This window comes from Novosphingobium sp. MD-1 (genome assembly GCF_001014975.1).
Taxonomy (GTDB): Bacteria; Pseudomonadota; Alphaproteobacteria; order Sphingomonadales; family Sphingomonadaceae; genus Novosphingobium.
Window position 1 is genome coordinate 1 of sequence record NZ_BBXA01000026.1, and the last position, 55099, is coordinate 55099.

General features: G+C 68.0%; 55 protein-coding genes, 2 tRNA genes and 2 pseudogenes (1 of these 59 cut by a window edge). 26 read left to right on the top strand and 33 right to left on the bottom strand.

The annotated features are described in order from the left end of the window. Nucleotides 1–961 (bottom strand): annotated as a pseudogene (locus tag NMD1_RS08495) (DNA mismatch repair protein MutS); the annotation flags it as partial. A 91-nt stretch (nt 962–1052) separates the two neighbouring features. On the opposite strand from NMD1_RS08495, the gene NMD1_RS08500 reads away from it, so the two are divergent. Together NMD1_RS08500 and NMD1_RS08505 are read left to right on the top strand one after the other, a co-directional pair. Continuing rightward, nucleotides 1053–2687, top strand: a complete 1635-nt coding sequence (locus NMD1_RS08500) for a hypothetical protein (RefSeq protein WP_124810464.1) — start codon at nt 1053–1055, stop codon at nt 2685–2687. Between the two features lie 48 nt (nt 2688–2735). After that, nucleotides 2736–5003 carry an NADP-dependent malic enzyme gene (locus NMD1_RS08505; RefSeq protein ID WP_124810463.1) on the top strand — a complete coding sequence of 756 codons (2268 nt, stop codon included), beginning with the start codon at nt 2736–2738 and terminating at the stop codon, nt 5001–5003. A 13-nt stretch (nt 5004–5016) separates the two neighbouring features. On the opposite strand, the gene NMD1_RS08510 is transcribed toward NMD1_RS08505, so the two are convergent. Continuing rightward, nucleotides 5017–5592 carry a TetR family transcriptional regulator gene (locus tag NMD1_RS08510; RefSeq protein ID WP_158453929.1) on the bottom strand — a complete coding sequence of 192 codons (576 nt, stop codon included), beginning with the start codon at nt 5590–5592 and terminating at the stop codon, nt 5017–5019. Nucleotides 5593–5659: 67 nt separating this feature from the next. On the opposite strand from NMD1_RS08510, the gene NMD1_RS08515 reads away from it, so the two are divergent. Beyond that, complete coding sequence (locus NMD1_RS08515) at nt 5660–6709, top strand: aromatic ring-hydroxylating dioxygenase subunit alpha (RefSeq protein ID WP_125954412.1); 1050 nt, start codon at nt 5660–5662, stop codon at nt 6707–6709. A 34-nt stretch (nt 6710–6743) separates the two neighbouring features. On the opposite strand, the gene thiS is transcribed toward NMD1_RS08515, so the two are convergent. After that, nucleotides 6744–7763 carry a sulfur carrier protein ThiS gene (thiS, locus tag NMD1_RS08520; protein ID WP_124810460.1) on the bottom strand — a complete coding sequence of 340 codons (1020 nt, stop codon included), beginning with the start codon at nt 7761–7763 and terminating at the stop codon, nt 6744–6746. 69 nt (nt 7764–7832) lie between these two features. Next, a complete protein-coding gene (locus tag NMD1_RS08525; RefSeq protein WP_125954413.1) occupies nt 7833–8204 on the bottom strand; it encodes a MerC domain-containing protein in 372 nt (123 codons plus the stop codon). Nucleotides 8205–8311: 107 nt separating this feature from the next. On the opposite strand from NMD1_RS08525, the gene NMD1_RS08530 reads away from it, so the two are divergent. The 5 genes from NMD1_RS08530 to NMD1_RS08550 all read left to right on the top strand — a co-directional run bounded on the left by NMD1_RS08530 (nt 8312) and on the right by NMD1_RS08550 (nt 11725). Then, nucleotides 8312–9385, top strand: coding sequence for a COX15/CtaA family protein (locus NMD1_RS08530; protein WP_125954414.1), 1074 nt, complete (start codon nt 8312–8314; stop codon nt 9383–9385). Between the two features lie 6 nt (nt 9386–9391). Next, nucleotides 9392–9745, top strand: coding sequence for a divalent cation tolerance protein CutA (gene cutA / locus NMD1_RS08535; RefSeq protein WP_125954415.1), 354 nt, complete (start codon nt 9392–9394; stop codon nt 9743–9745). Nucleotides 9746–9888: 143 nt separating this feature from the next. Continuing rightward, entirely contained in the window at nt 9889–10368 is a 480-nt protein-coding gene (gene rplM / locus NMD1_RS08540) for a 50S ribosomal protein L13 (protein WP_124810456.1), read from the top strand. Continuing rightward, nucleotides 10368–10919, top strand: a complete 552-nt coding sequence (gene rpsI, locus NMD1_RS08545; protein ID WP_125954416.1) for a 30S ribosomal protein S9 — start codon at nt 10368–10370, stop codon at nt 10917–10919. The genes rplM and rpsI overlap by 1 nt, the downstream gene beginning before the upstream one ends. 86 nt (nt 10920–11005) lie before the next feature. After that, nucleotides 11006–11725: an HPP family protein gene (locus NMD1_RS08550; protein WP_125954417.1), complete on the top strand. Its 720-nt coding sequence runs from the start codon at nt 11006–11008 to the stop codon at nt 11723–11725. Here NMD1_RS08550 and NMD1_RS08555 read toward each other — a convergent pair. Together NMD1_RS08555 and NMD1_RS08560 are read right to left on the bottom strand one after the other, a co-directional pair. Further along, complete coding sequence (locus NMD1_RS08555) at nt 11722–12192, bottom strand: hypothetical protein (RefSeq protein ID WP_125954418.1); 471 nt, start codon at nt 12190–12192, stop codon at nt 11722–11724. The genes NMD1_RS08550 and NMD1_RS08555 overlap by 4 nt on opposite strands. A gap of 85 nt (nt 12193–12277) precedes the next feature. Then, the gene (locus NMD1_RS08560; RefSeq protein WP_124810452.1) at nt 12278–13960 is read right to left on the bottom strand and encodes an NAD+ synthase; all 1683 of its coding nucleotides are present in this window, start codon (nt 13958–13960) and stop codon (nt 12278–12280) included. Between the two features lie 239 nt (nt 13961–14199). On the opposite strand from NMD1_RS08560, the gene NMD1_RS08565 reads away from it, so the two are divergent. Beyond that, on the top strand, nt 14200–15135 hold the full coding sequence (locus NMD1_RS08565) for a ribose-phosphate pyrophosphokinase (RefSeq protein ID WP_124810451.1): 936 nt from the start codon (nt 14200–14202) through the stop codon (nt 15133–15135). A gap of 39 nt (nt 15136–15174) precedes the next feature. On the opposite strand, the gene NMD1_RS08570 is transcribed toward NMD1_RS08565, so the two are convergent. Continuing rightward, nucleotides 15175–16119, bottom strand: a complete 945-nt coding sequence (locus tag NMD1_RS08570) for a helix-turn-helix domain-containing protein (protein ID WP_125954419.1) — start codon at nt 16117–16119, stop codon at nt 15175–15177. A gap of 242 nt (nt 16120–16361) precedes the next feature. Between NMD1_RS08570 and NMD1_RS08575 the strand changes: the two genes are divergently transcribed. From NMD1_RS08575 to NMD1_RS08585, 3 genes are all read left to right on the top strand, one after another. After that, nucleotides 16362–17141 (top strand): inositol monophosphatase family protein, encoded by a 780-nt coding sequence (locus tag NMD1_RS08575; protein WP_124810449.1) that lies wholly within the window; start codon nt 16362–16364, stop codon nt 17139–17141. 56 nt (nt 17142–17197) lie between these two features. Next, nucleotides 17198–17677 (top strand): gamma-glutamylcyclotransferase, encoded by a 480-nt coding sequence (locus NMD1_RS08580; RefSeq protein WP_158453930.1) that lies wholly within the window; start codon nt 17198–17200, stop codon nt 17675–17677. Nucleotides 17678–17762: 85 nt separating this feature from the next. Next, nucleotides 17763–18479: an MgtC/SapB family protein gene (locus NMD1_RS08585; RefSeq protein ID WP_124810447.1), complete on the top strand. Its 717-nt coding sequence runs from the start codon at nt 17763–17765 to the stop codon at nt 18477–18479. Between the two features lie 15 nt (nt 18480–18494). Here NMD1_RS08585 and der read toward each other — a convergent pair whose 3' ends face one another. After that, entirely contained in the window at nt 18495–19874 is a 1380-nt protein-coding gene (gene der / locus NMD1_RS08590) for a ribosome biogenesis GTPase Der (protein WP_125954421.1), read from the bottom strand. Nucleotides 19875–20038: 164 nt separating this feature from the next. Here der and NMD1_RS08595 point away from each other — a divergent pair, with 164 nt between their 5' ends. Next, a complete protein-coding gene (locus NMD1_RS08595) occupies nt 20039–20884 on the top strand; it encodes a CHAP domain-containing protein (protein WP_371432176.1) in 846 nt (281 codons plus the stop codon). A 33-nt stretch (nt 20885–20917) separates the two neighbouring features. Here NMD1_RS08595 and mmsB read toward each other — a convergent pair whose 3' ends face one another. The 5 genes from mmsB to NMD1_RS08620 all read right to left on the bottom strand — a co-directional run bounded on the left by mmsB (nt 20918) and on the right by NMD1_RS08620 (nt 26383). Continuing rightward, entirely contained in the window at nt 20918–21787 is an 870-nt protein-coding gene (mmsB, locus tag NMD1_RS08600; RefSeq protein ID WP_125954422.1) for a 3-hydroxyisobutyrate dehydrogenase, read from the bottom strand. Between the two features lie 30 nt (nt 21788–21817). After that, entirely contained in the window at nt 21818–22603 is a 786-nt protein-coding gene (locus NMD1_RS08605) for an enoyl-CoA hydratase-related protein (RefSeq protein WP_125954423.1), read from the bottom strand. Between the two features lie 62 nt (nt 22604–22665). Continuing rightward, the gene (locus NMD1_RS08610) at nt 22666–23739 is read right to left on the bottom strand and encodes an enoyl-CoA hydratase/isomerase family protein (protein WP_125954424.1); all 1074 of its coding nucleotides are present in this window, start codon (nt 23737–23739) and stop codon (nt 22666–22668) included. Next, nucleotides 23736–24878, bottom strand: coding sequence for an acyl-CoA dehydrogenase family protein (locus NMD1_RS08615; RefSeq protein WP_125954425.1), 1143 nt, complete (start codon nt 24876–24878; stop codon nt 23736–23738). Before NMD1_RS08615 ends, NMD1_RS08610 begins: the two co-directional genes overlap by 4 nt. Before the next feature lie 8 nt (nt 24879–24886). Further along, entirely contained in the window at nt 24887–26383 is a 1497-nt protein-coding gene (locus NMD1_RS08620; RefSeq protein WP_124810441.1) for a CoA-acylating methylmalonate-semialdehyde dehydrogenase, read from the bottom strand. A 103-nt stretch (nt 26384–26486) separates the two neighbouring features. On the opposite strand from NMD1_RS08620, the gene NMD1_RS08625 reads away from it, so the two are divergent. Next, complete coding sequence (locus NMD1_RS08625; RefSeq protein ID WP_125954426.1) at nt 26487–27383, top strand: LysR family transcriptional regulator; 897 nt, start codon at nt 26487–26489, stop codon at nt 27381–27383. A 35-nt stretch (nt 27384–27418) separates the two neighbouring features. On the opposite strand, the gene NMD1_RS08630 is transcribed toward NMD1_RS08625, so the two are convergent. Further along, complete coding sequence (locus NMD1_RS08630) at nt 27419–27742, bottom strand: DUF3297 family protein (RefSeq protein ID WP_190287317.1); 324 nt, start codon at nt 27740–27742, stop codon at nt 27419–27421. A gap of 79 nt (nt 27743–27821) precedes the next feature. Here NMD1_RS08630 and NMD1_RS08635 point away from each other — a divergent pair. The 5 genes from NMD1_RS08635 (at nt 27822) to NMD1_RS08655 (ending at nt 31408) form a co-directional block, all read left to right on the top strand. After that, nucleotides 27822–27896 (top strand) — tRNA-Val (locus NMD1_RS08635). Nucleotides 27897–27991: 95 nt separating this feature from the next. Further along, complete coding sequence (locus NMD1_RS08640; protein WP_190287316.1) at nt 27992–28183, top strand: DUF2892 domain-containing protein; 192 nt, start codon at nt 27992–27994, stop codon at nt 28181–28183. Nucleotides 28184–28275: 92 nt separating this feature from the next. After that, the gene (gene serS / locus NMD1_RS08645; protein WP_125954427.1) at nt 28276–29556 is read left to right on the top strand and encodes a serine--tRNA ligase; all 1281 of its coding nucleotides are present in this window, start codon (nt 28276–28278) and stop codon (nt 29554–29556) included. Then, on the top strand, nt 29556–30365 hold the full coding sequence (locus NMD1_RS21705; RefSeq protein ID WP_125954428.1) for a M23 family metallopeptidase: 810 nt from the start codon (nt 29556–29558) through the stop codon (nt 30363–30365). Before serS ends, NMD1_RS21705 begins: the two co-directional genes overlap by 1 nt. Beyond that, nucleotides 30362–31408 carry a TrkA family potassium uptake protein gene (locus NMD1_RS08655; RefSeq protein ID WP_125954429.1) on the top strand — a complete coding sequence of 349 codons (1047 nt, stop codon included), beginning with the start codon at nt 30362–30364 and terminating at the stop codon, nt 31406–31408. Before NMD1_RS21705 ends, NMD1_RS08655 begins: the two co-directional genes overlap by 4 nt. Before the next feature lie 13 nt (nt 31409–31421). Here the strand turns inward: NMD1_RS08655 and NMD1_RS08660 are convergent, their stop codons facing one another. Further along, nucleotides 31422–31832, bottom strand: a complete 411-nt coding sequence (locus NMD1_RS08660; protein WP_199558094.1) for a DUF1761 domain-containing protein — start codon at nt 31830–31832, stop codon at nt 31422–31424. Between the two features lie 149 nt (nt 31833–31981). Between NMD1_RS08660 and rimO the strand changes: the two genes are divergently transcribed. Then, nucleotides 31982–33376, top strand: coding sequence for a 30S ribosomal protein S12 methylthiotransferase RimO (gene rimO / locus NMD1_RS08665; RefSeq protein ID WP_125954430.1), 1395 nt, complete (start codon nt 31982–31984; stop codon nt 33374–33376). Nucleotides 33377–33391: 15 nt separating this feature from the next. On the opposite strand, the gene NMD1_RS08670 is transcribed toward rimO, so the two are convergent. From NMD1_RS08670 to NMD1_RS08685, 4 genes are all read right to left on the bottom strand, one after another. Continuing rightward, complete coding sequence (locus tag NMD1_RS08670) at nt 33392–35029, bottom strand: M20/M25/M40 family metallo-hydrolase (RefSeq protein WP_125954431.1); 1638 nt, start codon at nt 35027–35029, stop codon at nt 33392–33394. Nucleotides 35030–35165: 136 nt separating this feature from the next. Next, nucleotides 35166–36719: a hypothetical protein gene (locus NMD1_RS08675; RefSeq protein ID WP_125954432.1), complete on the bottom strand. Its 1554-nt coding sequence runs from the start codon at nt 36717–36719 to the stop codon at nt 35166–35168. A 109-nt stretch (nt 36720–36828) separates the two neighbouring features. Continuing rightward, nucleotides 36829–37827, bottom strand: coding sequence for an inorganic phosphate transporter (locus NMD1_RS08680; RefSeq protein ID WP_124809658.1), 999 nt, complete (start codon nt 37825–37827; stop codon nt 36829–36831). Between the two features lie 23 nt (nt 37828–37850). Then, nucleotides 37851–38498 (bottom strand): DUF47 domain-containing protein, encoded by a 648-nt coding sequence (locus tag NMD1_RS08685; RefSeq protein WP_124809659.1) that lies wholly within the window; start codon nt 38496–38498, stop codon nt 37851–37853. Between the two features lie 292 nt (nt 38499–38790). Between NMD1_RS08685 and NMD1_RS08690 the strand changes: the two genes are divergently transcribed. Then, nucleotides 38791–39621 carry a TorF family putative porin gene (locus tag NMD1_RS08690; protein WP_125954433.1) on the top strand — a complete coding sequence of 277 codons (831 nt, stop codon included), beginning with the start codon at nt 38791–38793 and terminating at the stop codon, nt 39619–39621. A gap of 296 nt (nt 39622–39917) precedes the next feature. Here NMD1_RS08690 and NMD1_RS08695 read toward each other — a convergent pair whose 3' ends face one another. Then, nucleotides 39918–40892, bottom strand: a complete 975-nt coding sequence (locus NMD1_RS08695; RefSeq protein ID WP_124809661.1) for a magnesium and cobalt transport protein CorA — start codon at nt 40890–40892, stop codon at nt 39918–39920. A 161-nt stretch (nt 40893–41053) separates the two neighbouring features. Here NMD1_RS08695 and NMD1_RS08700 point away from each other — a divergent pair, with 161 nt between their 5' ends. The 3 genes from NMD1_RS08700 to NMD1_RS08710 all read left to right on the top strand — a co-directional run bounded on the left by NMD1_RS08700 (nt 41054) and on the right by NMD1_RS08710 (nt 44017). Further along, the gene (locus NMD1_RS08700; protein ID WP_125954434.1) at nt 41054–42601 is read left to right on the top strand and encodes an NAD(P)/FAD-dependent oxidoreductase; all 1548 of its coding nucleotides are present in this window, start codon (nt 41054–41056) and stop codon (nt 42599–42601) included. A 91-nt stretch (nt 42602–42692) separates the two neighbouring features. Beyond that, complete coding sequence (locus tag NMD1_RS08705) at nt 42693–43454, top strand: molybdopterin-binding protein (protein ID WP_124809663.1); 762 nt, start codon at nt 42693–42695, stop codon at nt 43452–43454. Further along, nucleotides 43451–44017 (top strand): hypothetical protein, encoded by a 567-nt coding sequence (locus tag NMD1_RS08710; RefSeq protein WP_125954435.1) that lies wholly within the window; start codon nt 43451–43453, stop codon nt 44015–44017. The genes NMD1_RS08705 and NMD1_RS08710 overlap by 4 nt, the downstream gene beginning before the upstream one ends. Here NMD1_RS08710 and NMD1_RS08715 read toward each other — a convergent pair. From NMD1_RS08715 to NMD1_RS08750, 8 genes are all read right to left on the bottom strand, one after another. Continuing rightward, a complete protein-coding gene (locus NMD1_RS08715; protein ID WP_233497449.1) occupies nt 44001–45314 on the bottom strand; it encodes an alginate export family protein in 1314 nt (437 codons plus the stop codon). The genes NMD1_RS08710 and NMD1_RS08715 overlap by 17 nt on opposite strands. A 165-nt stretch (nt 45315–45479) precedes the next feature. After that, complete coding sequence (locus tag NMD1_RS21765; protein WP_233497451.1) at nt 45480–45920, bottom strand: hypothetical protein; 441 nt, start codon at nt 45918–45920, stop codon at nt 45480–45482. A gap of 42 nt (nt 45921–45962) precedes the next feature. After that, on the bottom strand, nt 45963–46664 hold the full coding sequence (rplA, locus tag NMD1_RS08725) for a 50S ribosomal protein L1 (protein ID WP_124809666.1): 702 nt from the start codon (nt 46662–46664) through the stop codon (nt 45963–45965). Nucleotides 46665–46668: 4 nt separating this feature from the next. Beyond that, nucleotides 46669–47100 (bottom strand): 50S ribosomal protein L11, encoded by a 432-nt coding sequence (gene rplK, locus NMD1_RS08730; protein WP_124809667.1) that lies wholly within the window; start codon nt 47098–47100, stop codon nt 46669–46671. A 175-nt stretch (nt 47101–47275) separates the two neighbouring features. Continuing rightward, complete coding sequence (locus NMD1_RS08735) at nt 47276–48601, bottom strand: M20/M25/M40 family metallo-hydrolase (protein ID WP_233497453.1); 1326 nt, start codon at nt 48599–48601, stop codon at nt 47276–47278. 70 nt (nt 48602–48671) lie between these two features. Continuing rightward, entirely contained in the window at nt 48672–49208 is a 537-nt protein-coding gene (nusG, locus tag NMD1_RS08740) for a transcription termination/antitermination protein NusG (RefSeq protein WP_124809668.1), read from the bottom strand. Nucleotides 49209–49255: 47 nt separating this feature from the next. Next, entirely contained in the window at nt 49256–49450 is a 195-nt protein-coding gene (gene secE / locus NMD1_RS08745; protein WP_124809669.1) for a preprotein translocase subunit SecE, read from the bottom strand. A gap of 339 nt (nt 49451–49789) precedes the next feature. Then, nucleotides 49790–49865 (bottom strand) — tRNA-Trp (locus NMD1_RS08750). 69 nt (nt 49866–49934) lie between these two features. Between NMD1_RS08750 and aat the strand changes: the two genes are divergently transcribed. Next, the gene (aat, locus tag NMD1_RS08755) at nt 49935–50738 is read left to right on the top strand and encodes a leucyl/phenylalanyl-tRNA--protein transferase (RefSeq protein WP_199558095.1); all 804 of its coding nucleotides are present in this window, start codon (nt 49935–49937) and stop codon (nt 50736–50738) included. Nucleotides 50739–50773: 35 nt separating this feature from the next. On the opposite strand, the pseudogene NMD1_RS21735 reads toward aat, so the two are convergent. The 4 genes and pseudogenes from NMD1_RS21735 to NMD1_RS08775 all read right to left on the bottom strand — a co-directional run. Beyond that, nucleotides 50774–51193: pseudogene (locus tag NMD1_RS21735) on the bottom strand (DUF2155 domain-containing protein); the annotation flags it as partial. Between the two features lie 16 nt (nt 51194–51209). Continuing rightward, complete coding sequence (locus NMD1_RS08765; RefSeq protein WP_124809670.1) at nt 51210–51620, bottom strand: NADH:ubiquinone oxidoreductase subunit NDUFA12; 411 nt, start codon at nt 51618–51620, stop codon at nt 51210–51212. A gap of 144 nt (nt 51621–51764) precedes the next feature. Then, complete coding sequence (locus NMD1_RS08770; RefSeq protein WP_125954437.1) at nt 51765–52268, bottom strand: DUF192 domain-containing protein; 504 nt, start codon at nt 52266–52268, stop codon at nt 51765–51767. Next, the gene (locus NMD1_RS08775; protein ID WP_125954438.1) at nt 52252–52827 is read right to left on the bottom strand and encodes a regulatory protein RecX; all 576 of its coding nucleotides are present in this window, start codon (nt 52825–52827) and stop codon (nt 52252–52254) included. Before NMD1_RS08775 ends, NMD1_RS08770 begins: the two co-directional genes overlap by 17 nt. A gap of 147 nt (nt 52828–52974) precedes the next feature. Between NMD1_RS08775 and NMD1_RS08780 the strand changes: the two genes are divergently transcribed. Beyond that, complete coding sequence (locus NMD1_RS08780) at nt 52975–54732, top strand: fatty acyl-AMP ligase (RefSeq protein ID WP_125954439.1); 1758 nt, start codon at nt 52975–52977, stop codon at nt 54730–54732. A gap of 133 nt (nt 54733–54865) precedes the next feature. Here the strand turns inward: NMD1_RS08780 and NMD1_RS08785 are convergent, their stop codons facing one another. Next, on the bottom strand, nt 54866–55099 hold the 3' portion of the coding sequence (locus NMD1_RS08785) for a ParB-like protein (protein ID WP_199558096.1). Its footprint extends 390 nt past the window's final position; only the last 234 of its 624 coding nucleotides appear in the window; its start codon lies off the right edge, out of view — the gene reads right to left on this strand; its stop codon occupies nt 54866–54868.

Here is a 55099-nt window from a genome sequence, read left to right on the forward strand (position 1 = left end):
CATCGTGCAGCCAGCTGACCAGTTCCAGCCGCGCGCGGATTGCCGGCGCATCGGTCAGCGGCGCGGACAGGTCTTCGGCCAGCAGGCGCGCGCCCGCGCCGGTCACGCAGCGGTCGATCGCCTCGAACAGGCTGCCCTTGCGCGTGCCGCCGGTGGACACGAGGATTTCCAGGCTGGCGCGCGTCGCCTCGTCCATCGCCATGTGCCCGCCCGCCGTGCGCGCCACGGGGGGCAGCAGCAGCGGCAGGCGGCCGCGCCCGACGTGGTCGAGGTAATCGACCAGCCCGTTCGCCGCCGCCAGCATCGGCCGGGTGAACGCGCCGAAGCCATCGAGCGTGGACACGCCGTGCAGCTCCTTGAGCCGCGCTTCGCCCGCGTTGCTGTCGAACCCGCGCCCCGGCCGCCGCACCGCGTCGAACGGGGCATCGGCCCAGTCCTCGCTGGCGACGATCTCGCTCGCGCCCAGCCGGGCCAGCGCCGCGCCCATCGCCGCCGGTTCGCATTCCTCCAGCTCCATGCGGCCGGTGGAAATGTCGCAGGCGGCAATGCCGATCAGCCCGCGCACCTCGCACACCGCGGCCAGCACGTTGGCGCGGCGCGGTTCCAGCAGCGCTTCCTCGGTCAGGGTGCCGGCGGTGACGAAGCGGACGATATCGCGCGCGACCAGCGCCTTCGATCCGCCGCGCTTCTTCGCTTCCTCGGGCGTTTCCACCTGCTCGGCGATGGCGACACGGCAGCCGGCCTTTATCAGCCGGGCGAGGTACGATTCGGCCGAGTGCACGGGCACCCCGCACATCGGGATCGGCGCGCCGCCGTGTTCGCCCCGGCTGGTCAGCGCGATGTCCAGCACCTGCGCGGCGATTTTCGCGTCGTCGAAAAAAAGCTCGAAGAAATCGCCCATCCGGTAGAACAGCAGGCAGTCTCCCGCCTGCTGTCTGAGCGCTAGATATTGCGCCATCATCGGAGTTGGGGCATTTGGCGTCACGGCGCGAGTGGCTAGACGAAGCGCGGGGTTTTCACAAACCATCGAAGCCGGATATCGACAGGGGCTCATGCAAAGCCAGCAAAGAGGCCGTCCCAAGGCCTGGTCGTTCGATTGGCATGCCGCGGCGCTCCCGTGGCTCTCCGCGCCGGGCATCGTGCTCACGGTCCTGTTGGTGTGCCTGCCGTTCGCGCTGGTGGAAGTGCCGCCGCTGATCGACGTGCCGGGCCACATGGGCGCAGCCGCGATCGAGGCCGCCGGCCCCGGCAATCCGCTGGAACGCTACTTCACCTGGAAATGGGTGTTCACGCTGAACATCGGCGGCGGTGTGCTGATGAAGCTGCTGGGCGCGCAGTTCGGCATTCTGGCCGCCGGGTGGTGGAGCACGGTGCTGGCGACCGGCCTGTTCGCCGGCGGCGGCCTTGCCACGGCGCGTGTGCTCAATCCGCGCGGTGGCCATGCCACCGCCTGGGCGCTGATGTTCGTGTTCAGCTTTCCGCTGCTGACAGGTTTCCTCAACTACATCCTTGCCACCGGTCTTTCGCTGTCGGCTTTCGCCGCCTCGGTCTGGCTCGAAAACCAGCCGAAGAAGCGCGCCGCGATGCTGATCGTGGCGCAGCCGGTCGCCATGCTGTGCCATGCCATCGGCGGCGTGCTGCTGGCGCTGCTGGTCGGCGGCGCGGCGCTGGGGCGCGAGATCGACCGGCTCCCCGCCGGAAGCTGGCGGCCTTCGCGCTGGCGCCCGCTGGCGCGCGAGCTGGACTGGAAGGCGATCGCCAAGCGCCTGTTCGTCACCTGCTGGCCGCTGCTGACCACGGTGCTGGTGGTGGTACTGTGGAAGACGTTCTCGCCCGAACCGGTCGCCAGCATGAACCGCTGGCGCTGGGACCAGAAGGCGTGGTCGTTCGTGCTGACGCTGCGCGACCAGTCGCTGGTGCTCGACGCGGCGACGACGATCGCCTGCTTCGGGCTGATCCTGTGCGGCTGGCTGGCCGGCGCGCGGTGGAGCTGGCGGCAGGGCTTGCCCGGCCTCCTGGTGCTGCTGCTGTTCGTGGCCATTCCCAGCGATATCAACGGCAGCGCCTTCGTGGATATCCGCCTGCTGCCGGTGGCGGCGATGCTGCTGCTGGCGTTGCAGGACTGGAGCCGGGCGAAGCCTTCCTATGCCCGCGCCGTGGCCTATATCGGCATGGCGCTGCTGGGCGTGCGCCTGGTGGTCACCGGGGCCAGCTTCGCGGACTACGCGCAGGACTACAAGCGCCAGCTTGCCGCGCTGCATCACGTGCAGCCCGGCAGCCGCGTGCTGGCTTTCGTCGAACATACCTGCATCGAGGAAAGCTGGCGCAGCACGCGGCGCGATCACCTGGCCAGTCTTGCCAGCCTCTACCGGCAGGCGTGGGTCAACGACAACTGGGCGGTGCCGGGGCTGCACATGGTGGTGCCCCGCTTCCGCCCCGGCCGCAACTTCACCGCCGATCCATCCGAATTCGTGTGGTCGCCCAATTGCCAGAGCGGCCGTCTGCGCAGCGTGGATTCCGCGCTCAAGTACGCGCCGATCGAGCGGGTGGACTATGTCTGGCTGATCGATACCGGCCTGCCGCGCCGCCCCGATCCGCGCCTCCAGCTGGTATGGCAGGATGGGCGCAGTCTGCTTTTTGCCGTCAGACCCTTGGGTTTTCCGAACTGGAAGCCTAGGGACTTCTGACACCGCCCGGCCGGCCCTGTCCGGTCCACCCAGCGTGGGAGCATTTGCATGTCAGAGGAAAGCAACGTCCGTTTCACCGAACGCGAGGCGTTGTTCTACCACAACACGATCAGGCCCGGCAAAATCGAGATCATCGCCAGCAAGCCCATGGCGACGCAGCGCGATCTGAGCCTTGCCTATTCGCCTGGCGTGGCCGTTCCCGTGCGCGCCATCGCGGACGATCCCGCGACGGCCTATGACTATACCGCCAAGGGCAATCTCGTCGCGGTGATCTCCAACGGCACCGCCATCCTGGGCCTCGGCAATCTGGGCGCGCTCGCCTCGAAGCCGGTGATGGAAGGCAAGGCGGTGCTGTTCAAGCGCTTCGCCGACGTCGATTCGATCGACATCGAAGTCGCCACCGAAGACCCGGAAGCCTTCATCAACGCGGTGGCGCTGCTCGAACCCAGCTTCGGCGGCATCAACCTCGAAGACATCAAGGCGCCCGAATGCTTCATCATCGAACAGGCGCTGCGCGAACGCCTGAAGATTCCGGTGATGCACGATGACCAGCACGGCACCGCGATCATCACCGCCGCCGGCCTCGTCAATGCCTGCCACCTGACCGGGCGCGATCTCAAGGACGTGAAAGTCGTGGTCAACGGCGCGGGCGCGGCGGCGATCGCCTGCACCGCGCTGATCAAGGCGATGGGCGTGCGCCACGACAACGTCATCATGTGCGACCGTTCGGGCACGATCTGGCGCGGCCGGTCCGATGGCATGGACCAGTGGAAAAGCGCGCACGCCGTCGATACCCCGGCGCGCACGCTGGAAGAGGCGCTGGTGGGCGCGGACATCTTCCTGGGCCTGTCGGCCGCCGGCGCGCTGAAGCCGGAATACGTCAAGGCCATGGCCCCGCAGCCGATCATTTTCGCGATGGCCAACCCCGATCCGGAAATCACTCCGCCCGAAGCCAAGGCGGCCCGGCCGGACTGCATCATCGCCACGGGCCGTTCGGACTATCCGAACCAGGTCAACAACGTGCTGGGCTTCCCCTTCATCTTCCGCGGCGCGCTGGACGTTCGGGCGACCGCGATCAACGAGGAGATGAAGATCGCTGCCGCGGAAGCGATCGCGGAGCTGGCCCGCCGGCCGGTGCCGGAGGAAGTCGCCGCCGCCTATGGCGGGCAGTCGATGCAGTTCGGGCATGACTACATCATCCCCGCGCCGTTCGATCCGCGCCTGATGGAAGTGGTCTCCTCCGCCGTGGCGAAGGCGGCGATGGATTCGGGCGTGGCGATGAAGCCGATCGAGGACTTCGATGTCTATCGCCACGATCTGAAGGCCCGGCTCAACCCGACGACCTCGGTACTGACCAACGTTTACGCGCAGGTGAAGCGCAACCCCAAGCGGGTGGTCTTCGCCGAGGCGGAGAACGAGGTGGTGCTGCGCGCCGCCGTGCAGTTCCGCGATTTCGGGTATGGCGAACCGGTGCTGGTGGGCCGCGACCAGGTGGTGCGCGAAAAGCTCGTCGAACTCGGCATCGGCAATCCGGACAGCTACGAGATCCACAATTCGGCGATCAGCCCGCACGTGCCGGCGATGGTGGAGATGCTCTACGAACGGCTGCAGCGGCGGGGCTTCCTGGAGCGCGACGTGCGCCGCATGGTCAACCAGGACCGCAACGTCTTCGCCTCGGCGCTGGTCAAGCTTGGCCATGCTGATGCGCTGATCACCGGCATGACGCGCACCTTCTCGCAGACCCTGAAGGAAGTGCGGCAGGTGCTCGATCCCGCGCCGGGCAAGGTGCCCTTCGGCATCCACCTGATGGTGGCCAAGAACTACACCGTGTTCCTGGCCGATACGACTGTCAACGAGCGGCCGAGCGCCGAAGACCTGGCCCATATCGCCGTCGAAACGGCGGACGTCGCCCGCCGCATGGGCCACGAACCGCGCGTGGCGTTCCTGTCGTTCTCCACGTTCGGCAACCCGATGGGGCGCTGGGTGGAGCCGATCCGTGGCGCGGTTTCGATCCTGGACGAGGCGAACCCCGGCTTCGAATACGAAGGCGAAGTGGCGCCCGACGCCGCGCTCAACCCCAAGGTCATGGCGAACTACCCGTTCAGCCGCCTGTCGGGGCCGGCCAACGTGCTCATCATGCCGGGGCTGCAATCGGCCAACATCTCGGCCAAGCTGCTGCGCGAACTGGCGGGTAACGCGGTGATCGGGCCTATGCTGCTCGGCATGGAAAAGCCCGTGCAGATCGCGCCGATGACCGCGATCGCGCCGGACATCCTCACGCTGGCCGTGCTCGCGGCGGCGGGCGTGGCGCAATAGCGCCGGGGCGGGATCAGGACGAAGCGGGGACGGCCTCGGCAACGAGGCCGTCCACCAGCACCCGCAGGCCGTGCTCGAAACTTTCCTCCAGATCGAACATTCCGGTCAGGAACGCGTGCATCGCGGCGTTTTCGCGATAGATCGACCAGCCCAGCGACAGCGACAGGACGGCGGCTTGCGCTTCCAGCGCCTGTTCGCGGCTGAACCCGCGCTGCACCAGCGGCGCGGCCATGCCCGCGGCCGTTTCGTCGCTGGCCTGCGCGAGCGGTCGCGCCGAAGCCAGCAACCGGGCGGCATCGCGATGGCGCGCCAGGCTGCGGCATAGCCCCCGGCCCAACGCCAGCAGCCATGCGCGCGCGTCGAGGCCGTCGTGCAGGCCGGCGCGCGCTTCGGCGTAGAGCGCTTCGGCCATCAGCCCGCCCAGCGCGGCCTTGTCGCGCACGTGCCAGTACAGCGCCGGCGCCTGCACCGACAGCCGCGCCGCCAGCGCCCGCATCGTCACGCCATCCAGCCCCGCTTCGTCGAGCAGGGCAAAGGCGGCGGCAACGATGCCGGAGCGATCGAGCGCAATGTCGCGGTGACGGGCCATCGTTCCCGTTTGACAATTTAACGACGTTAAGTAAACTCGCGCCATCGGTTTTTGGGAGAGAAGCCCGATGATTCATGTGCGCAACACCTGGCACGTGGCCTGCTGGTCGATGGACCTGGAAGCGGGCAGGCCCTTCGCGATCACCATGGCCAACGATCCCGTGGTGATCTTCCGCGCCGAGAGCGGGCGCATCGTGGCGCTGGAGGACCGCTGCGTTCACCGGCTGGCGCCGCTGTCGCTGGGCCGGTGCGAGGGCGAGGCGCTGCGCTGCCTGTACCACGGCCTGAAGTTCGAGGCGGACGGCCGGTGCAGCGAGATCCCCGGGCAGGATACGATCCCCGCCACGGCGCGCGTGCGCAGCTATCCCGTGGTCGACCGGCACAGCTGGATCTGGGTCTGGCTCGGCGATCCGAAGCGGGCCGATCCGGGGCTGATCCCGCCGGCCGTCGGGTTCGACGATCCGGACTACATTCTCGGCCGGGGCCAGCTCGACTATGATGCGCAGGCCCGGCTGATCCACGACAACCTGTGCGATTTCACGCATCTGGCCTTCGTTCACGCCAACAGCTTCGGCGCGGACGAGGAATGGGCGCGCACCCGGCCCAAGGTCACCCAGCTTCCGCGCGGGGTGCGGTTCGAACGCTGGGTGCGCGGGCAGAACCGCAGCACGATCAACGGTGGCCTGGAGCCGGTCGATCTGTGGAGTTGCTACGAATACCACGTGCCGGGCATCCTGCTGATGCCCAGCGCCAGCTATCCCGCCGGAACCGCCGACCGGCTGCGCGATGCACCGCCGCCGCCCGATGTGCCCAGGACCGGGGTCACCTTCACCAGCCAGGCCGTGACCGCGCTGACCGACAGCACCAGCCGCTATTTCTTCAGCTGGGGGCCGCACCGCGACCATGGCGATGAAGCGCTACGCGACCGGCTGATGGGGGTGGCGGCCATGGCTTTCGCCGAGGACAAGACCATGATCGAGGCGCAGCAGAAGGTGATCGACCGCGATCCCGCCCGCCCGATCCTTCCGGTGACGTTCGACAAGGGCGTGGTGCTGTACAACCGCCTGGTCGAACGGCTGGCGCGCGACGAACGCGAGGCCGTTTCCGCCGCCGCCTAGGCTCCGGACCCAGGGTCGTTAAAGGCTCCTGGCCCTAGATCAGGCCGGCGAGCGGGCTGGAGGGATCGGCGTACTTCCTCGTGCCCATCCGCCCGGCGCGATAGGCTTCGCGGCCGGCCTCGGTGGCCAGCTTCATCGCCCGCGCCATGCGCACCGGGTCCTTCGCTTCGGCGATCGCGGTGTTCATCAGCACGCCGTCGCAGCCCAGTTCCATCGCCACCGCCGCGTCCGAAGCGGTGCCCACGCCGGCATCGACCAGCACCGGCACGCTGGCGCCTTCCACGATCAGGCGGATCATCACCCGGTTCTGGATGCCAAGGCCCGAACCGATCGGCGCGCCCAGCGGCATCACCGCCACCGCGCCGGCGCTTTCCAGCTGCTTCGCCGCGATTGGATCGTCCGAACAGTAGACCATCGGCAGGAAGCCTTCGTTGGCCAGGATTTCCGTGGCGCGCAGTGTTTCGCGCATGTCGGGATAGAGCGTCTTCGCTTCGCCCAGCACTTCCAGCTTCACCAGATCCCAGCCGCCCGCCTCGCGCGCCAGGCGCAGCGTGCGGATCGCGTCCTCGGCGGTGAAGCAGCCGGCGGTATTGGGCAGGTAGGTGATTTTCTTCGGATCGATGAAGTCCGTCAGCATCGGCGCCTTGGGATCGGAAATGTTCACGCGGCGGACGGCGACGGTGACGATCTCCGCGCCCGAGGCGGCGACCGCGGCGGCGTTCTGCGCGAAGTCCTTGTACTTGCCGGTGCCCACGATCAGGCGCGAGCGGAAGGTGCGGCCTGCCACGGTCCAGCTGTCGTCGTCGTTCACGGCCTGTGTTCCTTCCTCTTGCCCGCCGCCCACGAAGTGGACGATTTCCAGCACGTCGCCATCCGCCAGCGCGACGTCGGCCAGCGTCGAACGCGGCGCGATCTCGCCGTTGCGCTCGACCGCGACCTTGGCCGGATCGAGCCCGATTGCGCGCACCAGATCGGCGATCGAACCCGGCGCGGCGCGGCGCGGTTCGCCATTGACGGTGATAGAAAGCGAAGCGGGGGAAGGGCTGGCATCCATGCCCGCCGCTTTAGCGTGCGGGGCGCGGCGCGCAAGCGTGCGCTCAGGGGCAGGAACGGCAGTAGCCGCTCAGCAGCCGCGCCGCATGTTGATGAGGTGCGCCGTCGCCACAAGCACCACGCCGCCGATGGTGAGCACCGCTTCCTGCGTGCCGTGCCCGGTCACGACCGCCGCCGCCATCAGCGCCAGGCCGGTTCCGCCCACGGCCAGCGGCAGGACATGGCCGTGCCGCAGCGCGCCAAGGCCGATCGTGGTGGCGCCGACCGTCAGCGCCAGCACCAGCCCGATGCGGTGGATCGCCGGGTCGAGCAGCACGCCGCCGCCCACGCCCAGCAGGCCAACCAGGAACACGCCCGCCAGGCAATGCAGCAGGCACAGCCCCGAAAGGAGCACGCCGAACCGGTCGAGCCGGGAACGCAGGGCCTGCAGCGAGTGATTCATGACAGCGCATATATGTTACACTGTATCATTGCACAAGAGGGCATCACGTTTCCGGTGCGGGATTCCCGCTTGCGCTGGAGCGATGTCGGTGGGACAGGCTGAGGCCCATGGAATCCGCGATCCCCTCTCCGTTCGCTGCCCCGCGCGAAGTACGCGCCGCGCCGCTGGCCATTGCCCGCTGGCTGTTGATCGTGGCGGCGATGGTGGCGATGATCGTCGTGGTCGGCGGGATCACCCGGCTGACCGAATCGGGGGTCTCGATCACCGAATGGAAGCCGGTAACTGGCGCCCTGCCGCCGTTGACCGATGCGCAGTGGCAGGCCGAGTTCGACGCCTATCGCCAGACGCCGCAATATCTGCTGGTCAACGGCCCGGCGGGCATGACGCTGGCGGACTACAAGTTCATCTTCTTCTGGGAATGGGTCCACCGTCTGCTGGCGCGCACGATCGGCATGGTCTTCGCGCTGCCGCTGGCGTGGTTCTGGGTGAAGGGGCGCATTCCGGCGGGCTACAAGCCGCGCCTGCTGGCGCTACTGGCGCTGGGCGGGCTGCAGGGCGCGGTGGGCTGGTGGATGGTGAAGTCCGGCATCGTCCACGACGTCAAGGTCAGCCACTTTCGCCTGGCCGCGCACCTGCTGGTCGCGCTGGTCACGCTGGCCGGCCTCGTATGGACCGCGCTGGACCTGCGCGCTCTGGCGCGGGGCCGGGCGCGCTCGCGGCTGACCGGCTTTTCAGGGCTGGCGCTGGCGATGCTGGTGCTGCAACTGTTCTACGGCGCGCTGCTCGCGGGCCTGCGCGCGGGCACGGCCGCAGGCGGCGGCTGGTTCAACTGGGACGCCTGGCCGCTGATGCAGGGCAGTTTCTTTCCCGCCGGCATCGACTGGTCGCAGGGCGGGGCCCATGCTTTCCTGTCCGATCCGTTCCTCGTCCATTTCGTCCACCGCTGGTGGGCCTGGGCGGTGGTGGCGGTGCTGGTGGTGATGGGGCGCAAGCTGCGCAAGGCACAGGCGCGGCCCGCCGCGATCGCCATCCACAGTGCTTTCGGCACGCAGATCCTGCTCGGCATCGCCACGGTGATGAGCGGTGTGGCGATCTGGATCGCGGTGGCGCACCAGCTGGTTGGCGCACTGCTGGTAGCCGCGACGACGTGGGGCGCGCACGCGCTCGGCCAGAAGCGCTGATCCGCGATGGCGGACGGCGCGGCGCTGATCTGGTGCCCGTTCGCCAGCCGCGCCGACGCGGAAGCGGCCGCCGGTGCGCTGCTCGATGCCGGGCTGATCGCCTGCGCCAACATTCTGCCGGGCATGATCTCGCTTTATACCTGGCAGGGCGAGCGCGGCGCTGGCGAGGAAGTGGCGATGCTGGGCAAGACGACCGCTGCCGCGCTTGAAGCTGCCGTGGCGAAACTGGCGGAAATCCATCCTTACGATTGCCCCGCGATCGTCGGTTGGCGCGCCGATGGGGCGGCACCGGCCACGCTCGCCTGGCTGGTCGCGGAGACCGGTAAAAACGCTCAAAACACCGCGCAAGAGCAGGGTTGAAGCGGGAAGGTATTATTTTACCTCCTCGAAAACCCGCACGAATGCTTGACTCGGCAGGGCTCTTGCAACAAAGGCGCGCTTCCTCACTGCGATGCGGGCCTTTTGTCTGCGTGCGGTGCACAGATTAGGGAACCGTTCCAGCCATGAAGGCTCTCAGCAAGGTCACCCGGTCGATTAAGCCGGCCGAGGTTGAAAAGAAGTGGCATCTGATCGATGCCGATGGGTTGGTGCTTGGCCGTCTCGCCGTCATCATCGCCAACATCCTGCGCGGCAAGCACAAGCCGAGCTTCACCCCGCACGTCGATTGCGGCGATCACGTCGTCGTCATCAACGCGGACAAGGTGCGCCTCACGGGCAACAAGCTCAAGGCGAAGACCTATTACAAGCACACCGGCTATGCCGGCGGCATCAAGGCGGTCACCGCCGACAAGGTGCTGGGCGGCCGCTTCCCCGAGCGCGTGCTCGAAAAGGCGGTTGAACGCATGATCCCGCGCGGCCCGCTCGGCCGTGACCAGATGCGCGCGCTCCACCTCTATGCCGGTACCGAGCATCCGCACGGCGGCAACCAGCCCGAAGCGTTCGATGTCGCTTCGCTCAACCGCAAGAACAAGGTGGGCGCATAATGTCGGATACCCCCAACTCCACCGATTCCGTTTCGAGCCTGGCGGATCTCAAGAACCTGACCGCTGCCGCTCCGGCCGCAGAGGCTCCGGCCGCTTCGGATGATGCCGCTCCGGTCGTTCCCTCCGCTCCGCCCGCGCCGCTGCGCGATCGCGAAGTGGACGCCTATGGCCGTTCCTACGCCACCGGCCGCCGCAAGGACGCCGTGGCCCGCGTGTGGCTGAAGCCCGGTTCGGGCAAGATCGTGGTCAACGGCCGCGATCAGGAAGTCTACTTCGCCCGCCCGACGCTGCGCCTCGTCATCAACCAGCCCTTCCAGGTCGCTGGTCGCGAAGGCCAGTACGATATCATCGCCACGGTCAAGGGCGGCGGTCTCTCGGGTCAGGCCGGTGCAGTGAAGCACGGCATCGCCCAGGCGCTGTCGAAGTTCGAGCCGGCGCTGCGTGGCGCCGTCAAGGCCGCCGGCTTCCTCACCCGCGACAGCCGCGTGGTCGAGCGCAAGAAGTACGGCCGGGCCAAGGCTCGCCGCAGCTTCCAGTTCTCGAAGCGCTAAGTCTTTCGGCCTTACGGTCGATTTCGAAAAAGGGGCTGGCGCTTGCCGGCCCCTTTTTTGTTGTCCTGTCTCAAGCGGAGTAACCCATGGCCTTCCTTCCCGCCGCCGGCGGCAGACTGGGCTGGGCGCGTGGCGCCATCGGTGCGCTGATCGGGATCGCCGTGGCGGGTGTGCTGACGCGCCTTATCGAACAGTCCATCGCGCAGGCGGGCGTGTTCGGGCCAAGCCTGTTCGGGACGGGGGTGGCCGGTCTGCCCTGGCTGGTCGCGCCGCTGGGGGCGGCCGCCGTGCTGGTCTTCGCGGTGCCGGCCAGCCCGCTGGCGCAGCCGTGGCCGGTAATCGGAGGCAACATGATCTCCGCCGCCGTGGGTCTCGCGGCCGGCCACTGGATCGCCGAGCCATGGCTCGCCGCAAGCCTTGGCGTGGGCTGCGCGATCGCGCTGATGGCGCTGGCGCGCTGCCTGCACCCGCCGGGCGGGGCCTGCGCGCTGCTCTGCGCGCTGGGCGCGGGCGCGAACGGCTGGGGCTGGTCGTTCCTGCTGATGCCCCTGGCCCCGAACGTGCTGGCGCTGGCGGCTTCCGGGTGGCTCTACAACAAGCTGACCGGCCACCCCTGGCCGCATCATTCCGCGCCCGCGCGCGCCCTGCCACGGGATACCTGGGCCGGCACGTACGACATCGCCGATCTCGATGCGGTGCTCGCGGAGTGGGACGAAGTGCTCGACATCGACCGCGAGGACCTCGATGCCCTGTTCCGCGCGCTGGAGCGGCGCGTACAGGCGCGCTGGGAAAGCGCGCGCCGCTAGGCGGGGCAGGCCTGCAACAGCGCGACGGCGCGCACGGTGGCGTCGAACAGGCGTTCGTGCCGGTCGCTTCGCACGAAGCCGGCGATCGTCGCGTCGAAACGCGCGCGGTCACCGAGGCCGGTGGAGCGCACCAATTCGGCCAGCGTCGCCTCGTCGGGCGACATGGCAAGGCAGCACGGCCGGTTGACCAGGAAGGCCTCCGGCCAGGTCGCCACGATCGCGCGAACCAGATCGTGCACGCCCACGGCGGCCTCGACGCTGCGGTAGCGCTGGGCAAGGTCCGGCACCGGATCGCGCGCGGCCCGTTCGAACAGGGCGCAAAGCCGCATCGCCATCACCACGTGCAGGCCGATCAGCGACAGGGCGCGGATGTCCTGCGGGCGGGCCAGCGCGCGTACCGTTTCAGCGAAGCGTTGGGGCAACGCGCCCGGCGCTCCGGCGCCGGTACCGTGGGTCTGGGCAGGCATCGAGATTCCCCTTCTTGCGATCAATTCGCAACAAAGGGTATGCGCACTCATCGCATCAGTCAATGCGAATCATTCGCAATAAACATCAGGCCGTGCGAAAGCCGTGCGAGATCGGGTAGCGCCGGTCGCGTCCGAAGTTGCGCATTCCCAGCTTCACGCCGGGGGGCGCCTGCCGCCGCTTGTATTCGGCCACGTGCAGCAGCCGCTCGATCCGCACCACCACATCGCGGTCGAACCCTTCGGCAACCAGCTGCTCCACGCTTTGTTCGTGCTCCACCAGCCCGAACAGGATCGCGTCCAGCACGTCGTAGGGCGGCAGCGAATCCGAATCCTTCTGGTCGGGCCGCAGTTCGGCGCTGGGCGGCTTGATGATCACCCGATCGGGCATGACCGCGCCCTCCGGCCCCAGCCCGATCTTGGGCTTGCGCGTGTTGCGCCAGCGCGAAACCGCGAAGACCGTGGTCTTGTAGGCATCCTTGAGCGGATTGTAGCCGCCGTTCATGTCGCCGTAGATCGTGGCGTAGCCCACGCTCATTTCGCTCTTGTTGCCAGTCGTCACCAGCATCGGTCCGAACTTGTTCGACAGCGCCATCAGCGTGACGCCGCGAATGCGCGACTGGATGTTTTCCTCGGTCAGATCGGGCTGGCGGCCGGCGAAAGCGGGGGCCAGCATCTCGGCAAAGCCCGCCACCGCCGGTTCGATCGGGATCGTGTCGATCCGGCATCCCAGCAACCGCGCGCATTCGGCCGCGTCCTCAAGGCTTTCGGCGCTGGTGTAGCGGCTGGGCAGCATCACGCACCACACCCGGTCCGCGCCCAGCGCGTCGACCGCGATCGCCGCGCACAACGCCGAATCGATCCCGCCGGACAGCCCCAGCACCACACCGGGGAAGCGGTTCTTCTCCACGTAGTCGCGCAGCGCCATCACCATCGCGCAATAGATGTCCTCGGGATGTTCGGTCGGTTCGTTGACCTCGGCCGGCTCGCACCGCCAGCGATAGCCGGCGCCCACCGGCACGCGGTTCCAACGGGTATGGACAATCGCCTCTTCCCAGTCGGGCAGCTGCGCCCACAGCGCGCCTTCGGGGCCGACCACGAAGCTCGCCCCGTCGAACACGATCTCGTCCTGCCCGCCCACGCGGTTCAGGTAGGCCAGCGGAATGCCGGTATCGATCGCGCGGCGCTTGGCCACGCCATCGATCCGCAACACATCCTTGTCGATCTCGTAGGGGCTGCCGTTGACGCAGATGAAGATGTCCGCGCCCAGTTCGGCCAGATGGCGGCAGACGTCGGGGTGCCAGATGTCTTCGCAGATCGGCAGGCCCAGCATCGCGCCCTTGAACAGCACCGGCTCGGGCAACGGGCCCGGCAGGAAATAGCGCTTCTCGTCAAATGTGCCGTAGTTCGGCAGTTCGTACTTGAAGCGCGTGGCGACGACCTTGCCTCCATCCAGCAGCGCCACCCCGTTGTGCAGCGCACCGTCGCGCACGAAGACAGAGCCGACCAGCATGGCGGGGCCGCTGTCCGCCGTGGCTTCGGCCAGCCGGGTGAGCTCGAGCGCGGCGCGCTCGATCAGCGCCGGCTTCTGGATCAGATCCTCGGGCGGATAGCCGACAAGCTGCATTTCCGGGAACACGATCAGATCGCAGGCGCCGTCCGTCTCCGCGATGGCGCGGCGGCGCGCGGCCAGCATCGTGTCGGCATTGCCGGCAAGATCGCCAACGGTCTGGTTCAACTGGGCAAGGGTGATCGTGAGAGTATCGGCCATGCCCCGTTCCTAGGCGGCAACGCCCTGCGCGGGCAAGTCACCATGCGTCCGTATGCGTTCGTTCGAGGGCAAAGCCCGGAATGACGTGCGGGTGGCGGCCCGACAGGGGCCGAGGGTGGGGACGAATGTGTCTCTGCCGTTGCAAAGCTGTCATCTTGGGCTAAGGGCGCGGGAAAGACCATCAGTCCGTCTGGTTCATTCTGTCAGTCCACGCTTTCTGGCTCATTGGGGAACGACGCATGAAGATCATGTCCGGCAACGGCAACCTGCCTTTGGCGCGCGCCATCGCGGCTTATCTCGAACTGCCGTTGACCGACGCCTCGGTGCGCCGTTTCGCCGACGAGGAAGTCTTCGTCGAAATCCACGAGAATGTGCGGGGCGAGGACGTGTTCATCGTCCAGTCGACCAGCTACCCCGCCAACGACAACCTGATGGAACTGCTGATCTGCATCGACGCGCTGCGCCGCGCCTCGGCCCGCCGGATCACCGCTGTTGTCCCCTATTTCGGCTATGCCCGCCAGGACCGCAAGCCGGGGCCGCGCACGCCGATCTCGGCCAAGCTCGTCGCCAACCTGATTACCGAGGCGGGCGCGGACCGCGTGCTGTCGGTCGATCTCCACGCCGGTCAGATCCAGGGTTTCTTCGATATCCCGACCGACAACCTCTATGCGGCCCCCGTCATGGCGGCGGACATTCAGACGCGCTACGGCGGGCAGCCGCTGATGGTCGTTTCGCCCGACGTGGGCGGCGTGGTGCGCGCCCGCGCGCTGGCCAAGCGGCTGGACAACGCACCGCTGGCCATCGTCGACAAGCGGCGCGACCGCCCCGGCCAGTCCGAGGTGATGAACATCATCGGCGACGTGAAGGGGCGGATGTGCATCCTGATCGACGACATCATCGATTCGGGCGGCACGCTGTGCAACGCCGCGCAGGCGTTGATGGACGCGGGCGCCGTCGGCGTTTCGGCCTACATCACCCACGGCGTGCTGTCGGGTGGCGCGGTCGCGCGCGTGGCGGGGTCCGCGCTCAAGGAACTGGTCATCACCGACACCATCCTGCCGACCGATGCGACGAAGGAATGCAACCGCATCCGCGTGCTGACCATCGCGCCGCTGATCGGCGAGGCGGTGCGCCGCATTGCCGATGAAAGCTCGGTCTCCAGCCTGTTCGACTGATCTGGTCCCGCGCCGTCCGCCGGCGTGGCGCCGCGCGGTTTACTGCCAGGGGCGGATTTGCCCGGGCTGAATGCGTTCGATCATTTCCAGCCGCCGCGATTGGCGCGTTTCCAGCGCCAGGGTCATCAGCGGTTGCGGCCGCGCCACGAACTGGCGCGGCGACATGCCGAACAGGTCGGTGAACTCGCGGATCAGGTGGCTCTGGTCGTAGTACCGCAGCGACAGCGCCTCGGCTTCGTCGTGGTCGGCCACGCCGCGAAGGTGGCTTGCCATGTCGAGCGCGCGGGCGCGGCGCAGCACCTGTTTGGGCGGCATTCCGAAATCCCGGCGCACGCACCGTTCCAGCCGGCGCTGCTCCACGCCCATTTCCCGCGCAAAGCGCGTGACGGTGATCGAAGGATCGACGAAAGCCTCGGCCTCGAAGCGCGCGGTCAGCAATTCGGGAATTTCACCACCGCGCCCCGCGATGATCTGGCGCATTTCGTCTTCCATCGCGCGACACCAGTCCTCCGGCGTCCCGTCGGGATCGAACAGGTCCAGCCAGCGCTTGCTGGAAAGGCCCATGTCGTCCAGCGGGCAGATGCGGTCGAGATGGTCGCGCGCGCCCGGACCGCGCAGCGCATGGCAGGCACCCGGACGCAGGGTGAGGCCTACGCTGGTGAAGCTGCCGCGCACCGAAACCGGCATACGGCGGGTGTGCGGGCCGAAGAACAGCGCATCGCCTTCGGAATGCAGGCGCCCGTCGGCGGTATCGGCGGTCCATTGACCACGCAACTGGATGCGAATGAACGGGGTATCGTTGAACAGGCCGCAATCGAGGAGATAATCGTCCGGCATCTCCACGACGGTCACATAGAGACGCCCGATCCACGGCGCGAGATCCGCCGCGGGCGCGCGGTTGTATGACAATGGCTGGCCGTCGCGCGACACCCCCGCCGCGGACGCGATCGACCGATCGATCGCCGGCCTCGAATTGCGTGACATTGTTGCTCCCCGAATGACGAACAGCTCGCCGTCCGCCACCTACTCCCCCACCATAGCCGCGTCTGTGGCACCGGTCACGCCCATGGTAAAAGTTTGCTTGCGCCGTCAATAGCTTCCCGGTCGACATGGGTGATCTGGCGCACTGCCTGCCGGTGCGTTTGCGCACAGGGGGCACGTCCTTTCGATGACGTTCGCCGCGTTGTCCTTGACCGGCGCGCCGGCGCCGGGCCAAAACAGAGCCCATGAAACTGGACGACGATATCGCCCTCGCCCTGCGCCTTGCTGATGCCGCCGGCGCAGCCATCCGCCCCTATTTCCGCTCTGTCGAAGCCGAACGCAAGGGGGATGCCACCCCGGTGACGCTGGCGGACCGCGCGGCGGAGGAAGCGATGCGCCGCATCCTGACCGCCGAAGTGCCGCGCGATACCGTGATCGGCGAGGAGTTCGGCGCGACCACCGGCTCTTCCGGCCGGAGCTGGGTGCTCGACCCGATCGATGGAACCACCGGCTTCCTCGCCGGCCGCGCGCTGTTCGGCACGCTGATCGCGCTGGTGGTGGAAGGCTTTCCGGTGCTGGGCGTGATCGACCAGCCGATTTCCGGCGAACGCTGGGTGGGCGCGACCGGCCGTCCGACCACGCTGAACGGTAAACCGGTGCGCACCCGCGCCTGCCGCAGCCTGGCCGATGCTACGCTGGCCACCACCGGCCCGCACTATTTCGACGATCATGATGGCGCGCATTTCATGGGCCTGGCCGCCAAGACCGACCACAAGCGCATGGTGATGGGCGGCGATTGCTACAACTACGCCATGCTCGCGACCGGGCACATCGATGTCGTCTGCGAGGCCAACCTCAAACTGCACGACTGGGCCGCGCTGGTGCCCGTGGTCGAAGGCGCGGGTGGCACCATGGCGGACTGGAACGGCAACCCGCTCCACGCCGGGTCGGACGGCCATGTCATCGCGCTGGGCGATCCGGCGCGGCTCGACGACGTGGTCGAGGCGCTGGCCTGCGGGCACTGAGCGCGGCGGCCATGAACCAGCGACCTTGAACCGGTGGCATTGAACGGGCGGGCGCGGTGAAGAAGCGGTTCTTCTTCTACGGCACGCTGACCCATGCCCACGACAATCCGGTGACGCGCGCCGTGCTGCCGCTGCTCGGCCCGGCGCGGCGGGGCTGGGTGCGCGGCCGGCTGCACGCGGTGCGCCACGGCGAAGGCTGGTATCCGGTGCTGACGCCCGTGAGCGCCGGCAGCGTATCCGGCCGCGTGTTCGGCTATGTCTATGACAGCGGGCCGCGCTTCACCCGCGCCACGCTGCGGCTGCTGGATTCCTACGAGAACTGCGATCCGCGCCGGCCCGCGCGGTCGGAATATCGCCGGCGCACGGTGACCGTTCATGTGCCGGGACAGGGCACCGTCCGCGCCGATGCCTATCTGTTCAACCGGCCGCTGCACCCGGGCCTTTGCCCCATACCGGGCGGGGATTTCGCCGCCTTCATCGCCACCCGCGGCTTGTCCGCGCTGGGGTCGGGCCGCGCGGGCGCGCGGCGGCGCTGACGGCGGGTCTTTTCACCGTCACAGTCCTGTCGCATGGGCGGGTCGGGGATTCGCCGGCGGATAGCCACGGAAAAGGCGGTGCGGGATGCGCTTTCAGGAAACCTTTCATCTGACGCCCTACCTCGATTCGCTGGTGAGCTACGCGGCGGCGCTGCTGTTCGGCGCGCTGATCGGGGCGGAACGGCAGTATCGCCAGCGCACGGCGGGCCTCAGGACCAACGCGCTGGTGGCGCTGGGCGCGGCGGCGTTCGTCGATCTGGGCCAGCGCCTGGCCGGCGATGCCGAAGCGGTGCGCGTGATCTCCTATGTCGTTTCGGGCGTCGGTTTCCTGGGCGCCGGGGTGATCATGAAGGAGGGCAAGAACGTGCGCGGCCTGAACACGGCCGCCACGCTCTGGTGCTCGGCCGCTGTGGGCACCTGTGCGGGCACCGACATGCTGGCCGAAGCCGCAACGCTGACCGTGTTCGTGGTGGCCGGCAACACGCTGCTGCGTTTTGTCGTGAACGCGATCAACCGCATCCCGCTGGCCGCCGCATCGCTGGAAGCGACATACTGGGTGACGGTCACCACGGACGCGGCCAGCGCCGACAGGCTGCGCGACCTGCTGGTCGATCACCTTGAACTGATGCGTTATCCGGTCGCCGATACAGAACTGGTCGAACGTGCCGAGGACACGGTCGAAGTCCGTGCCCGCCTGGTCAGCACGGCGGCCGCCGAGAAGGATCTCGATGCGATCGCCGCGCATCTGGAACGGACGCACGCAGTGGCCCACGCCACCTGGGAAGTGCAGACGCACGACTGAGCGCGCGCGTCCGCGTTACTTCGCGAACGGGTTCTTCGGGCTGCGCAGCGTCAGGCGGATCGGCACGGCATCGAACCCCAGCTCGCGCCGGATGCCGTTGATCAGATAGCGCCGGTAGCTTTCGGGCAGCATGTCCAGCCGGGTGCCGAACAGCACGAAGCCGGGCGGGCGCGTCTTGGCCTGCGTAATGTAGCGCAGCTTGATCCGCTTGCCCCCGGGGGCCGGCGGCGGATTGGCGGATAGCGCATCGTCGAACCAGCGGTTGAGCGCGGCGGTCGGCACGCGGCGGCTCCAGGAATCGCGGATGTCGAAGGCCACGGACAGCAAGGTGTCCAGCCCCTTGCCTGTGCGCGCCGATACGGCCACCAGCGGCACGCCGCGCACTTGCGCCAGCCCTTCGTCCAGCGCGGCGCGCACGCCGTTGAAAAGGCCGCTGGCGTCCTCGGCCACGTCCCACTTGTTGATCGCGATGACGAGCGCGCGGCCTTCCTCCAGCACCATCGAGGCGATCTTGAGGTCCTGATGCTCCAGCCCGCGCGTGGCATCGAGCAGCAGGACGACGACTTCGGCGAAATCGATCGCGCGCCGCGCGTCGGCGACCGACAGCTTTTCCAGCTTCTCGACGACCTGCGATTTCTTGCGCATGCCGGCCGTGTCGATCAGGCGGATCGGGCGCGCCTTGCCGCTCTTGGGATCGTTCCAGTCCCAATCGATCGCGATCGAATCGCGGGTGATGCCCGCTTCCGGCCCGGTGAGCAGGCGATCCTCGCCCAGCAGGCGGTTGATCAGCGTGGACTTGCCCGCGTTGGGCCGCCCGACCACGGCCAGTTTCAGGATCGATTCGGGATCGTATTCAGGTTCTTCACCGTCTTCCTCGCCGTCGTCGGCATCGGCTTCGGGTTCGCCGATCAGCGGGTAGAGCGCTTCGAACAGATCGCCCATGCCCTCGCCATGTTCGGCCGAAACGCCCACGGGATCGCCGAAGCCCAGTGAATAGGCTTCCAGCAGCCCCGCTTCGCCAGCGCGCCCTTCGGCTTTGTTGGCCAGGAGAATCACCGGCAGCGTATGTTCGCGCAGATAGCGGCCGATCTCTTCGTCGAGCGGGGTGATACCGGCGCGCGCGTCCACCACGAACAGCGCCACATCGGCGCCGGTCAGCGAAGCCTCGGTCTGCTGGCGCATCCGGCCGGGCAGGCTGGAAGGATCTTCGTCTTCCCAGCCGGCGGTATCGACGATGGTGAATTCGAGGCCGAGCAGCGTCGCTTCGCCGAAGCGGCGATCGCGCGTGACGCCTGGCTGATCGTCCACCAGCGCCAGCTTTTTCCCCACAAGCCTGTTGAAAAGCGTGGACTTGCCGACGTTGGGGCGGCCGATGATGATAACTTGCGGATGCATCGCCCACCGTTGGCCCGCGCGCGCGGCGATGGCAAGGACGGTTTGGCGCGAACCGCCCGTAAACCGGCCTTTCCGAACCTCCGTAATCGCCGTTCATCGCCTTAAACGCATGTTAACTACATCGGTGAGGGTGATTCTTACCTTACCGGCAGAAAATTGCCGGCATGAAGGGATTGACCGGCAAAATCGCGGCACTGGCCGTATCGGGGGCCGTATGGGGCTCAGCGAACGTGGCGCAAGCCGCGCCCGCGGCGTTGCAGGCAGCGGGCGCGGCCGCGATGACGCGCCAGCAGGATGCGGATGGTGATTCGGACGCGCTGCCCTATCTCCAGTGCGTGCCCTATGCGCGGCAGGTTTCCGGCATCGGCATCTATGGCGATGCGCTGACCTGGTGGGATCAGGCGGCGGGGCGCTATGCCCGTGGCCGCCAGCCGCGCGTGGGCGCGGTGATGAGCTTCCGCCCCTATGGCGGCATGGAACTGGGCCATGTCGCGGCAGTCAGCCGGATTATCGATTCGCGCACGGTGCTGCTGCGCCATGCCAACTGGTCGCCGATCAACGGCCGGCGCGGGCAGATCGAGAAAGACGTGCGCGCGGTCGACGTTTCGCCCGAAAACGATTGGAGCGAAGTGCGCGTGTGGTATGCCCCGATCGCCGATCTCGGGACCACGCGCTGGCCGGTCAACGGCTTCATCTATAACGAAAAGCCGCGCAAGAACGAGCGGTTGACGGTGCTCGCGTCGGCAGAAACGGCCACCCCGGCGCATGCGCCGCTGATGGCGCGCACCGAGCCCGCGCGGAGCGCGGCTGGCCGCGGTATCGGCGCGGACTTCCTCAAGGGTGTCATACCCGAATCGCGCGCCGCGCAGACTCCGGCGTCGCGGCGCCCGGCCCGGCAGAGCCTTGCCACCAGCGCTCCGCGAACGGCTCCGGCCCGCGCGACGTCCACGCGCCTGGCGGGAAGCGATAGCGACCCGATCGGCCGGATCATCGCCGCGCGGATGCGCTGATCCGCGCGGCGCTTCCGGTCTAGGTTGCCGGAATCAGAGCGTGCGGATGATCGCCGAGAAATCGAGCCCGCCGTTGCCGGCGGCGGCGAAGGCTTCGTAGAGTTCTTCCGCCCGCGTGCCCATCGGCACCTGCGATCCCGCATCGCGCGCGGCGGCAACCGCCAGCTTGAGGTCCTTGAGCATCAGCGCGGTGGCGAAACCGCCCTGGTAGTCGTTGTCCGCCGGGCTCTGCGGCCCCACGCCGGGCAGCGGGCAATAGCTGGTCATCGACCACGACTGGCCCGAAGCCTTCGACGAGATATCATAGAACACTTGCGGATCGAGGCCGAGCTTCTGCGCCATGGCAAAGGCTTCGCAGGTGGCGATCATCGTCGCGCCCAGGATCATGTTGTTGCAGATCTTGGCAGCCTGTCCGGCGCCGCTGCCGCCGGCATGGATCACCGCCTTGCCCATCGCCGCCAGGATCGGCTCCGCCCGCGCGAAAGCCGCGTTATCGCCGCCCACCATGAACGTCAGCGTGCCTCCGTTCGCGGCGGCGATCCCGCCCGAGACGGGGGCGTCGACCATGGCATAGCCGGCGGTCGAGGCCGCTGTCGCGACCTTGCGCGCGGTGGCGACGTCGATCGTCGAGCAATCGAGCAGCAGCGCTGTTTGCGGGGCCTGTCCGATCACGTCGGCGCCATAGACGCTGTCCACGATCGCGCCGTTGGGCAGCATCGAGACCACAGCCTCCGCGCCCCGCACCGCCTCGCGCACCGAGGTATAGGTCGCGCAGCCGTTATCGCTGGCCCGCGCCAGCGCATCGGGGGAAAGGTCGAAGGCATGAACCTCGTGCCCGGCCTTGACCAGATTCGCGGCCATGCCGCCGCCCATATTGCCGAGACCGATGAACGCGATTTTCATGCTTCTCCCCTATCGCTGGCAATTCAGGCCTTACCGCCCCGTCCAGACGCCGGGGCGCTTTTCGATGAATGCCGCCATGCCTTCGGCCTTGTCCTCGGTGGCGGTCAGGATCTGGAACAGGCGGCGTTCGTGGAGCAGGCCCTGATCGAGCGTGGTCTCGAACGCGGCGTTGACCATTTCCTTGTTGGCGATGGCCGCGACCGGCGGCATCGCGGCGATCGTCTCGGCCGTCTTCAGCGCATCGGCCAGCAGGTCCGCCAGCGGCACGATCCGCGCGACGAGGCCCGAGCGTTCGGCTTCCTCGGCGCCCATCATCCGCCCGGTCAGGCACATTTCCATGGCCTTGGCCTTGCCCACCGCGCGCGTCAGGCGCTGCGATCCGCCCATGCCCGGCGCCACGCCCAGCTTGATCTCCGGCTGGCCGAACTTCGCCGTGTCGGCCGCGATGATGAAGTCCGCCATCATCGCCAGTTCGCAGCCGCCGCCCAGCGCGAAGCCGTTCACCGCCGCGATCCACGGCTTGCGCGTGGTCTTGACGAGGTGGCTGGTCCAGCGCGCGAAGAAATCCTGGTTGTAGAAATCGACCGCCGGCTTTTCCGCCATTTCCTTGATGTCCGCGCCGGCCGCAAAGGCCTTCTCGCCCGATCCGGTCAGCACCGCGCAGCGCTGCGCGGGATCGGCTTCGAACGCCGCGAAAGCGCCGATCAGGTCTTCCAGCACCTGCGAATTCAGCGCGTTCAGCGCCTGCGGGCGGTTGAGCGTGATGAGCGTGACGGCGCCCTTCTGTTCGACCAGGATCGTTTCGTATTCGGCCATCTCAGCAGTCTCCAGATGTGTCGCCCGGGCGGGCAGCCACCCGCTCTCGCGGGAAGCGGCGCTCAAGGCAATGGCGTCCATTCCTCGTCCGCCGGCAGCGGGGCGAAGATCGCCTCGATCAGGTCGTCGGTCACGCCTTCGGGCGTGGCCGGGTTCCAGCGCGGCGCGTGGTCCTTGTCGACGATCACCGCGCGCACGCCCTCGGCGAAATCGGGGCGGACCAGCACGCGGCTGGCCACGCGATATTCCATCGCCATGTTGTCCGCGAAATCGGTCAGCGAAAGGCTGTCGTGCAATTGCCGCAGCGCCACCTTGCAGGTCTGCGGGCTCTTGTGGCCCAGCGTTTCCAGCGTCGCGCGCGCCCAGTCGCCGTCCTCGGCCGCCAGCGCGGCCAGGATGTCCTCGTACCGGTCCGACGCGAACGTCCGCGCGATCGTTTCGGCCACGGCGGCGATCTTCGCTTCGGGCGGCACGGCGGCCAACGCGTGTAGCGTCGCAGCGACAGCGGAAGGATCGGCGGCGATGCGCGCCTTGGCCTCCGCCGTGGCGGCGGACGGCAGATAGTGCGTGGCAAGGTCGGCCCAAAGGCATTCCGCGCCGTCCAGCCGCGCCCCGGTCAGCGCCAGATACGGACCCAGCCGGCCGTGCAGGCGCGAAAGATACCAGCCGCCGCCAACGTCCGGAAACAGGCCGATCCCGGTTTCGGGCATGGCTAGCCTGGTCGCCTCGGTCGCCACGCGGTATTGCGAAGGCCCGGCAAGGCCCACGCCGCCGCCCATGGTGATCCCGTCCATGAAGGTCACCACCGGCTTGGGATAAGTGAAGATCAGGTGGTTGAGCCGGTATTCGTCGAAGAAGAACTGGCGGCCCGATGCGCCACCATCGTTCAGCGCGGAATTGCGCAGGAAGGCGATGTCGCCGCCGGCGCAGAACCCGCGCGACAGTTTGGGATCACCATCGGGCGCAACTGCGTGGTCCAGGATCACCACCTGTACCGCCGGATCGTCGCGCCAGGCCAGCAGCGCTGCGGTCATGGCGTGGACCATCGGCAGCGTCAGCGCATGAATTGCCTTGGGGCGGTTGAGCGAGAGGAAGCCGGCGGCGCCTTCGGTGCGGATCAGAACGTCATCGGTCACTTCAACAGGTCCCTTCCCACGATCAGGCGCATCACTTCGTTTGTCCCCTCCAGGATGCGATGCACGCGCAGGTCGCGCCAGAAGCGTTCGATCGGGTAATCGCGCAGATAGCCATAGCCGCCGAACAGCTGGAGCGCGCGGTCGACCACCGAGGACCCGTTGTCGGTCGCCAGCTTCTTGGCCATCGCCGAAAAGCGCGTGCTGTCGGGCGCGCCGGCGGTCACCTTGGCGGCGGCGAGGTAGAGGAGGGCGCGCGCCGCTTCCAGATCGGTCGCCATGTCGGCCAGCGTGAACTGGGTGTTCTGGAACTCGGCGATCGCCTTGCCGAACTGCGCGCGGTCCTTGACGTAGCCGACCGCCTCGTCGAGGCAGCGCTGCGCCCCGCCAAGCGAACAGGCGCCGATGTTCAGCCGCCCGCCGTCCAGCCCCGCCATGGCGATGGCGAAGCCCTGTCCTTCCGCGCCGACGCGGTTGGCGACGGGCACTTTCACGTTGTCGAGGATGACCTGCGCGGTGGGTGAGGCGTTCCAGCCCAGCTTCTTCTCGGGCGCGCCAAAGCTGACGCCCGGCATGTCCTTCTCGATCACCAGGCAGGTGATGCCCTTCGGCCCATCGTCGCCGGTGCGCACCATCGTCACGTAGAGATCGTTCACCCCGCCGCCCGAGATGAACTGCTTGGTGCCGGTAACGACGTAGTGATCGCCTTCGAGGCGGGCGGTGGTCTTGAGCGCCGCCGCGTCCGAACCGGAACCCGGCTCGGTCAGGCAGTAGCTGGCCATCAGGTCCATGGTGACGAGGCCCGGCAGCGTGCGCGCCTTGATCGCGTCGCCACCGAACTTGTCGATCATCCACGCCGCCATGTTGTGGATCGAGATGAACGCGCTGGTCGCCGGGCAGCCATAGGCCATGGCTTCCATGATCAGCGCCGCTTCCAGCCGCCCGAGGCCGATGCCGCCCGCTTCCTCGCTGACATAGATCGCGCCGAAGCCCAGTTCGGCGGCGGCCTTGATCGTTTCGCGTGGAAACAGGTGTTCCTCGTCCCACTGCGCGGCGAAGGGCGTGATCGCGTCGGCGGTGAACCGCCGCGCCATCTCCTGAATGGCGCGCTGGTCCTCGGTAAGCTGGAACTGGTCGGTCATCTGGCGCCTTACCCCATCGTCGGAATGACGAAGGCGTTGCCCCCGTCCGGCGAACCGTCGGGCCAGCGCTGGGTCACGGTCTTGACCTTGGTCCAGAACTTCACGCCTTCCATGCCGTGCTGGTTGGTATCGCCGAATGCCGACCGCTTCCAGCCACCAAAGGTGTGATAGGCCACCGGCACCGGGATCGGCACGTTGATGCCGACCATGCCGACATTGACCCGCGCCGCGAATTCGCGCGCGGCATGGCCGTTGCGGGTGAACAGGGCGACGCCGTTGCCGTACTGGTGCTTCGAGGGCAGCGCGAGCGCTTCCTCGAAGTCCTTCGCGCGCACGATCTGCAGCACCGGGCCGAAGATCTCGTTGTGGTAGCTGTCCATCTCCGCGGTGACGTGATCGATCAGCGTCGGGCCGACGAAGAAGCCGTTCTCGTGGCCCTGCAGCGTGAAGCCGCGCCCGTCGACGACCAGTTCGCCGCCTTCCTCCACGCACTTCGCGATCCAGCCCTCGATCTTCTCCTTGTGCGCCTGCGTCACCACCGGGCCATAGTGCGCGTCGGGATCGGTCGAGACGCCAACCTTGAGCGCCTCGATCGCCGGGATCAGCTTGGCCTTCAGGCGCTCGGCGGTGTCTTCGCCCACCGGCACCACCACCGGCAGCGCCATGCAGCGTTCGCCCGCCGAACCGAATGCGGCGCCGGCCAGATCGTTCACCACCTGGTCGAGATCGGCGTCGGGCATGACGATGCCGTGGTTCTTGGCCCCGCCCATCGCCTGCACGCGCTTTCCGGCGGCCACGCCCCGGTTATAGACGTAGTGCGCGATGTCGGACGAGCCGACGAAGCTGACCGCGCCGATCGCGGGATGATCGAGAATCGCGTCGACCATCTCCTTATCGCCCTGCACCACCTGGCAGATGCCTTCGGGCAGCCCGGCCTCCAGGAACAGTTCGGCCAGGCGCACCGGCACCGACGGATCGCGTTCCGAAGGCTTGATGATGAAGGCGTTGCCGCAGGCGATGGCCACGGCCGACATCCACAGCGGGATCATCGCCGGGAAGTTGAACGGGGTGATGCCCGCACCGATGCCGATCGGCTGGCGCATCGAATAGACGTCGATGCCCGGCCCGGCGCCTTGCGTGTATTCGCCCTTCAGCACGTGCGGGATGCCGCAGGCGAATTCCACCACTTCCAGCCCGCGCTGGATGTCGCCCTTCGAATCCGCGATGACCTTGCCGTGCTCGGACGAGAGCAGGCGGGCCAGTTCGTCCATGTTCGCTTCGACCAGTTCCTTGAAGCGGAACATCACGCGGGCGCGGCGCTGCGGGTTGGTGGCGGCCCAGGCGGGCTGCGCGGCCTGCGCGGCGGCGACGGCGCGATCGAGCACCGCCTGGTCGCCCAGCGCGACCTGCGCCTGCACGCCGCCGCTGTTGGGATCGAAGACGTCGCTCTTGCGAGCGGGGGCGCCGCCGGGACCACCGACGATGAAATGATCGATCAGGCGCATTGCGCGAATCCTCTTCCTGACGGGATCGAAGTGACCTCGGCGCTGTCCTGCACTCCGGACCAGTTGCAGGCAACCGGCGATTATGCGAGTTCTACCTGCAATCATGCAGCCATCCGACTGGAACGACTATCAGGCCTTCCTCGCCATCGCCCGCGCCGGGCAGCTGGCGCGCGCGGCATCGGCCATGGGGGTGGACGCCACCACCATGGGCCGTCGCCTGCGCCGGCTGGAAGCGCGCGTCGGCGCCACGCTGTTCGAACAGACGCGCGAAGGGCAGGTGCTGACCGAGGCGGGCGAGGCGATGCTCGTCGATGTCGAGGCGATGGAGCAGGCCGCCAGCCGCATCGCCGAAAGCGCGGCGGTATCGGGCGGGCTTTCGGGCCTGCTTCGGGTGAGCCTGTCCGAAGGCTTCGGCACCTGGTTCGTGGCGCCGCGCGTTCACGGCTTCACCGAAGCGCACCCGCGCCTGATGGTGGACCTTGTCGCTTCCACCGGCTTCCTCAGCCCGTCCAAGCGCGAGGCGGACCTTGCCGTCACGCTCTCGCGGCCGCGCGCCGGGCCGGTGATCGCGGGCAAGCTTTCGGACTATGCGCTGCGGCTCTATGGCTCGTCCGCCTACCTTGCGGCGCACGGCGCGCCCGAACGCCCCGCGGACCTGACCGCCCGGCACCGGCTGGTCGGCTATGTCCCCGATCTGCTGTTTGCGCCGGAACTGCGCTATCTGGCGGAGATCGAGCCAGACCTGTCCGCCGCGCTGCGCAGTTCGTCGATCATCACGCAATACCGCATGATCGCTGCCGGGGCCGGCATCGGTGTGCTGCCCTGCTTCATCGGCGATGACGATCCGGCGCTGGTGCCGATCCTGCCCGAACGGCGCATCACCCGCTCGTTCTGGGTCGTGACGCACAAGGACACGCACAACCTTGCCCGCGTGCGCGCGTTCAAGGACTGGCTGACCGGAATCGTGGCGGCGGAGCGGGGCCGGCTCCTGCCGGGGTAGAGGATGATCGGGTTCGCGCAGGCGAACCCGGAAAATCAGGCTTTCGCGACCGGCGCGTCCTCGCCCAGATCCTCGTACCAGGCTTCGACCGGGCCGCTGAGCTTGAGCGTCAGCGGATTGCCCTTGCGGTCCATCGTTTTGCCCGCCTGCACGCGCACCCAGCCTTCGGAAATGCAGTATTCCTCGACGTTGGTGCGCACCGTGCCCTTGAAGCGGATGCCCACGCCGCGCCGCAGCTTGTCGGCATCGAAATGCGCGCTGCGCGGGTTGATGGCCAGTCGGTCCGGCGGCACGTCCGCGCCAGTGGTCGGGGTGCCGGTTGCGGTTTCGGGCGTCTGGTCGGAAGCGTGGTCGTTCATGGGAAAACGCCTCTATCCCGCTTTCCCCGCTTGTCAATTGACGCGCGGATGTCTAAGGGCGCGCTTCCGCAACGGAAGTGGGCGCGTAGCTCAGCGGTAGAGCACACCCTTCACACGGGTGGGGTCACAGGTTCAATCCCTGTCGCGCCCACCACTTCCCCGGTCCTCACACATTTCGGCTTTGACGGGCATCAATGCCCGCGCTTCTCCCTGCGTCCAGAACGGCGCCGCAACTGGAGGAGAGGTTTCATGCTGAACTTCAACGTGGGTGGCATCGATCGCGTGCTGCGGGTCGTGCTGGGGCTGGTGTTGATCGCGATGGTCTTCGTTGGGCCGAAAACCGGCTGGGGCTGGATCGGCCTTGTGCCGCTGCTGACCGGGCTGTTCCGTGTTTGCCCGCTCTATTCGCTGATCGGCGTGAACACCTGCCCCCGGCGATAGGCGTCCGCGTTTCCGTGATAGGCCCGTTTCTCCGATCGGCCTGTTCCCGATCGGGTTGCAAGGGCCGCGCCGAGACGGCATAGCCCCGGACCATGCACGATATCCGCCTGATCCGCGAAAACCCCGCCGCTTTTGACGCCGCCCTTGCCCGCCGGGGCGTGGAGCCGGTGGCGCAGTCCATCCTCGCGCTCGACAGCGCGCGGCGCGATGTGGCGACGCGGATGCAGGAATCGCAGGCCCGCCGCAACGAGGCGTCGAAGGCGATCGGCGCGGCCATGGGCAAGGGCGACAAGGACACGGCCGAGGCGCTGAAGGCCGAAGTCGCCGCGCTCAAGACCGAACTGCCCGCGCTGGAGGATGAGGAGCGCCGGCTGACCGCGCAGCTCGCCGATGCGCTGGCGGCATGGCCCAACTGCCCGGCCGACGACGTGCCGCCGGGCGAGGACGAGGCGCAGAACGTCGAGGTCAGCCGCTGGGGCACGCCGCGCGCGTTCGATTTCACCCCGCGCGAACACGCCGATCTTGGCCCCGCGCTGGGCCTCGATTTCGAAACCGGCGCGCTGATTTCGGGCGCGCGCTTCACGTTCCTCAAGGGCGGGATGGCGCGGCTGCACCGCGCGCTGGCGCAGTTCATGCTGGACCGGCAGACCGGCGAGAACGGCTATCTCGAATGCATCCCGCCGCTGCTGGTGAAGGATGAGGCGGTGTTCGGCACCGGCCAGTTGCCCAAATTCGCCGAAGACCTGTTCCGCACCACCGACGGCCGCTGGCTCATCCCCACCGCCGAGGTCAGCCTGACCAACGCGGTGCGCGAGCAGATCCTGGCCGAGGCCGCGTTGCCGATCCGCATGACCGCGCTGACCCCGTGCTTCCGTTCGGAGGCCGGCGCGGCCGGGCGTGACACGCGCGGGTTCATCCGCCAGCACCAGTTCGAGAAAGTGGAGCTGGTCTCGATCACCCGGCCCGAGGATTCGGAGGCCGAGCACGAGCGCATGACCGCCTGCGCCGAGGGTGTGCTGCAGGCGCTGGAACTGCCCTATCGCAAGGTGCTGCTGTGCACCGGCGACATGGGCTTCACCGCGCGCAAGACCTACGACCTCGAAGTCTGGCTGCCGGGGCAGGGAGCCTATCGCGAGATTTCCTCGTGCTCCAACTGCGGCGATTTCCAGGCGCGGCGGATGAACGCGCGCTATCGCCCGGAAGGGCAGAAGGGCACCGAGTTCGTCCATACGCTCAACGGGTCGGGCCTCGCGGTCGGGCGCACGCTGGTGGCGGTGCTGGAGAACGGCCAGCAGGCCGATGGATCGGTGGACCTGCCCGCCGCGCTGCACCCCTACCTTGGCGGGCTGACGCGGCTGGTGCCGCAGGGCTGATGCGCGCGCGGCGAACGGCCGCCGGATTCGCGGCGCTGCTGCTGGCGGCGGCGCCGGCCGCGCCATCGTTCGCCCAGAACGCCGCCGGCTCCGGGGCTGGCGCGCCGATCATCGCCTGGACCTACGAAGTCCAGCCGGGCGATACCTTCCGCGCCATCGCGCAGCGCATGGGCGTGACCATGGAAGCGCTGGGGCGGGCCAACGGCATTCCTTTGCCCTATATCATCCGCGTGGGGCAGGTGCTGAAACGGCCCGATCCGGTGCCGGTGCCGCCGCGCCCGGCCCCCGTGCCGACGCCGGCTCCGCAGACATCGACGCCACCCAAGGCGACGCCCCGGCCCGCGCCAGCGCCGCGCCCGGCGCCGCCCTTGCGCCCCGCGCCGGCGCCCCACGTGCGCGAGGCGGGCGCGCCTGCGCTGTCCTGGCCGGTATCGGGCGCGGTGCTGAGCCGCTTCGGCACGCCGGTTCCATCAGGGTCGGTCGCTTCCGGCCAGCGCAACCGGGGCATCGATCTGGCCGCCTACGCCGGGCTGACGGTGCGCGCCGCCGGTGCCGGCACCGTGATCTTCGCCGGCAACGAGCCCGAACGCTTCGGTCAGTTGATCGTCATCGATCACGGGCAGGGCTGGGCCACCGCCTATGCCTATCTCGGCCAGGTGCGGGTGAAGGAGGGCGATGTGGTGAAGGCGCGGCAAGCGATCGCCAGCATCGGCAAGAGTGGCGAGGCGAAGCGGCCGACGCTGCACTTCGAGCTGCGCCGCGACAACGATCCGCGCGATCCGGTCGTGTACCTGCCAGTCCGGTTGTGAGGCCGGTCGGGCACCAGGCACTGCGCCGGCTGATCCGGGTTCCGGTGTGGGCCGACATCGCGTTGCGGCTATCGGCCGCCTTCGCGCTGCTGGCGCTGGTGGTGCTGATCCACTGGATCGATCGCGAAGGGCTGGCCGACAACCATGACGGACACGTCAGTTTCCTCGACGTGGTCTATTTCACCATGATTTCCATCACCACGACCGGGTTCGGCGACATTGCGCCGGTTAGCGATCGGGCACGACTGATCGAAACGGTGATCGTCACGCCGATCCGCCTGGCGGTGATCTTCATCTTCGTGGGCACAGCCTACAACTTCATCATCAAGCGCAGCTGGGAGAGGTGGCGCATGGCGCAGATCCAGAATGCCCTGTCGGGTCACGTCGTGGTGCTGGGCTTTGGCATATCGGGTTCCGAGGCGGTCGCCGAACTGATCGCGCGCGGAACCGATCCCGCGACGATCGTGGTGGTCGACGGGGCGGAAGGGCGGCTGGCGGAAGCAGAACGCATGGGGTGCAACGTGCTGCCCGGCGATGCCACCCGCGACACCACGCTGATCGACGTGCGCATCGCCAGAGCCAGCGCGGTCCTGATTTCCGCCGGGCGCGACGATACCTCGATCCTCATCACGCTGACGGCGCGGCATCTGGCGCCCGGCGTGCCGATCAGCACCGTGGTTCGCGCCGCCGACAACGAAGTGCTGGCGCAGCAGGCGGGCGCTACCAACGTCATCAACCCGGTGCGCTTCACCGGGCAACTGCTCGCCGGCACCGCGCACGGGCAGCACACGGCCGGCTATCTTTCCGATCTCGCGTCCATTTCCGGGCGCGTCCACCTTGTCGAACGGCCGGTGCGCGACGAGGAAGTGGGCCAGCCGCTGACCCGCCTGGCATCCGGCGGGCAGGGCTTGCGCATCTATCGCGGGGGCAAGGCCTATGGCTTCTGGGAAGAGGAAAGCAGGCAACTGGCGCCTGGCGACATGATCGTGGAAATCGTGCCTACGGCGCCGACCGATGGCGCTGTCGGCGGGGCTGCGGCCTGACGGTTACGGGCGATCAGCGGATCAGGAAGAACACCAGACCCATCGCCAGGTAGGCGACCATCCAGAATCCGGCATCAATCAGCGCGAGGCGGGTGGAAATCCGCTGCTGGGTATAGCTGATCCACAGCGACGGGATCACGAAGGCACCGGCAAGGCCGCCCGACATCATGAAATAGAGCCAGGGCTTCACCGCCAGCGTTTCGGGGCCGACGCGCGCGAACATGTGCCCCATCATCGATGCCGTCACCAGCAGCAGCGCGGCCGTGATCGCCAGCGTGCGCGCGGGTGCGGTGCGGGTGCCGAGGCCGCCAGGGCCGACCTCCTCCAGCTTGGCGCGGCCGAACAGCGGCCCATACCACACTGCGGTCACCGTCAACGCGGCGAGCATAGCGAGAAACACCGCCAGCCAGTTCACCGGACCCATTCTGCTCTTTCCTCGCTTCCCGCCTCGCGAGACGGTAGCGAGATGACGTCACATTGGCAATTCGCGGGCGCTGCGATGATGGCTGATGACGCCGAATGATGATGCCGCATGATGACGGGCGGCGCGAATCCGCGTAAGGCGCGGTCGCCATGACATCCCAGGATTCCCCGCTCACGCTTCCCGAACCGCCGCGCGTCGGCATGGTCAGCCTTGGCTGCCCCAAGGCGCTGGTCGATTCCGAACGCATTCTCACGCGCCTGCGCGCCGATGGCTATGCCATGAGCGCGGACTATGCCGGGGCCGACGTGGTGCTGGTCAATACGTGCGGCTTCCTCGATTCGGCCAAGGAGGAAAGCCTGGCCGCGATCGGCGAGGCGATCGCCGAGAACGGCCGCGTGATCGTGACCGGGTGCATGGGCAACGAGGCGGAGCTGATCCGGGCGAAGTTCCCCGACGTGCTGGCCGTGACCGGCGCGCACCAGTACGAGGCGGTGGTGGAAGCGGTGCACGAAGCCGCGCCGCCCAGCATGGGGCCGTATATCGACCTGATCCCGCAGGCGCTGGACGACCAGGGCGGGATCAAGCTGACCCCGCGGCATTACAGCTATCTCAAGATTTCCGAAGGCTGCAACCACGCCTGCGCATTCTGCATCATCCCGTCGCTGCGCGGCAAGCTGGCCAGCCGGCGCATCGATGCCGTGCTGCGCGAGGCGGAGAAGCTGGTGGCGGCGGGGACCAAGGAACTGCTGGTCATCAGCCAGGATACCTCGGCCTATGGCGTGGACGTGCGGCACGAGGAGCGCGCGTGGAAGGGGCATCCCGTGCGCACCCACATGACCGATCTGGCGCGCGAGCTGGGCCAGCTGCGCACGCCGCAGGGCGAGGTACCGTGGGTGCGGCTGCATTACGTGTACCCCTACCCCCACGTCGACGCGGTGATCCCGCTGATGGCCGAAGGGCTGGTGACGCCTTATCTCGACATCCCGTTCCAGCATGCCGCGCCCAGTGTGCTCAAGGCGATGAAGCGCCCCGCCAACGAAGCGAAGGTGCTCGAGCGCATCAGGGCATGGCGTGACATCGCGCCCGATCTTGCCATCCGGTCGAGCTTCGTGGTCGGCTTCCCCGGCGAGACCGAGGCGGACTTCCAGTACCTGCTCGACTGGCTGGACGAGGCCCAGCTCGACCGGGTGGGCGGCTTCCGCTTCGAACCGGTGGATGGCGCCAGCGCCAACCATCTGCCCGATCCGGTGCCGGAGGAGGTCAAGGAGGAACGCTACGCCCGGCTGATGGAAAAGACCGAGGCGATCAGCGCGGCCAAGCTCGCCGCCAAGGTCGGCCGCACGATCCAGGTGATCGTGGACGAGGTGGGCGAGCCGGATGAGGACGGCGATCTGGGCGCGACCGCGCGCAGCCAGGCGGATGCCCCGGAAATCGACGGCGCGGTCTATCTGCGCAACGTGCCCGCCACGCTGAAGCCGGGCGATTTCGCGCAGGTGCGGATCGAGGATGCCGACGCGCACGACCTCTATGGCGTGATCGCCTGAAGCGATCTCCCGCTCCTACTGGTTCGGGTCCGCCACCTTGAACGGATCGGTCGGCGCGGGCTGGGTGGGCAGTGGGCTGCGCGGCAGTTCCTTGTCGCTGTTGGCCGCCTGCCACAGCATCCCCGCCAGGATCACCGAGGCCTGCCGCATGTCGTCCGCGCGCATGTGGTCCAGCGTGTCGATGCTGGAATGGTGGACGCGGCTGTCGTAGTCGAGCGGGTCCTGGATGAACTGGTAGCCGGGCAGGCCGATCGACTGGAGATAGACGTGGTCGGTGCCGCCGGTCTTCTCCGCGACGACGCGGCCCGCGCCCATCGCCTTGAACGGGGCCAGCCAGTCGCCCAGGATCGCGCCCGCGCCCAGGTTGCCCTCGGCATAGATGCCGCGGAACCGGCCCGATCCGTTGTCCATGTTGAAATAGGCTTTCAGCGCCGTGTATTCGGCCTTCGGCGTGATCGGGAAGGCGTTGCGCCACGCCACGTAGGATTCAATGCCCGTCAGCGCGGGATCTACCGGGCGCGAGGCAAGGTGCTGTTCGATATAGGCGCGCGAGCCGAGCAGGCCCTGCTCCTCCCCGCTCCATAGCGCGAAGCGGATCGTGCGCCGGGGCCGGATGCCCAGCTTGGCGATCAGCCGCGCGGCCTCGATCACCGCCACGCTGCCGGCACCGTTGTCGTTGGCGCCATCGCCCGCGATCCAGCTGTCGAAATGCGCGCCGGCCATGACATAGCCCGCCTTGGGATCGGTGCCGGGGATTTCGGCGATGACGTTCTCCGCCATCAGGTTCTTGTCGTCGAAGCGCGCCTCGATGTTCAGTTCGATTTCGGGCGCGGCCCCGGTCTTCGCCAGGCGGACGAGGCGGCGGTAATCCTCCTGCGCCAGTTCCATCGCCGGTACGGCCAGCGTCTTGCCGGGCACGAAGTCATAGCCTTCGCCATGGACCAGCTTGCCATCGCGATAGCTCATGCGCACCAGCGCGAGCGCGCCTTCGGCCTTGAGGAATTCCGTCAGCTTGCGCAGGAAGCTGCGGTTGCGGATCTGCAGCGCTGCGGCTTCGGGATCGAAGCGCGGCTGGTCGAACTTGTCGAATTCGCCGATCTCGGCATCGGTGTAGCGCTTGAACACCGGGTCCTTGGATTCGCTGGTCGCGCCCGGCAGCGAGACGAGCACGATGCGGCCGGCGAGCTTGCCCTTCCATTCGGCGAAGTTCTCTTCCCGGCTCATCGGCGCGACGATCACCGGCGCGCGCACCGCGCCCGTGGTCGGCGGCGACCACGCCACCGGAATTGCCGTCAGCGCGAGCGGGCGGGGCGAGACCATCGCGGCGGACCAGCCGTCGGCGTTCCAGCCCAGCCCGAAGTTGAACGGTTCGGCGTGGACGTTGGTCAGGCCATAGCCGCGCAGCACGTCCATCGCCCAGCGTTCGGCCTTGCGGTGGTTTTCCGAATTGGTGAGGCGCGGGCCGATGCCGTCCATCAGCTGGCTGGCGGTGGTCATCACCGCGCTGCGGTTCATGCCTTCATCGATGATCCGCGCGACGGCGGCGTCCTCGGCCGGCCCGGCCAGCGCGGGCGCGGGCAGCAGCGGCGCGAGCAGGACAGAGAGCGCGGCGGCGGCGCGAAGGGCACCACGAAAGGCAGGACGGCTGGACATGGAAAAGGTTCTCCCCGGAAGGGTTCGGGCCGGAATGGACAAGGCTGCATCCTGCCATCGCCGCGCGCTTTGCCAAGGGGCAATGCCCGGAAATCCCACGCCCTTTTTTGGCCACTTCCCGCGCGCGATCGCGTCGTCAGCGCCGCGCGGGGCGCAGGTCTTCCGGAAGATCGCGGCCTGCGCGATCGTAGGCGGCGCGCAGATCGGCGTCGGCGTCCATGAGTTCGCGTGCGCGGGGCAAGGTCCTGGCCGGATCGGGTACGAGGTCCGTGTCTTCTGGCTGGAGCAGTGTCAGCACGTCGGTCCGCATCTTCGGATCGGTGAGGCCGTCCTTCAGAAACTGCCGCGCGGCCGTCTCGTCCCCAAGGCATTGGGCCGCCCGCACCGACGCTGTCACCGCATCCCGCCAGTGGGCATAGACCGCCTCGCGCAGCAGGCGCTGGTCCTGGCCGGGCTGGGCGTGGTGCGTCGCGCAGAGGCGCAACGCCGACGCGGAAAGCCGGGCATAGGGGGAACCCTGCTCGTTGGCGACCTCGGTTGCGAGCGCGGCGGCCAGCATCGCCCGGTCCCACGCCCCGTGGCGCACCAGCCGTCCGGCGTTGTTGATGACGAAATTGACCATCCAGCCGCGCTCGCGCCACGGCAGGGCGGTGAGCCGGTCGAACAGGGCGTCCGCTTCGGCCGTGCGGCCCAGCGCGTCGAGCGCGCGCACCTCGGCATTGATGATCCAGCCGTCGTACTCGCCCGCCTTGCGCAGTCCCTTGTCGGTATGATCGATCCGCTGCGCCGCCGCGATCGCCTCGTCGAACCGTCCGGCATCGACCAGCGCATCCACCAGGCGCGACAGCACCCGGCGGTCCTCTGGCGCCTTGGAGAGATCGGCGGTGGCGGTCTCCACGCCCTGCAGCAGCATCGTTTGAGCATGGGGGCCGACGCGGCGAGCGAGCATGGGCCAGCCGCTTTCGTAGTCACGATCCACCAGCATATCGAGCGTGGGCTCGGCGTCGCGCAGTTGACCCACCAGCATCTCCGCCACGGCGGTATCGCCCGCCGCCAGCGCCGGGCGCAGAGCCTCGGCCGCCACGGAGCCGCGCATCTCGGGGGTGAGAGACGGAAACGCCGGCGACCGGGCAAGCGCCAGCACCGCGCGATCCTGGTTGCCGATGGCGGCCGTGCGCAGGCCGACGAAGATGGCGGGCCGCTGCAGGCCGGCGAACTCCGCCGCGTTGCCGCGCGCCGCGACATGGCCAAGGTGCTCGGCATAGGCATCGCCGTTGCCCGCGCGCAGGGCGGCCTGCATGGCGAGGAAATCGACCAGCACGCGCAGTTCGTCCCCGTCGCGGCCGAAACCCAACCCTTCGGCCTCCTCCCCCTCGCGCAGCGCATCGGGATAGCGGTCCTGGAACAGCGCGCAGTTGGAACGGAGCAGCGCGGCAATGGCCATCAGCCGCTGCGCCGGACGCCGCCGCGCCATCTCGTCGGTATAGGGCACGGCCTCGCAGACGGCGGGCTTGCCCAGCTTGACCACTTCCTTGCCGAACCGGTCGAACAGCGCGGCATCGTCCATCGCCGCGATCTTTTCCGCCGGGGTCGCGGCGCGGGCGGGGGTGGCAAGCGGGGCAAGGGGCAGGGCCGTGGCCGCCAGCCCCGCGCCTGCCATCAGTGCGCGAAAACCTGCGCGAACCGCCATATGCCCATGCCCCTGTTGCCACGCGCCAAACCCCGCGCCGACGCAGAGTGTCGCGCGGGAAGCCGGCTGTCAAAGCCCGAACGGGCCTATGCTCAGAACAGCCCGCCGTTCAGAACAGGCGGGTGAGCAGGTAGAACGCGGCGCCCACGGCGGCGCTGGCGGGAATGGTGATGAACCACGCCACGACCACGCGCGTCGCCACGCCCCAGCGCACCGCGCTGGCGCGGCGGGCCGCGCCGGTGCCGACGACGGAGCCGGTGATGGCGTGCGTGGTCGAGACCGGAATGCCCATGGCACTGGCGCCGAACACCACGATCGAGCCGGCGGTGGAGGCGCAGAAGCCGGTGTGATGATTGAGCTGGGTCAGTTTGCTGCCCATCGTCTGGATGATCTTCCAGCCGCCCGAGAGCGTGCCCAGCGAAATCGCGGCGTAGCAGGCGATCACGACCCATTCGGGCACGTGGAATTCGCCTTTCAGCGTGCCCGTGGAATAGAGCAGCACCGCGATGATCCCCATCGTCTTCTGCGCGTCGTTGCCGCCGTGGCTGATCGAATAGGCCGCGCTGCTGACCAGGTGGAGCGACTTGAACACGCGCTCCGCCCGGCGCGGCTGGTATCCGCGGAACAGCCAGCTGGTGATCAGCACCATCAGCATGGCCAGCGCGAAGCCGATCATCGGCGACAGGAAGATCGCGACGATCGTCTTGCTGGTGCCCGAGCTTTCCACTGCGCCGAACCCGCCGTGCATGATGCCCGCGCCCAGCAGGCCGCCGATCAGCGCGTGGCTGGACGAGGAGGGAATGCCCTTCACCCAGGTCAGCACGTTCCAGAACATCGCGCCGATCAGCGCGCCGAACACCACCGCCGGCGTCACCACGTCCTTGTCGATGATGCCCTTGCCCACCGTTTCGGCGACGTGCAGGCCCACCATCCAGTAGGCCACGAAATTGCCGACGGCGGCGAACAGCACCGCCTGTACCGGCGAAAGCAGCCGCGTGGAAACCACCGTGGCGATGGAGTTGGCCGCGTCATGCAACCCGTTGAGGAAATCGAAGGCCAGCGCCAGCGCGATGAGGCCGACCAGCAGCGGAAAGGCGATTTCGTGCATGGTGCGCGTTCCCGGCCGGCCGATCAGGCGTGGTCGATGACGAGGGCGTCGATCTCGTTCGCGACATCCTCGAACGCGTCGGCGATCTTTTCGAGGTGCTTGTAGATTTCGCGCGAGACGATGAAGGCGACCAGATCGCCATCGCCGCGCCGGGTGATGAAGTTGGCCTTCAGCCCCGCCTGGTGAACAAGGTCCACTGCGCCTTCCAGCTTGACGATGCGCTCCGTTAACTGGTGCAGGCGCGCGCCGTTGCGTTCCACGTCGCGCAGCAGGGGCATCGCTTCCGCGATGAGGTCGCAGGCTTCGACGATCTTGTCGGCCATGGCCTGCATTTCCGGCTCGAACTTCGCGACTTCGTAAAGCTCGATGGCCGATGCGGCGGCCTGCATTTCGTCGATCGTATCGTCCATGGCGGCGATCAGCGAGGTGATCGCGCCGCGATCGAACGGCGTCAGGAACGTGCGGCGCACGGTGTAGAGCACTTCGCGGATGATATCGTCCGCCTCATGCTCGCGCTTGCGGATCGTGGCGATGTATTCCGCCGCATTGCCTTCCGAACGGGTCAGGCGCGAGAGCGCCTCGGCGGCGGCCACGAGCGTTGCGGCGTGGCGTTCGAACATGTCGAAGAAATCGCCGGACTTGGGCAGAAGGCGCTGGAACCAGCCGAACATCGCTATCGCTTCCGTAAAAAGTTCTGTCCCTGGAGCGAATCGCGGTCTGCGCGGTGCTCGTCGCGCGCACTAGGAGAGTTGCCCGCCTCTCTCAATATGAACGTGCCATATTGTCCACCGGCGCGGCGGCGCGCGAGCCAGCAATGTTTCCTTACACGAAGGCAAAATGGGGGCAAAAATGGCTGCCTATCCCAACGTTTCCGGCGTGAAGCGGCCCCACACCAGACAGAGTGGCAGCGCGCGGCGGACGCAGGCGGAACGTTCCCAAGACAAGTCCAGGGAGGACGTTCCAATGTTCTATCGTGTCGCGGCGGCGGTTGCCGCGCTTGCTTTCTCGGTCCCCGCGCTGGCCCAGGAAGCCCCCAAGCCCATTACCGTTTCCGGGTCTGCCGCCATCGTTTCGGACTATCGCTTCCGTGGCGTGTCGCAGAGTGACCGCGCGCTGGCCGTGCAGGCCGGTCTGACCGTGTCGCACGAAAGCGGCCTCTATGTCGGCACCTGGGCCTCCAACCTTTCGGGCTGGGGCACCTTCGGCGGTTCCAACACCGAACTGGACATCTACGGCGGCTACAAGATGCCGATCGGTGGCGTCACGGTGGACGTGGGCCTGACCTGGTACATGTATCCGGGCGGCGCGGACAAGACCGACTTCGCCGAGCCTTACGTCAAGCTTTCGGGCACCGTCGGCCCGGTCAGCCTGCTGGCGGGCGTTGCCTATGCGCCCAAGCAGGAATCGCTGGGCCGCTGGTATCTGAGCGGGGCGTCCTACGCCACCGGCGTGCCCGATGCGCCGGGCGCCAAGTCGGACAACCTCTACGTCTGGACCGACGCCAGCGCGGCGATCCCCAACACCCCGGTCACGCTGAAGGCGCACGTCGGCTATTCGGACGGCAACGCCGGCCTTGGCCCCAACGGCACCTCGGTCGCGCCCACGGGCAAGTATGCCGACTGGATGCTGGGCGCCGACGTGGCGGTCGGCCCGGTGGTGCTGGGCGTGGCCTATGTCGATACCGACATCAGCAACAAGGAAGCGCTCTACCTCCAGCCGAACTTCTCGCAGACCAAGAACGGCTCCTCGATCGCCGGCGCGGCGGTGGTGGTTTCGGGCACCGTTGCCTTCTGATCGCCTGACGATCGGCCTTTTTCCGCATGCATGAGCCTGCCGCCTGCCCCCTCATCGGGGCGGGCGGCCTTTTTTATGGGCGACAGGATGTTTGTGGAACGGCGGTGCGTTGCCCACCCTCGGCCCCTCCCGCAAGCGGGAGGGGAGAATATGCGAATCCCCTCCCGCTTGCGGGAGGGGCGCGAGACTTGCGCTGCCGCAGGCGGCGTCAGTCGCAGCGGGGTGGGCTACCCACGCGCCGCGTTCTGCTGGCTATGATTTTCACAATGCCGCATTCTTTTTCATCATTCTGAAAATCACAGCCAGCCGATCCGCTTGAAACGATACCATAGCCCGCCGCAGACGGAGAGGATCACGCTCCACACCAGGAAATAGCCGAAGCGCCATTTCAGCTCGGGGATATATTCGAAGTTCATGCCATAGATGCCGGCAATCGCGGTGGGCACCGCCAGGATCGCGGCCCAGGCGGCGAGCTGGCGGGTCATCTCGCCCTGGCGGTGCTGTTCCAGCAGGCTGGCGGTCTCGACGATCGCTGCCAGCGTTTCCTTGACGCCGCGCACCCGCGTCAGCGCACGGTGCACATGGTCCAGCACATCGCGGAACCAGATGCGCGCCGCCGGATCGATCGTCGGCAGGTCCGCCTCGACCAGCCGCGCGCACATTTCCTGCATCGGCCCGATCACCCGTTCGAACCGGCGCAACTGGCGGCGCAGGCGGAAAATACGGCGGATCGTGGCCGGCCCGGGGAAGGTTTCGATCGCCGCCTCCTCCATGTCCTGCGCCACGTCTTCCAGCCCATCGGTGATCGGCTGGTAGCCATCGACGATGAAATCGAGAATGGCGTGCAGCACGTAGTCCGGCCCTTCGGCGAGCCGTTCGGCGCTGGCCTCCAGTTCCTGGCGCAGCGTCAGGTGCGCGCGCGTGCTGCCGAAGCGCACCGAGATGATGAAGTCGGCCCCCAGGAAGAACGCGGTCTGGCCATAGGAGATGATCTCGCCATCGTGCAGGCTGGCCGTGCGCGCCACTGCGAACAGCTGCTTTCCGTAGGCCTCCACCTTGGGCAGCTGGCGCGGATTGAGCGCATCTTCCACCGCCAGCGGATGCAGCCCGTATTGCCGGCGCACCCGCTCCATCTCCTCCACGGTCGGTTCGCACAGGCCGATCCAGTCGAACGTCTGGGGCGGCAGCGGCGCGCGCGGCACGCCATCGAGCACGATGTCGACTTCGTGGGCCTGGCCCTGGCTGTAGCGGCGGGACGCAATGATCGGCATGGGCCTGCTTGTGGCAAAGCCCGCAGTCGCGCGCAATCGCCCCTGGCTGGTCCATCGCGGCGGGCCGAGTCGGCAAGCCGCTGAAGGCGCGAATCGGGCTGGCAATTCGCGGGGATTGCGATAGGTTCGGTTGCAATCAGAAACTGGAGGGGTTTGGAATCATGGGTGCAGCCGCGTTGAAGCCGGAAGGGCAGACGGAAAGACCGGCGACCAGCGCGACGCCGGACGTCGACGTGGCGATCGTCGGTGCCGGCCTTTCGGGCATCGGCATGGCCGCGCACATGCAGATGATGTGCCCCGGCAGCAGCTATGCCATCCTCGAGCGGCGCGAACAGATCGGCGGCACCTGGGATCTGTTCCGCTACCCCGGCATCCGTTCCGACAGCGACATGCACACGCTGGGCTTCATCTTCGAACCGTGGAAGCACGAGAAATCGATCGCGGACGGCCCGGCCATTCTCGAATATCTGAACCGCATCGCCGACGAGCGCGGCATCCGCCCGCATATCCGCTTCGGCACCAAGGTGCTGTCCGCCGACTGGGACAGCGCGCGGGCGCTGTGGACGGTGATGACCGAGGACGAGGCGGGCACCCGCCGGAGCGTGACCGCCCGGCTGCTGTACCTGGGTTCGGGCTATTACGATTACGACACCCCGCATGACGCGCAGTTCGCCGGCCGCGAGGACTTCCGGGGCACGATCATCCATCCGCAGTTCTGGCCGAGCCATCTGGACTATGCGGGCAAGCGCGTGGTGGTGATCGGTTCGGGCGCGACGGCGGTGACGATCGTGCCGTCGATGACGCACAAGGCCGCGCACGTCACCATGCTGCAGCGCACGCCGACGTGGTACGCGATCCGCCCTGCGCGCGATGCCCTGGCCAACGCGTTGCGCCGCATCCTGCCGGAAAAGGTCGCCTATGCGATCACCCGCTTCAAGAACGTGCGGCTGCAGAACCTGGTGTTCAAGCGCGCCCGCAGCCAGCCGGAAAAGGTCAAGGACTACCTGACCAAGAAGATCAAGGCCGCGCTGGGCGACAAGTACGATGCCAAGACCTTCACCCCGCCCTACGATCCGTGGGACCAGCGCCTGTGCCTGGTGCCCGATGCCGACATGTTCGAGGCGATCAAGGCGGGCAAGGCCGATATCGTGACCGATCACATCGACCGCTTCGACGCCACCGGCATCCAGCTCAAGTCCGGCCGCCATCTCGATGCCGACGTGATCATCACGGCCACCGGCCTGCGCCTGACCATGGGCGGCAAGATCGCGCTGAGCCTCGATGGCGTGCCGATGAACTTCGCCGACCATTTCTACTACAAGGGCTGCATGTTCTCGAACGTGCCCAACCTGGTGGCGGTGTTCGGCTATCTCAACGCCTCGTGGACGCTGCGCGCGGACCTCATTTCCGATTACGCCTGCCGTTTGCTCAACACGATGAAGGCAAAGGGCGCGCACGTGGCGACGCCGGTGCTGGCGGCCGATCACGGGCTGGTCGAGGACAACGTGTTCGATTTCTCGTCGGGCTATCTCCAGCGCGCGCTGACTATCATGCCCAAGAGCGCGGCCGCGCTGCCCTGGCGGCTCAACCAGGATTACGTTTACGACAAGGCGTGGATGAAGGCCTCGCCGATCGAGGACGGCATCCTGGCGCTCGGCCGCGCGCAGCCGGCGGCGCAGGCGCAGCCCCAGCTCGAAGCGGCCGAATAGCGATCGTCCGCTCCGGACCCGCGCGGCCTTTGGGGCATCGCGGCCGGGGCACGCTTGCACTGGCGCGGGTTTGCGGTATCGGTTCTTCCCGATGACCAACGAAACCCGCATCTGGACCGCCGCGCTGATCGTGATCGGCGACGAAATCCTGTCTGGCCGCACGCAGGACAAGAACATCGCGCAGATCGCCACCTGGCTGGGCGTGCAGGGCATTCGCCTGCGCGAAGTGCGCGTGGTGCCCGATGTGATGGATGCGATCGTGGAGGCGGTGAACACGCTGCGCGCGCGCAACGACTATCTGTTCACCACCGGCGGCATCGGCCCCACGCACGACGACATCACCGTGGACGCGGTGGCGCAGGCGCTGGGCGTGGACGTGGAAATCCACCCCGATGCGCGCAAGGTGCTGGAGGATTATTACGCCACCCGCGGCGGGCTGAACGAGGGCCGGCTGCGCATGGCGCGCGTGCCGGCGGGGGCGAACCTGATCGAGAACCGCATGTCGGGCGCGCCGGGCATCCGCATCGGCAACGTGTTCCTGATGGCCGGGGTGCCGCACATCACCGCGCAGATGCTCGACGGGCTGACCGGCACGCTGGAAGGCGGGCTGCCGCTGCAATCGGCAACGATCGGCTGCTGGGTTCCCGAAAGCGAGATCGCCGAGCTTCTCAGCAAGACCGAGAGAGCGTTCGACGGGTGCCAGATCGGCAGCTATCCGTTCTTCCGCGAAGGCCGGGTGGGCGCGAACTTCGTGATCCGGTCGACCGATACCGCGCAGCTCGAAGCCTGCGCGGCGGCGCTGATCGCCGGGCTGGAAGCGACCGGGCGGGAAGCGGTGGCAGGCGGCATTTGACCGTACACCGCACGGGCGCCGTGGCCGTGCTGGCGGCGGCGTCGATGGCGGGATGCTCCCCCACGCTGCACCGTTTCGAGGCCACGCTGGCCGCGCAGGACAGCGCGACGCAGGCGCTGGGCGAATGGTGCGCGGCGCGCGGTATCGCGCAACCGGCGACGATCCGCGCCATGGCGGACCGGGATGCGCGCGATGCGCCATCGCCCGCCGTGCGCAAGGCGCTGGGGGTGACGGCGGACGAGCCGGTCGCCTATCGCCATGTCCGCCTGGACTGTGGTGGAACCGTGCTGTCCGATGCGCGCAACTGGTACGTGCCGGCGCGGCTGACGGCGGCGATGAACCGCACGCTGGAGACGACCGACATGCCGTTCGGCAAAGTCGTCATGCCGCTCGGCTTCCGGCGCGAACGGCTGGAGGCGCGGCGTGGGCGGGCGGCGGAATGCCCTGCCGGTACGGTCCTGTCGCACCGCGCGGTCTTGCGTCTGGGTGAGGGAACCGCGATCAGCCTGGTCGTGGAATGCTACACCCGCGCCAATCTGGCGCCGGTCAGAACAGCGCGCTGAGGTTGAACGAGACGTAGCGCGTGGTCCGCCCCGGCGGCGCGTTGGGCGCGTCGGTCAGAAAGCGGCCCTTGGCCAGCAGCACGCCATCCAGTTCCAGCCGCAGATGGCGCGGCAACAGCCAGTAGCGCAGCCGCGCGTCGAACTGGTGCCCGGCGAAGGAGCCCGACCGGCCGCTGGCATCGCGCACGCCAGTGGTGGCGAAACTGTCGCGCGAGTCGGCCAGCCACATCGGATGATAGGTCGCCAGCAGGTCCAGCCGCCGGTCGGACGCGGTTTCCAGCCGGATTCCGGGCGTCACGATATTGGCGCGCGTGACCGCGTTGTAGATGCCCGAAGGCGCGAAATCGCCGCGCCGCATCCCGAACAGCGTATCGAAACGGCCATAGCGGCCACCACTGCCCGCGCCGCTGGCATAGTCGAACTCGATCGACAGGCGCGGGCGCCACGGGCCGGCGAACGTGTAACCCGCATCGGCATGGAAGAACGTGGCGCGCACCGGCAATTCGGGCGCGGTGGCGGCCAGCGAGGTGCGGGTGTGCCCCCACTGGACCATCACCTCCGCCTCGCCATCGGCATGGCCGGGGCGCGGATCGGCGATCACGCGCGCGCTCGCCGTGCTCAGCGACCGGTCGCGGGTAGGGCGGCCGGGGGCGTCGCGTTCGCCGAAATGGAAGAAGCCCAGCTCAGCCGTGATCGGAACCGCCGCGCCCGCGCGTGAGACGGAGCGGCTGACGATCCCGCCCCACAGCACCGCGTCGAAGCTTTCGCGGTCCAGCTCCACCTTGCCGCTGCGCAGCGATGCCGCATCGTCGGGCAGGCGCATCGCCGGCAGGGCATAGATCAGCGTGGCCTGCAAGCCGCGCCGCCCGGCGATGTCCACGCGCACGCCGGTATTGCTGTTGACCGTGTTGCGGTATTCGTCGGCCGCGATCAGCCGGCGCGATCCCAGCGCCAGGGTGAAGCGCCCGCCCTGCACCGAAACCTTGGTGCCCGGCCCCAGTACAGGCCCCAGATCATAGCCGACGAAGGCCTGCACCGGTTCCAGCGTGTTCACTTCGCTGGTGGTCACGGGGGTGCCCGGATCGGCGTTCCACACGCGGCTGTCGTGGATTTCGGTGACCACGCGAAACGACCCGCTGCGATATTGCGCCAGCACCTGCGTGCGCAGGTTGACCAGCGTATCGCTGCTGTCGAAGCCGGGGCGCGCCTGACCGTCGATCGCCTCCACGCGCAAGCGCACGTTGCCGGTTACGCGCAGACCGTCATCCGCTTCCGCCGCGCGTGCGGGTGCCGTCACGGACGCCGTCATCGCGATAGCCATGGAGGCGGTGGACGCTCGCCGCCACAGCGGCCTGGTCCTTCCGGACAGTGTGATCCCCAACGCGCGGCCCCTTCCGCATCGCGCGATTCGCGATAGCGCGCGTTAGAGCGGGGGCGGTCAGCCGGTCAATCTGCCGAAAGATCAATCGTCCCGGGCGAACGGATCTTTCCCGGCGCCGGCGCCGGTCCAGACGCCCGCCTGCGCCTCGACATAGGCTTCCAGTTCGCGCCAGTGCCGGTCCCAGCCGGGGCCGCGCCGGGCAGGGGGTACTTCAGCCTCCACCATGGCGCGGGCGCGCCGCACGGGATTGCCGGCCGGGTCGGAAGGCGGATTGCTGCGAAGCGGATCGTCGGCCATGCGCGCCTCCTGCACCAGCGCCGCCGGCAAGGATAGCGCGCTTGCGAAAAAAGCCGTGGCATCGTTTGCCAAAGTAACGCGCAGGCGGCTCACCCCGCTGCGACTAACGCCGCCTGCGGCGACGCAAGTCTCGCTCCCCTCCCGCTTGCGGGAGGGGTTGGGGGTGGGCAGCGCGCCATCGGTGGCGGATACCATGATCGCCACGAAAAAAGGCCGGGGAGACATGCCCCCCGGCCTTTTTCGCGATTGGTCAGGATCGGCCGGAAATCAGCCGCCGTGCACCTGCGCGACGTCGATCTTGAGGCCCGGGCCCATCGACGAGGACAGGCCGACCTTGCGGACGTACTTGCCCTTGGCGCCAGCCGGCTTCGCCTTGACGATCGCATCGACGAACGCGTCGAAGTTGGCGCGCAGCGCTTCGTTCGAGAACGAGAGCTTGCCGATGCCGCCGTGGATGATGCCGGCCTTTTCGACGCGGAATTCGATCTGGCCGCCCTTGGCAGCCTTGACCGCTTCGGCAACGTTCGGCGTGACAGTGCCGAGCTTCGGGTTCGGCATCAGGCCCTTGGGGCCGAGCACCTTGCCGAGGCGGCCGACGATGCCCATCATGTCGGGCGTGGCGATGACGCGACCGTAGTCGAGGTTGCCGGCCTGCATGTCTTCGAGCAGGTCTTCCGCACCCACCTTGTCGGCGCCGGCGGCGAGAGCGGCTTCGGCCTTGTCGCCACGGGCGAACACGGCGACCTTCACGTCCTTGCCGGTGCCCGAGGGCAGCGTGACCATGCCACGAACCATCTGGTCGGCGTGGCGCGGATCGACGCCGAGGTTCAGCGCGACTTCGAGCGTCTGGTCGAACTTGGCGCTCTGGAGGTCCTTGAGAAGCTGGATCGCTTCGTCAACGCCATAGAGCTTCTGGTTGTCGCCCAGCTTTTCCGTGAGCGACTTCTGCTTCTTGGTCAGGTTCACCATGGGATCAGCCCTCCACAACCTGCAGGCCCATCGCGCGCGCGGAGCCTTCGATGATCTTCGTCGCCGCGTCGATGTCGTTCGCGTTCAGGTCCTGCATCTTGGCCTGGGCGATTTCGGCGAGCTGCGAGCGCTTGATCGTGCCGGCCGATTCCTTGCCCGGCGTCTTCGAGCCGGACTTGAGACCGATGGCCTTCTTGATAAGGTAGGTTGCCGGCGGCGTCTTGGTGACAAACGTGAACGAGCGATCCGCATAGACCGTGATGATGGTCGGAAGCGGCATGCCCTTTTCGAGTTCCTGCGTGGCAGCGTTGAACTGCTTGCAGAATTCCATGATGTTCACGCCGCGCTGGCCCAGGGCCGGGCCGATCGGCGGTGCAGGCTTGGCATCGCCGGCGGCGACCTGCAGCTTGATGTAACCTTCGATTTTCTTGGCCATTGCTGGCCTCCTTTCTTCCTGTCGGAGACCGGAAGTTCCGGCTCCTCAGAGTGAGCGGTCAGACGAGGGCGAACCCTCTTCCGCACGGATTTCCAGTTGCCCGGAAGCGCGCGCAACTAGCGCAAATGGCGCGAAATGCAAGGGGATTCGGGGTGGGGACGCGGCATGCCGCGCTTCACGGCAGCGCGTTGGCGCCCCCCAGCACCGTCGCCATGGCAGCCGCCGCGCCGCGCACGCTGGCGTCTTCGGCCACGTCGATCCATTCGCTCGGCGCGTGCGCACCGCCGCCATCACCGCCCGCGCCAATGGCGATGGCCGGAATCCCGAGGTTCATCGGCACGTTGGCATCGGTCGACAGGGGCACGAAGTGCGGCGCGAACCCCTCCGCCCGCGCCGCCGTCGCCGCGATCACCGCAAGCGGCGCGGTTTCGGGCGTAGTGCCGGCGGGGCGATTGCCGATCGGCTTGAAGGTCACGGCGATTCGGCCGCCGTCGGTCGATCGGGCGCGGTTCTCCTCGTCCACCGCCGCCGTGGCGATGGCATGGAGCGCGGTATCGATGCGGTCGATTTCCGCCGGCGATTCGGAGCGGATGTCGACATCGAGGAAGACTTGCGCCGGGATCGTGTTGACCGAGGTGCCGCCACCCACGACGCTGGCGGAATAGGTGGTGCGCGGCTGCGCGGGCACGGGGATGCCGTAAAGCCCGGTCACGGTGCGCGCCAGCGCCGCCAGCGGGTTGACGATGCCGAACTTGTCGAAGCTGTGCCCGCCCGGTCCGTCGAACACCAGGCGCCAGCGCCGCGATCCCACTCCGCGCGTGGTGATCCAGCCCGCGCCCGCGCCATCGATGGTGATGAACCCGGCCGCCTGTTTCGCGCGCGGGTCCTGCGCGAAGAAATGGCGCATCCCGCGCAGATCGCCCGGCCCTTCCTCGCCCACGTTGGCGATGAACACGATATCGCGTTCGGTGCGGATGCCGGCCTTGTCCATGGCGCGGACCATCGCCAGCATCACCGCCAGGCCCAGAGTATCGTCGCCGATGCCGGGCGCCATCAGGCGGGTGCCTTCGCGGCGGACTTTCACGTCGGTGCCGGCCGGGAACACGGTATCGAGATGCGCGGCCACGATCAGCGGCGCAAGCGCGGGCGTCGTGCCCCGGCGCGTGGCGATGACGTTGCCGATGCCGTCGATTGCCGCATCGGGCAGGCCGCCCGCGCGCATCATCGCGGCCATGGCGCGGCCGCGCGCCTCCTCGCCGAACGGTGGCGCGGGAATTTCGGTCAGGGTGACGATATCGTCGACCAGCCGGGCATGATCCGCGCGCAACGCCTCCCGCGCGGCGGCGAACCGGCGCGAGGCCAGCAGGCGTTCAAGTTCTCTGGCCAGTTCCCCGGGCGCTTTGGCGGCGGAAGCGGGAACGGGGGCAGGCCGGCGTGGCGCGGCGCTTTCCGCGACCGGCGCGGATGCTGCCGCCAGCGCGAGGATCAGGGTGGTCAGCAACGGACTCTCCGGTCAGCGGCCAGCGCGCGGCGAAAGCGCGCCGGTCCGGCCTGCCGGCGCGTCCGTGGAATTACTTGACCAGTTCGACTTCCTCGAACGCCAGTTCGACCGGCGTGGCGCGGCCGAAGATCGACACGGCCACCTTCACGCGCTGCTTTTCGAAATCGAGTTCTTCCACCGTGCCGTTGAACGAGGCGAACGGGCCGGCGTTGACCTTGACCGAATCGCCGATCTCGTAATCGACTGCCACGTTCTTGCGCGGTTCGGCGGCGGCCTGTTCGCGCGCGCCGAAGTAGCGGGCGGCTTCCTTGTCGGAAATCGGCTGCGGCTTGTTGTTGGTGCCGAGGAAACCGGTGACCTTGGGCGTGTTCTTGACGAGGTGGTAGATGTCGTCGTTCATCGCAAGCTTGGCCAGCACGTAGCCGGGCATGAACTTGCGTTCGACCTGCACCTTCTTGCCGCGCTTCACCTCGGTCACGGTTTCGGTCGGCACTTCCACCGCCTCGACCAGTTGCGACAGGCCGATCCGTTCCGCTTCGGCGAGGATCGAATCGCGCACCTTGTTTTCGAAACCGGAATAGGCGTGGATGATGTACCAGCGAGCCATGGAAAATCCTTGAAGTCTTGTCAGGTGCCGAAGGGAGGCGGCAGGCTTCAGGCCTGCGAGAGCAGCCAGCGCACGACGAAGCCGAAGAGGCTGTCGATGCCGAGGAAGAACACCGCCAGGATCAGCATCATGATGCCGACGAAGATCGCGGTGGTGGTGGTTTCCTGCCGCGTCGGCCAGACCACCTTGCGCGCTTCCGCGCGTACCTGGTTGATGAATTCGCCGGGGCTGGTCTTCGCCATGATCCTTGCCGCTTTCGCTACCTGATGAAATCCTGTCTTCCGCCTAGGGGACATCGCCGCCCCGGACAGGTCCGGGAGGGGCAGGCGATGTTTCCGATGTCGGAAGATGGCCGATATCTAGGCGCAAGCCGGCGGATTGGCAAGAGCGGCGAGAGCGGTGGCGGATCGCGACGATTCGCGGGGCGGCGGGCGGCGGTTTGCCGGCGGCGCGATTGCGTCCGGTCCGGACCCTTCGCCGCCGTGCCGCGGGACCGGTAGGGAACGGGTCGCGCGCGTCGCCCATGCGGACGCAGAAGCCTGAAAGGAAACGAAAACCTCTCTACGCCGGGGCGGAGAGGATGGCAGGAGTGGCAGGATTCGAACCCGCGGCCCTCGGTTTTGGAGACCGATGCTCTACCAACTGAGCTACACTCCTGTGCTCGGAAAAGCGCCCTTAGTGGGTTGACGGCGCGAGTGCAACCGACTCAAAGACATTTCGACGACGATGACGCCGCCCGACGAACCGATCATCCCGCCCGAGCTGTTGCTCAAGGCCTATCGCGCGGGAATTTTCCCGATGGCGGACAGTCGCGACGATCCCGAGGTGTTCTGGGTGGAGCCGCGGATGCGGGCGATCCTGCCGCTCGACGGGTTCCACCTGTCGCGCTCGCTGGCGCGCACGCTGCGGCGCGGGCGGTTCACGGTGACGTGCAACGCCGCGTTCGATTCGGTGATCGACGCCTGCGCCGCGCCGCGCCCGGATGCGGAGGAAAGCTGGATCAGCCGGCGCATCCGCGAAAGCTACCGCAAGCTGCAAGCGGTCGGGCACGCCCATTCGATCGAGACCTGGGCCGACGGACGGCTGGTTGGCGGGCTCTATGGCGTGGGCTTCGCCCGCGTGTTCTGCGGCGAAAGCATGTTCAGCCGGATGAACGACGCGTCCAAGGTGGCGCTGGCCTGGCTGGTGGCGGCCCTGCGGCGATCGGGCGCGGAATTGCTCGATTGCCAGTTCACCACGCCGCACCTGGCCTCGCTGGGCGCGGTCGAAATTCCGCAGGAACGATACCTCGACATGCTGCGCCACGCGCAGCGGCCTCACTCGTCGGTGCTGGCGCCAGACGGTTTCGGAGTGGCCGGCTTCGGGGTGGCGGGCTTGGGGGCGGCAGGCGTTGCGGCCGGGGATGGTGCCGTGGCCGGCGCCGGCGCGGTGCTCGGCTTGCCCGCAGGTTTCGCCGCGCTGCTGGCGGAGGCGGGATCGTCTTCCTCGCCGGGGAACTTCATCGCGCAGTCCTTGACCCACACGTCATAGGCCGGGTGCTCGACGACGTTGAGCGAGGGCGAGTTCTTGAACAGCCAGCCCGAAAAGATCTTGTGCCACGCCAGCTTTTCCTGGGTGGTCGCGCGCTCTTCCACGAACAGCTGGACGAAGGCGCCGGTTTCCTGCGGGTCTTCCCACGGCGCGGTGCGCTCGCAGGTGGCCAGCTTGACGATCGCGTTGCCGATGCGGCGCGATTCGCCCGTCTTCATCACCAGCACCTGCGTGATGTTGTTACGCTTGTTGAGGAAGCCCAGCGTGGCGACGCGGTCCTTGACCGGCGTGCCGTATTCGCTTTCGACCACGCCGCCCGATCCAGCCGCCGCCGGCGCGCCGGTTTCGGTCGCTTCGGGCGGGGGCGCGGCTTCGGGCTGGCGCTGGCACCCGCCAAGAGCCGCCAGCGCCGCGCAGGCGGCAAGCGGAAGCAGCGGCCGGGAAAGACGGTTCATCGGGGCCGGACGGCGCTTATTCCGGAGACCAGGCTTCGTAGTCGCCGGTCGCGGGCGCGCGCTTGCCGCCGCGTTCCAGCGCGCCCTGCGGCCGATAGGCCAGCGCGGTGCCGGTGGCGTTGGGCGTGTAGTCCGCTTCCCAGATGCGCGGTGGCGGCAGATTGCTTTCGGGCACGCCGTCGAAGCCGCCGTGGAGCCAGCCATGCCATTCGGCGGGCACGCGGCTGGCATCGTTGGCGCCATCGTAGATCACCCAGCGGCGTTCCTCGCCCGCGCGCGGATGACCGGCGGGATAGGGCTTGCGCGAGCGGTAGTACTTGTTGCCCTGCGCGTCGGTGCCCACCAGCTCGCCCTTCAGCGAACTGTCGAGCAGGGTGCCGATGGTGGCGCCGTCCCACCAGGTGAAGATCTTGCCGAGAAAGCTCATGGTGCCGTCATCTTTCGCGAGGGTGGGGGCCGCTTAGCCCCTGAGGGGGGGATTCCGCAAGCCGGGATAGGCCCCTTTTCACGGCTTGCCCCCACGGCAAATGGTCGAAACGGCCATCGTCGGAACCGCAGCGCCGGCCCGCTCCTACCACGCCACCTTGTCGCCCGGTTTGATTCCCAGTTCCGCCGCGCGGCCGCCGTTCAGTTCGAGCACGCCCGCGGCGATGCCGTCCGAGGGCAGCGAGGTCAGGTCATAAGGCACCGCATTGGCGGCGATGTTGAGAATGCGCCGGTCCGGGCCGATGAAGATGATGTCGAGCGGGATGACCGTGTTCTTCATCCAGAACGCGGCGTCGCGCGGCGGGTCCATCGGGAAGATCATGCCTTCGTCCGCGCCCATCGTGGTGCGGAACATCAGGCCCTGCGCCTGTTCCTCGCTGGTGCGGGCCACTTCGACGCGGAAGGTGTGCGGTCCTTTGGTCCCGCTGACCGTGAGCGTGACGACCGGCAGGCCGGAAACCGGATGCGTCGCCGGCGCCGAAGCGGCGGGCCGCGCGGCGCTTTTTCCGCCCGTATCGGCCGCAACGGGGGAGCAGCCGATCACGGCCACGGTGCACGCCAGTGCGGCGGTCTTAATCCAGAATTTCATCGACCCATTCTTCCGCTGCCTCGATGCTAGGCTCATCGACCAGTCGGCGCGCGTATGCAAGGGGGTGCCCGGCGCGCAGCAGCGCGGCGACCTGCCGTTCGCGCCGGGCCGGATCGATCTTCGGTCCATCCGTTCCCCGATCCTCGCCCCACGGGCCGAAGCGCCGCTTGCGCGCCATGACCAGCGCGGCGTGGCGCCGGTCGCGCTCCGATCCGCGCGCCTCCGCGCGCATGTCCTCGGCAATGCCCGCGTGCCCCAGCGCCTGGTCGATCCGCCGCGCGCCATAGCCGCGCCGCAGCAGGCCCTGCGCCTTCGCCCGCGCATAGCCGGCATCGTCGACATAACCCGCGCGCACGAACCGCGCGACCAGCCCGTCCACGTCGGGCGGGGCGGCGCCATCCCAGCCGCGTTCGCGCAGCTTGCGCGCCAGATAGGCGGCGAGCTTGCCCGCGCTGGTGGCGAAGCGCGCGACATAGGCGAGCGCCATCTCCTCCATCCGCGCCGGATCGAGCGGTTTGGGCGGCCGTTTGCGCCGGTCTGGAACACCTTGCGGATTCATCGCGCCACATTCGTGCCACAGTCAGGATTAAATGAGAACGTCCGCACCCGTACCCCGCGCAAGGGGAACCGGGACACAGTCATGGGCCGTTCACCTGCCGGAGCAGAAACGCCCGGCAGGAAAAAGACAGAGAAACCGGGGTATCGCATGACCGTTACGGACGCCGTTGTGGAGAAGGCGGCTCTCGTTCCCACGCCGAACGACGATGCATTGCCGCGTCGCTATTCCGATTTCGACACCTTCTGCGATGCGCTGGACTATGTCGCGCAGGGCGAGAAGGGCCTCAATTTCCACGATCCGCGTGGCACGCTGACCCGCCCCTACCCTTACGCCGAACTGCGCGCCGACGCGCTGGCGGCGGCCGGCCGGCTGCTGGCCATGGGCGTGAAGCCGGGCGACCGGATCGCGCTGGTCGCCGAAACCGGCCCCGATTTCGCGGCGCTGTTCTGCGGCACGATCTATGCCGGCGCCTGGCCGGTGCCGCTGCCGCTGCCGACCAGCTTCGGCGGCAAGGACAGCTATATCGACCAGCTCGCGGTCCAGCTCGCCAGCTCGGACCCGCTGATGCTGCTGTTCCCGGGCGAGATCGCGGCCATGGCCGGCGAGGCCGCCGCGCGGCAGGGCTGCAAGGGCCTGTCGTGGGACGAATTCCACGCCGGCCCGGTTTCGGACCAGCCGCTGCCGCCGGCCGATCCCGACGCGATCTGCTATCTCCAGTATTCGAGCGGATCGACGCGTTTCCCGCACGGCGTGGCGGTGACGCACCGCGCGCTGCTGGCGAACCTGGCCGGCCACGCGCACGGCATGGGCATCACCACGCCCGATCGCTGCATCTCGTGGCTGCCGTGGTATCACGACATGGGGCTGGTCGGCTGCTTCCTGTCGCCGATCGCCAACCAGGTTTCGGTGGACTACCTCAAGACCGAGGACTTCGCGCGGCGCCCGCTCGCCTGGCTCGATCTCATCAGCCGCAATCCGGGCACCACGCTCTCCTATTCGCCCACCTTCGGCTATGACATCTGCGCCCGCCGCATTTCCAGCCAGAGCCACGTGTCCGAACGCTTCGACCTGTCGCGCTGGCGCGTGGCGGGCAACGGCGCGGACATGATCCGGCCCGACGTGATGCAGAACTTCGTCAACGCCTTCGCCGAGGCCGGGTTCAAGGCCAGCGCCTTCCTGCCCAGCTATGGCCTGGCCGAAGCGACGCTGGCGGTGACGATCATGCCGCCGGGCGAAGGCATCCGCGTGGAACTGGTCGAGGAAGAGCGCCTGTCCGGCTGCCCGCGCGACCTGTCGCGCCCCGCGCGCTACCGCGCCATCGTCAACTGCGGCGTGCCGGTGAAGGGCATGGACATCGCGATCCGGGGCGAGAACGGCGGTGCGCTGGCGCACCATCACATCGGCAAGGTGTGGTGCCGCGGCTCGTCGGTGATGCACAGCTATTTCCGCGATCCCGAATCGACCGATGCCTGCCTGGTCGATGGCTGGCTCGATACCGGTGACATGGGCTACCTCAATGCCGAGGGCTACCTGTTCATCGTCGGCCGCGCCAAGGACATGATCATCATCAACGGCAAGAACCACTGGCCGCAGGACATCGAATGGGCGGTGGAACAGCTGCCGGGCTTCCACCAGGGCGATATCGCCGCCTTCTCGGTGGAAACCGAGAACGGCGAGGAAGCGCCGGCGGTGCTGGTCCACTGCCGCGTCTCCGACCCGGTGGAGCGGGTGAAGCTGCGCGACCAGATCCGCGAGAAGGTCCGCTCGATCACCGGCATGAACTGCGTGGTGGAACTCGTCCCCCCGCGTACCCTGCCGCGCACCAGCTCCGGCAAGCTCAGCCGCGCCAAGGCCAAGAAGCTCTATCTGGCGGGCGAGATCGAACCTTACCGGCTGGCGGCCTGAGGGCTGGAAGCGAGGGGTTCCCACCCCCAACCCCTCCCGCAAGCGGGAGGGGAGCGAGGCTTGCGCCGCCGCACGCGGTGTTAGCCGCAGCGGGGTGGGCTTTCCGCGCTCCGGGTCTGCAAGCGATACGTTCCTACTCCTCCACCCCCGCGAACCCAGGTAAATACGCCGCCTCGTGCGAGCGCACTGCGTCCAGCGCCTTGGCCAGCGCGCGGGGGTAGTGGCGGGCGATCTGCCTGGTCGACACACGGCCGCGCAGGAAATCGGCCCATAGGAATTCGGCATAGGGCGTGGGCGACTTGGCGTAGCCGCCGGCGCGACGGACTTCGCCGGCCAGCGAGCGGTAAGGGTCGTCGGCCAGATCGTC

Bases quoted from the DNA above. Each gene is read 5' to 3' on its own strand.
- NMD1_RS08500 (WP_124810464.1), top strand. From the start codon at position 1,053: ATGCAAAGCCAGCAAAGAGGCCGTCCCAAGGCCTGGTCGTTCGATTGG.
- NMD1_RS08505 (WP_124810463.1), top strand. From the start codon at position 2,736: ATGTCAGAGGAAAGCAACGTCCGTTTCACCGAACGCGAGGCGTTGTTC.
- NMD1_RS08510 (WP_158453929.1), bottom strand. From the start codon at position 5,592: ATGGCCCGTCACCGCGACATTGCGCTCGATCGCTCCGGCATCGTTGCC.
- NMD1_RS08515 (WP_125954412.1), top strand. From the start codon at position 5,660: ATGATTCATGTGCGCAACACCTGGCACGTGGCCTGCTGGTCGATGGAC.
- thiS (WP_124810460.1), bottom strand. From the start codon at position 7,763: ATGGATGCCAGCCCTTCCCCCGCTTCGCTTTCTATCACCGTCAATGGC.
- NMD1_RS08525 (WP_125954413.1), bottom strand. From the start codon at position 8,204: ATGAATCACTCGCTGCAGGCCCTGCGTTCCCGGCTCGACCGGTTCGGC.
- NMD1_RS08530 (WP_125954414.1), top strand. From the start codon at position 8,312: ATGGAATCCGCGATCCCCTCTCCGTTCGCTGCCCCGCGCGAAGTACGC.
- cutA (WP_125954415.1), top strand. From the start codon at position 9,392: ATGGCGGACGGCGCGGCGCTGATCTGGTGCCCGTTCGCCAGCCGCGCC.
- rplM (WP_124810456.1), top strand. From the start codon at position 9,889: ATGAAGGCTCTCAGCAAGGTCACCCGGTCGATTAAGCCGGCCGAGGTT.
- rpsI (WP_125954416.1), top strand. From the start codon at position 10,368: ATGTCGGATACCCCCAACTCCACCGATTCCGTTTCGAGCCTGGCGGAT.
- NMD1_RS08550 (WP_125954417.1), top strand. From the start codon at position 11,006: ATGGCCTTCCTTCCCGCCGCCGGCGGCAGACTGGGCTGGGCGCGTGGC.
- NMD1_RS08555 (WP_125954418.1), bottom strand. From the start codon at position 12,192: ATGCCTGCCCAGACCCACGGTACCGGCGCCGGAGCGCCGGGCGCGTTG.
- NMD1_RS08560 (WP_124810452.1), bottom strand. From the start codon at position 13,960: ATGGCCGATACTCTCACGATCACCCTTGCCCAGTTGAACCAGACCGTT.
- NMD1_RS08565 (WP_124810451.1), top strand. From the start codon at position 14,200: ATGAAGATCATGTCCGGCAACGGCAACCTGCCTTTGGCGCGCGCCATC.
- NMD1_RS08570 (WP_125954419.1), bottom strand. From the start codon at position 16,119: ATGTCACGCAATTCGAGGCCGGCGATCGATCGGTCGATCGCGTCCGCG.
- NMD1_RS08575 (WP_124810449.1), top strand. From the start codon at position 16,362: ATGAAACTGGACGACGATATCGCCCTCGCCCTGCGCCTTGCTGATGCC.
- NMD1_RS08585 (WP_124810447.1), top strand. From the start codon at position 17,763: ATGCGCTTTCAGGAAACCTTTCATCTGACGCCCTACCTCGATTCGCTG.
- der (WP_125954421.1), bottom strand. From the start codon at position 19,874: ATGCATCCGCAAGTTATCATCATCGGCCGCCCCAACGTCGGCAAGTCC.
- NMD1_RS08595 (WP_371432176.1), top strand. From the start codon at position 20,039: ATGAAGGGATTGACCGGCAAAATCGCGGCACTGGCCGTATCGGGGGCC.
- mmsB (WP_125954422.1), bottom strand. From the start codon at position 21,787: ATGAAAATCGCGTTCATCGGTCTCGGCAATATGGGCGGCGGCATGGCC.
- NMD1_RS08605 (WP_125954423.1), bottom strand. From the start codon at position 22,603: ATGGCCGAATACGAAACGATCCTGGTCGAACAGAAGGGCGCCGTCACG.
- NMD1_RS08615 (WP_125954425.1), bottom strand. From the start codon at position 24,878: ATGACCGACCAGTTCCAGCTTACCGAGGACCAGCGCGCCATTCAGGAG.
- NMD1_RS08620 (WP_124810441.1), bottom strand. From the start codon at position 26,383: ATGCGCCTGATCGATCATTTCATCGTCGGTGGTCCCGGCGGCGCCCCC.
- NMD1_RS08625 (WP_125954426.1), top strand. From the start codon at position 26,487: ATGCAGCCATCCGACTGGAACGACTATCAGGCCTTCCTCGCCATCGCC.
- NMD1_RS08630 (WP_190287317.1), bottom strand. From the start codon at position 27,742: ATGAACGACCACGCTTCCGACCAGACGCCCGAAACCGCAACCGGCACC.
- NMD1_RS08640 (WP_190287316.1), top strand. From the start codon at position 27,992: ATGCTGAACTTCAACGTGGGTGGCATCGATCGCGTGCTGCGGGTCGTG.
- serS (WP_125954427.1), top strand. From the start codon at position 28,276: ATGCACGATATCCGCCTGATCCGCGAAAACCCCGCCGCTTTTGACGCC.
- NMD1_RS21705 (WP_125954428.1), top strand. From the start codon at position 29,556: ATGCGCGCGCGGCGAACGGCCGCCGGATTCGCGGCGCTGCTGCTGGCG.
- NMD1_RS08660 (WP_199558094.1), bottom strand. From the start codon at position 31,832: ATGGGTCCGGTGAACTGGCTGGCGGTGTTTCTCGCTATGCTCGCCGCG.
- rimO (WP_125954430.1), top strand. From the start codon at position 31,982: ATGACATCCCAGGATTCCCCGCTCACGCTTCCCGAACCGCCGCGCGTC.
- NMD1_RS08670 (WP_125954431.1), bottom strand. From the start codon at position 35,029: ATGTCCAGCCGTCCTGCCTTTCGTGGTGCCCTTCGCGCCGCCGCCGCG.
- NMD1_RS08675 (WP_125954432.1), bottom strand. From the start codon at position 36,719: ATGGCGGTTCGCGCAGGTTTTCGCGCACTGATGGCAGGCGCGGGGCTG.
- NMD1_RS08680 (WP_124809658.1), bottom strand. From the start codon at position 37,827: ATGCACGAAATCGCCTTTCCGCTGCTGGTCGGCCTCATCGCGCTGGCG.
- NMD1_RS08685 (WP_124809659.1), bottom strand. From the start codon at position 38,498: ATGTTCGGCTGGTTCCAGCGCCTTCTGCCCAAGTCCGGCGATTTCTTC.
- NMD1_RS08690 (WP_125954433.1), top strand. From the start codon at position 38,791: ATGTTCTATCGTGTCGCGGCGGCGGTTGCCGCGCTTGCTTTCTCGGTC.
- NMD1_RS08695 (WP_124809661.1), bottom strand. From the start codon at position 40,892: ATGCCGATCATTGCGTCCCGCCGCTACAGCCAGGGCCAGGCCCACGAA.
- NMD1_RS08700 (WP_125954434.1), top strand. From the start codon at position 41,054: ATGGGTGCAGCCGCGTTGAAGCCGGAAGGGCAGACGGAAAGACCGGCG.
- NMD1_RS08705 (WP_124809663.1), top strand. From the start codon at position 42,693: ATGACCAACGAAACCCGCATCTGGACCGCCGCGCTGATCGTGATCGGC.
- NMD1_RS21765 (WP_233497451.1), bottom strand. From the start codon at position 45,920: ATGTCTCCCCGGCCTTTTTTCGTGGCGATCATGGTATCCGCCACCGAT.
- rplA (WP_124809666.1), bottom strand. From the start codon at position 46,664: ATGGTGAACCTGACCAAGAAGCAGAAGTCGCTCACGGAAAAGCTGGGC.
- rplK (WP_124809667.1), bottom strand. From the start codon at position 47,100: ATGGCCAAGAAAATCGAAGGTTACATCAAGCTGCAGGTCGCCGCCGGC.
- nusG (WP_124809668.1), bottom strand. From the start codon at position 49,208: ATGGCTCGCTGGTACATCATCCACGCCTATTCCGGTTTCGAAAACAAG.
- secE (WP_124809669.1), bottom strand. From the start codon at position 49,450: ATGGCGAAGACCAGCCCCGGCGAATTCATCAACCAGGTACGCGCGGAA.
- aat (WP_199558095.1), top strand. From the start codon at position 49,935: ATGACGCCGCCCGACGAACCGATCATCCCGCCCGAGCTGTTGCTCAAG.
- NMD1_RS08765 (WP_124809670.1), bottom strand. From the start codon at position 51,620: ATGAGCTTTCTCGGCAAGATCTTCACCTGGTGGGACGGCGCCACCATC.
- NMD1_RS08770 (WP_125954437.1), bottom strand. From the start codon at position 52,268: ATGAAATTCTGGATTAAGACCGCCGCACTGGCGTGCACCGTGGCCGTG.
- NMD1_RS08775 (WP_125954438.1), bottom strand. From the start codon at position 52,827: ATGAATCCGCAAGGTGTTCCAGACCGGCGCAAACGGCCGCCCAAACCG.
- NMD1_RS08780 (WP_125954439.1), top strand. From the start codon at position 52,975: ATGACCGTTACGGACGCCGTTGTGGAGAAGGCGGCTCTCGTTCCCACG.